This window comes from Streptomyces sp. NPDC002076, from assembly GCF_053593835.1.
Map to the genome: position 1 here is coordinate 1 of NZ_JBSFDI010000021.1, position 57,671 is coordinate 57,671.

Genomic DNA, 57,671 nt, shown 5'->3' on the forward strand with positions numbered 1-57,671 from the left:
CAGGGAGCACGCACGGTCAGCGGATGCACGCCCCGGGCAGACACCCGCGCGTTCCGGGACCATGCCCGGCTACACCACTTCATGGGACGCGATCCGCGGTCTGGCCCCATACCGCCGTGGTGACCGGGCGAATACCCAGGCAGGGCACGGCGAAGCTGGCCGCTGGAGGGCTGCCGGTCACCGTCGCACCTGGCCGGGGGACCGACACGGCGGCGGGCCAGGTGCAGGTGCAGGTTCTCGGGCAGCATCAGTCCGGGGCAGCGGGCATCAAGGGTGTGCTGTTGACGGCCTCGGCCACCGAGCCCGGTTCCGCCCAGGTGAGCGTCGACTATTCGGCGTTCGCCTCCGCCTTCGGCGGCGACTGGTCGGGTCGACTGCAGTTGGTCCGTCTCCCATCCTGTGTGCTGACCACGCCGGACAAGGCCGCCTGCCGGACACAGATCCCACTGGGCTCGCGCAACAACATCGGCGCTCAGACACTGTCGGCCATGGTCAGCCTTGGGCAGGCAAGCAGCGGTACCGGCACGGCGCGGGCCTCCCGCTCGGCGCCACGCACGTCCCTTGCGGCTGCCGTCACGAATTCGTCGGCCACGGTGTTGGCCGTGACGGCTGCCTCATCGGGGGAATCGGCCTCCGGCGCCGGCAACTACGCGGCGAGCCCGCTGTCGGCCTCCTCCAGTTGGGAGGCCGGCAGTTCCTCGGGCGCCTTCACCTGGGACTACCCTCTGACCACTCCGCCGGCCGCGGCGGGCCCGGCACCGCAGCTGTCGCTCTCGTACAACTCCGGCAGCGTGGACGGCAGGACGGCGTCGACCAACAACCAGGGAACGCTGGTCGGTGAAGGCTTCGACCTGACCTCGTCCTACATCGAGCGGTCCTACGCCTCGTGCGACGACGACGGCGAGGACGGCAAGCACGACCTGTGCTGGAAGTACGACAACGCCTCGCTGGTGCTCAACGGCAAGTCCACCGAACTGGTCAAGGACGACACCACCGGCGCCTGGCACCTCAAGGACGACGACGCATCCACCGTCACCCACTCCACCGGCGCCGACAACGGCGACAACGACGGCGAGTACTGGACCGTCACCGCCGGCGACGGCACCAAGTACATATTCGGCCTGAACAAGCTGCCTGGAGCGGATACCCAGCGCACCAACTCCGTCTGGACCGCGCCGGTCTTCGGCAACAACTCCGGCGAGCCCGGCTACGACCAGGGCTCCACCTACGCCGACCGGGCCGTCACCCAGGCATGGCGGTGGAACCTGGACTACGTCGTGGACCTGCACGGCAACGCGATGTCGTACTGGTACACCGCCGAGACCAACTACTACGGCAAGAACGGCGCCACCACCGGCACCGCCCAGTACACGCGAGGCGGCTACCCCACCAAGATCCTTTACGGGCAGAACAAGGACACCCTGTTCACCGGCACCGCAACGGACGAGGTCACCTTCAGCTACGACGAGCGGTGCACCGCCTCCGACTGCTCCTCGCTGACGTCCTCCACCGCCTCCAACTGGCCCGACGTTCCCTTCGACGCCATCTGCACCTCCGGCGCGGACTGCAAGGCCAATGGCCCGGCGTTCTTCACCCGTAAGCGTCTGACCAGCATCGACACCCACGCCTGGTCGGCCGCCACGAGCGCCTACACGGATGTGGACTCCTGGGCGCTGACCCAGCAGTTCCTGGACCCGGGCGACATCGGCAACAGCACCGACCAGAGCCTGGTCCTCAAGACCATTCAGCACACCGGCAAGAACGGCACCGCCATCACCCTGGACCCGGTGACGTTCACGTACCAGATGCGGGCCAACCGGGTCGACTCCTCCACAGACAACATCCTCCCGCTGAACCGGCCCCGGATCGCGAGCATCACCTCCGAGACCGGCGCTGTCACCAACGTGACGCTGTCCAACCCCGAGTGCGCGCGTGGCTCGAACATGCCGTCGTCCGAGGACAACGACACGATGAGCTGCTACCCGGTCTACTGGCACATCAACGGCGCCACCGAAGCCTCGCTGGACTGGTTCAACAAATACCGGGTCACCGACGTCATCACCTGCGACCCCACCGGGCTCGGCGAGACGATGGAGAACCACTACAGCTACTCCGGGCCAGCCTGGCACTACAACAACGACCCGATCACCCCGGCCAAGGAACGCACCTGGTCCCAGTGGCGCGGCTACCGCACCGTCACCACGCTGAAGGGCGCCTCCAGCGAAACCCAGTCCAAGACCGTGTCCCTGTATCTGCAGGGCATGGACGGCGACAAACAGAAGGACGGCACGACCCGCTCCATCTCCGTCCCGGGCATCAGCTTCACCGGCCTGAGCGTGGCAGATCAGACCGACAGTGACCGCTTCTCGGGCTTCAACCGCGAGCAGATCACCTACAACGGGTCCACCCCGGTCTCCGTGACCGTCAACTACCCGTGGTCCCACCTCACGGCCAGTCAGCAGAAGTCGTACGCCAACATCGAGGCGTACTTCATCCGCACGTACAAAACCGAGACCTCCACGTACCTGACGACCTCGTCCAGCTGGCGCACCCACAGTGTGAACACCAGCTTCGACAGCTACGGCATGCCCGTCAGCGTCAACGACTCCGGCCAGCTCGGCCTCAGCGGCGACGAGACCTGCACCCGCACCTGGTACGCCCGCAACGACAGCCTGGGCATCAACGCCCTGATCTCCCGCACCCGGGTGGTCGGCCGCGTCTGCTCCACCGCCGAGACCGACCTGAACCTGCCGGCCTCCTCCAGCACCCGCGGCGACCTTCTCTCCGACACAGCCACCGTCTACGACGACCCCAACGCCACCGCATGGACCGCTTCGCAGACACCGACGCTCGGGGATGTCAGCTGGACCGGACGGGCCTCCGCCTACCCGGCCACCGCCACCAACGGTGAGCGGTACCCGACCTCGTGGCAGACCGGCGCCAAGACCACCTATGACACCCTGGGCCGGCCTCTGACCGTGACCGATGCCGCCGGCTACACAACCACCACCGTCTACACCCCGCTCACCACAGGCCCGCTGACCAAGACCACAGTCACCAACGCCAAGAACCAGAAGTCCTACACCTACCTGGACTACGCCCGCGGCGCCCCGACCAAGGTCTACGACGTCAACAACAAACTCACCGAGTCCACCTACGACGCCTTGGGCCGGGTGACCGCCGTCTGGCTGCCCAACCACCTCCGCGCCGCCGGCTACGGAGCCAACTACACCTACGCCTACTCCGTCACCAACAACGCCCCGTCCTGGACCTCCACCTCAAGCATCCTCGGCGAAGGCGTCTACAACACCACATACGCGATCTACGACTCGCTGCTGCGGCCCCTGCAGACCCAGTCCCCGACCGCGAACGGCGGCCGGCTGCTGACCGATACCCGCTACGACAGCCGCGGCTTGGCCTACGAGACCTACGCCGACGTCTTCGACTCCTCCGCCACCCCCTCCGGCAACTACGCCAGGGCCGAATACGGCGGCGCGCCGAAGCAGACCGACACCGCCTTCGACGGGGCCGAACGCCCGACCAACAGCACCTTCTACGTCTACGGCGTCATGAAGCGGTTCACATCGACGACGTACACCGGAGATTCCACCGCCACCACCGCCCCAGCCGGCGGATCGGCGGTCCGCGCCATCACCGACATCTTCGGCCGCACCACCGAACAGCGCGAGTACGCCGGCACCGACCCGGCCGACACCGCCTACGGCGCGGGCGTCGGCGCCCCCTACACCTCCACGAAGTACACCTACACCCGCGACTCCAAACCGGCCACCGTCACCGGCCCGGACAGCACCAAGTGGTCCTACACCTACGACCTGTTCGGCCGCCAGATCTCATCGACCGACCCGGACAAGGGGACGACCACCACGTCGTACACCGACCTGGACCAGGTCGCCACCACCACCGACTCCCGCAACACCACCCTCCTGTATGGGTACGACGAACTCGGCCGCAAGACCGACGAGTGGCAGACGTCCAAGACCGACGCCAACAAGCTGGCCAACTGGGCTTACGACACCCTCGCCAAGGGACAGCTGGACTCGTCCACCAGCTACGTCGGCGGGGTGGCCGGCACCGCCTACACCCGCAAGGTCACCACGTACGACAGCCTGTACCGACCGACCACCACGCAGTTGGTCCTGCCCTCCACCGACGCCCTGGTCACTTCCGGTGCGGTCACGTCCACGCTGACCTTCTCGACGTACTACAACCTCGACGGCACCCAGCAGTACATCTCCGAACCCGCCGCCGCAGGCCTGGCCGCAGAAAAGGTCGTCACCCACTACAACAGCGTGGGTCTGCCCACCGACGTCACCGGTCTCAGCGGCTACCTGCTCGGCGCCGCCTACTCCGAAATCGGCGAGCCCCAGCAGTTCACCCTGGGTACGTCCTCGGCAGCGGGCACCAAGAAGGCCTACATCACCAACACATGGGAGGAAGGCACCGACCGGCTCAAGCAGTCGGCCGTCACCGACCAGACGCACGCATACGAACTGCAAGAACTGAACTACGGCTACGACGACGCGGGCAACGTCACCGCCATCACCGATCCCACCACCCTCGGCGGCACCGGCAAGGTCGACGACCAGTGCTTCAGCTACGACGGACACCAACGCCTGACCGAGGCCTGGACCCCGTCCACTGCGGACTGCTCTGCCTCCGGCCGCACCAGCTCGAACCTCGGCGGCGCCGCGCCCTACTGGACCTCGTACGCTTACACCGACAGCGGCCTGCGCACCACGGAAACCACCCACACCTCTGCCGGTGACACCACCAAGACGTACTGCTACGACGCCAGCCGACCCCACACACTGACCGCCACCACCACGGCCTCCTCGTGTATAGGCGTCGCCGCCGCCTACACCTACGACAACGCCGGCAACACCACGAGCCGGCCCAACGGCAGCGACACCCAGAGCCTCACCTGGAACCCCGAAGGCCAACTCGACACCCTCACCGAGAAGTCCAGCTCCGGTGCCACCAAGAGCACCACCAGGCACGTCTACGACGCCGACGGGAGTCTCCTGATCCGCCGCAACACCAGCGGTGAGACGGTCCTCTACCTCGACGACATGACCGAGGTCCACCTCGACACGTCCACGTCGACTGCCAAGTACTGGGCCCAGCGCTACTACACAGCCGCCGGTTCCACCATCGCCCTGCGCAGCAACCAGACCGGCACCGAGGCACTCTCTTGGCTCGCTGGCGACGGGCATGGCACCAGCAGCCTCGCGATCACGGGAGACACCACCCAGGCCGTCACCAAGCGCTACACCACACCCTTCGGCGCCGCGCGCACCGGCGCAACCGGCAACTGGCCCGACGACAAAACCTTCCTCGGCAAGTCTGCCGACCGCACTACAGGCCTGACTTACATCGGCGCCCGTGAATACGACCCGACCACCGGACGATTCATCAGCGTCGACCCCGTCCTGAACGCCTCCGACGCCCAGTCTCTCAACGGCTACACCTACGCCGACAACAACCCCGCCACCCAGAGCGATCCCACCGGCCTGTGCCCGGTCGACCTGTGCGGCGGCGGCGAAGGAAAAGGGGGCTCTACCACCGGAGAGGTGACCAAGGTAGACAAGTCGAGCCCCGTCTACCAGGACCTTCCGTACGACCATGTCGTCCCTGGCACAGGAAAGCGCCAGATCTTCCCGGGCGTATACATCAAGGCCCAGTTCCCGGGCTGGCAAAAGGTACGCGACCGCTTCTACGACCTTTGGCTCGGCACCGCAAACACCAACTTCTACACGCCCCAGTACCTCCAAGACCCTCAAGATCCCAATCAGCAGGCGCAGGTCCAGCACTGGCTGTGGATGGCATGCAAGGGCGGCACAGTGTGCCCCAAAGGCACCACGTCGAGCTTCATGCAGGATGTGGCTGGGCTCATCTCCTCCTATGGCCTGATTGGCGAGGGATCCAGAGGCGGCCTACGAGAAGAAAGCGGCAGGGGAGGAAGAGAGAGTTTCTGCAGCTTCTCCCCCGATACCAAGGTGTTGATGGGCAATGGCAAGACCAAGCCGATAGGCAAGATCAAGGTCGGCGACCGGGTTCAGGCAGCTAACCCTAAGACGGGCAGGCACCAGGGGGCCCGGGCGGTTCAGCACGTGTGGATCAACCACGACCACGACCTCATCGACCTCACCATCCGCACCAAGGATGGCCACACAGCCACCGTCCACACCACGGCCAACCACCCATTCTGGGACGACACCACCCACACCTGGGTTCCGGCCGGCAGACTCCGTCACGGCAACGCCCTCAACACGGCTATCAACGGCCATGCCTACGTCGTCTCCACCCACCCCACACCAGGCCTCGCCGACCGCTGGAACCTCACTATCCAGCAACTCCACACGTACTATGTGCTAGCGGGCGAGACGCCGGTCCTGGTTCACAACTCCGGTGGTTGTATTCCGTGGTCAAGTGGAAGCGTTTCTAGAGCGTCTAAATCCTTGGCTGATGGCGCGACGAGCGTCACGGTGAAGAGTCGTTCGGAAGCAGAAGAGCTTTTCCTTCGGACGTATCAAGGAGACGGCTACAGAAACGCGTCTGGAATGGACGGCGTTGGAACGAAGCAATACTACGGAACTAAGCGCGGAACGTATCACTGGGATGACCAGCTCGGGGAGGACGGTCGAGTCCTTGGACACGGTGCCGGAAACCGCGATGGAGATCTTCCGCACCTTCAAGTCCACACCTTTGACGGTCCGATCGTTCGAATCTTCTGGGAGCCCTAACATGCAGATTCAGGCGGTGAACAGGCTTCTCATGTCAAAATCAGAGGTCGCTGCCCGCAGGACATCTAGTTCCGCAGAGAGCGAGTCTTGGATCTGGGTTATCCCACTCCGATCCGGAGAATTCAGAGTTCGGGCATTTGAAGTTCTTCGCGATCTATTGGCCGACGACAACGACATCTACGATGGGAATATGTCCATCGTTCATGACGAGATCGTCTCGTCGATTGACGATGTTGACGAGTCGGTCATCCGGGCGGGTGTTGATCCCGAAGAGCTGGATGTGCCGTGGAAATGCGAATTTCCGCTTTAGCTGACTCGTGAGATTCTGCAGCCCCGTGGAGCGGACCTGATGAGAGGTTTTCATCAGGGCCGCTCCAGGGGCTTCTGTGGTGCTTGACGGCAACGCTGACGGCAACGTCAGCGGACAACGCCTGCGGTGGGCGGGTGGTCCGGGGTGTCGGTCGGGCCGAGGATGCTGCCGAGAGTGTCGATGGCCTGGCGCTGGAGGCGGAGTCGGACGTGGGCGTAGACGCCGGCGGTGACGCCGATGTGGGCGTGGCCGAGGAGTTCCTTGATGACGACGAGGTCGACGCCCTGTTCCAGGAGCAGGGTGGCAGTCGAGTGGCGGAGGTCGTGGAAGCGGATCGTCCGGAGCTCTGCCTTATGGAGGAGGCGCCGGAAGCGGCGGGTGAGGTTGGTGGGGTCGAGCGGCCTGCCGTTGGAGGTGGTGAAGACGAGCCCGTTGTCCGTCCAGCCTGTTCCGGCCGCCTGGCGCTCTTCCTGCCGCCGTTCCTGGTGGATCTTGAGGGAATTGATGCATTCGGTGGGGAGGGCGATGCGGCGCTCGGAGGCCAGGGTCTTGGTGTTCAGGACGGTCAGGCCCTGGCTGCGGGTGCGCTGGAGGGAGCGGTGGATGGTGGCGGTGCCGCCGTCGAGGTCGAGGTCTTCCCAGTGGAGGCCGAGGAGTTCGCCCTTGCGGAGGCCGGTGCGCAGGGCGAGTTCGTACAGGGCGTGCAGCCGGTCGCTGTTGGCCGCCTGAAGCAGTTGCCGTGCCTCGGCCGCCGTGAGGGGCCGGAAGCGTCTCGGCCGGGGCGTGGTGGTCTTGACGTTCCGGGCGACGTTGCGCGGCAGTTCGTCCTCGCGGACGGCGTGTTCGAGGGCGGACTTGAGGACCGCGTGGACGTACGTCACGGTCAGGGGCGACAGCCGCTTCTCGCAGCACTGGCCGATGGCGCAGCAGCGCCGCCGCTTCATGTCCCGTTCCTGGGCGCAGCACTGGCAGGTCACGCGGAGCCCGTCGAGGAAGGTCCGGACGTCGCGGGTGGTGAGCCGGGCGAGCTTCTTGGCGCCGAGGTCAGGGCTGAGGTGGAGGCGGATGGCGGCGGCGTAGCGGGTGTAGGTGTTTTCCTGAGGCTGATCCTTTGGAGTGGACACCCTGACAATGGATCTTGATGGTCCAGGGAGGGATGTCCAGGTGGGACGCAAGTCTCCGTATCCGGAGGAGTTCAGGAAGGACGCTGTCGCGCTCTACCGCGCCGCTGCCGGGAAGCGGACGTACGCGGCAATGGCCGCGGATCTCGGCATCACTGCGGAGTCGCTTCGGACGTGGGTGCGCAAGGACGAGGCCCAGGCCGTGCCCGAGGGCCGCGACGGCAGCGTGAGCGCGGCCGAGGAACTGGCCCGGTTGCGGGCGGAGAACGCTCGGCTGCTCAAGGCCGAGCAGGAGTGGCAGCTGGAGCGCGAAATCCTGCGCCGGGCTGCTGCCTATTTCGCCCGGGAGGTGAAGTGAGCCCCCGCCGCTGGGACTTCATCTCCGACAACCGCGCCGACTTCGGCGTCAAGCGGATCTGCCGGGTGCTTGGAGCGTCCCGCGCTGGCTACTACCGGCACCTGGCCACTGAGCAGGCCCGCATCGAGCGCCAGGCCGAGGAGAAGCGGACCGTGAGCGAGATCCGCGCCATCCACGCCGAACACCAGGGCGCCTACGGCGCCCCACGCGTGCATGCTGAACTGCGTGCGAGAGGACGCAGGATCAACCGCAAGCGCGTCACCCGGCTGATGCGCATCAACCACATAGTCGGCCGGCACCTACGCAAGAAGAAGCGGACGACGATCGCGGACAGGACCGCGCCGCCCGCCCCGGACCTGGTGATGCGCGACTTCACCGCGGACACGCTGAACACCAGGTGGTGCGGCGACATCACTTACATAGCCGTCGGCACGACATGGCTCTACCTCGCCACGGTGATCGACATCTGCTCGAGAAAGGTGGTGGGCTGGTCGATCGCCGACCACATGCGCACCTCCCTGGTCACCGACGCGATCGAAATGGCTGTAGCCACCCGCGGCGGCCGGGTCCACGGCGTCGTTTTTCACACCGACAGGGGCGCCCAATACAGCGCGGCCGCCTTCGCCGAGGTCTGCCGCCGGCACGGCATCCGCCGCAGCATGGGCCGGGTCGGCTCAAGCTATGACAATGCGCTCGCCGAGTCGTTCTTCCAGGGCCTCAAGCGCGAATTGCTCCATGGCCGCCGCTGGACCTCGAAGGCACAGACCCGGCTGGAGCTGTTCCGCTGGCTGTCGTACTACAACCGGCGCCGTCGGCACTCCGCGCACGGCTACCTCACACCAGCCGAGTTCGAACAGCAACTGATTACGTCACGTACGCTGTCACTCGTCGCATGAACCCCGGTGTCCACTCTCGGGGATCAACCTCAGCCCAGGTGTGTCCCTTCGGCGGCCTCAGCCCCTGGCCTGCCTCGTCCTCGAAGCAGATGTGGGCGCCCAGGTCCGCCGCGGTCCTTTTACCTGCGGCCATACCTCGGCCTTCCACACCTCGATCGCCTCGTCGTCGCGTTCGATCGCCCGCCGCAGGGGCACCTGCGCGGACCAGCCGTGCCGCCGCAACAGCTTCCACACGCCCTGGATCGTGTACCCGACGTGGAACATCCGCCCGATCAGCAGCTTGACCCGCTTCAGCGCCCACCCCTGGAACTCGTCGTCCCAGCCGTGCGCGAGCGGACCCCGCTTCAACTCCCGCTCCAGCCGCTCCCATTGTCTGGGGCTCAGCCGTTCCGCCGATGCCGGCCCCTTCGAGCGCAGGGCGTCCGCACCGCGCTCCTCCCACTCCCTTCGCCAACGTCGCACCGACCGCGACGTCACCCGAAGCTCCCTCGCGACAGCCTCGGTCTTCTCACCACGAGCGAACCGCTCGGCCGCCTCAAGGCGCACCTGCTCCCGCTTTTCCTGCTGCTTGGGCGTCAACCCGCCCCCATGCGCGTACCGCATGACGACGTCGTACCGCAACGATCAAGAACCGTCACGGGCCACCGGACTCCACGAGTTCAACCTGAGTAGCTGTATTGCTCTGGAGCGTCGCTGCCGGAGCAGCGAAATCCACGCCGGGCACCTGGCGCGGGCAAGGGTCCGCACGCGCTGCATACGGACCCTTGCCTGATGTCGATCTTCCGGGGGAACTCAGCTCAGGTTCTGACGGCACTCACTGAGCGCGAACTCTCCGAAATTGTCGGCGATTTTCTCCATGAGGCCGCCCTCCGGGACACCCGGGTTCCACGCGAAGACCGGGTACTCGCCGTCCTGGTCCGGTCGGGAGGTGTCAAGCACAACGACGCCCAGGACGTCGTCGTGCTTGACGACCAAGAACCGGTGCGGAAGGCCCAGCTGAGCACGGTCCTCCAGGGTGTACGCGGATGACCCCAACAGCTCTTCTCCCCTCGCGGGGGTCTGGTACACACCAGGAAACTCGGCAGGCGGAATCTCCCACGTACCGAATGCCTCGATCAGACGCCGATACGAGGGCGGGAAGTCGAGAGCCATCTCAGCCTCCGCCCGTGCGATTACCTCCGGCGAGCAGCCATCGCCATGATGAGCCAGGTCCTCGTTCTCACGCACGAGGCTGATCACCTGTTCGGCTGCCTGCAGGCCGCTCGTCATTCGAAGTCCTTCGCCCTGCTCTTCCAATATTCCTTCTTCCACTTCTCAAACTCAGGCCGGTCGATCCCGCTGGGGATCTTGGTCCCTGACTTCCAGTGCAGTTTGCCGTAATTGTCGAAGTGCATCGCATCTGTTACCTCGGCAATCGGGCCGTCCTGTGTCTGCAGCATGTGGTGGAGGTTCAGAGGCTTGTCCTTCCCTCCGCTCGCAGCCCTGCCCGTACCCATCGGGGCAAGCCCCTGCTGCATCCGCTTCAGGTTAGTCCGACCATAGGGATCCTCGGGCGAAACGTAGTCGGGGTTGATCAGGTCGTCCCGCTGGTAGACGCGCTGACCTTCGAAGTCGGTCAGCTTCCAGAACTTACACGGGGGTCCCGAGGCCGCTGCAATCCGTGCTCTTGTAGAAGCGGTACTCCCGGACCTGAGCCCGGACAGGACGACTTCCTCACAGGCGACCTGGATGTCCTTCTCGTACGCCTCCACCGTGCGCCCGATGTCGGCGAGCGTGGCCGGATTCACCTTGTCCAGCGTCTTGAGTGCCCGGAAGGCGTCCTCGATTTCGATCCCGGTGCGCAGCGAGGCGTCAACGGCCTTGATGGCGTCGGTGATGGCTTTGATCGCCTTGCCCTGAAAGAGGGAGGCGATGTCGAAGGTGGCCCAGGCACAGTCGCCCCAGCTGCCTCCGTTGCCGGTCAACTTCTCGCCGCACCCGATGAAGTCACCCAGCAGGACCTCGACGGGGTCGATGCCCGAGTTGAAGTCCACCGCAGAGATGGTGTGCGTGACTGTGTTGTACTGGTCCGGGATGACCTGCGTGTCGATGTACAGCGTCTCCCAGTCCGGGCATCCGGTGACAGGGATTTCCGCCAGTGTGCACAGGTAGATGTCCAGCTTCACATTGAAGTGGATCTTCGCCGTGATGACGCAGTCCCCGAAGTGAACGATCGGATTGCAGTTCTTTTTGTCAACGACCTCCGGTTTCCCGATTGGTTCGATTTTTTCACTCCAGAACACGCTGCCTATGCCGGATGCGGCGCCGTCCGAGATCCGCTGGGCGTTCTTCTTGCGTTCGGTGCTGTCGGCGGTGTCCTGGGCTTCCTTGGCGTATTTGTCGGCGTCCTTGGCGGCTTGTTCGGCTTCGGCGGCGGCGGTGTCGGCGCGGTCGGCGGCGGCGCGGGCGTCCTTGGCGTCCTGTTCGGCCTGGGCGGCTGCGGAGCGGGCGGCGTCGGCGTCGAGTTCCGCCGCATCCGCCGAGTTGCGCGCGTCCTTGGCGTAGCCGTCGGCGGTGTCGGCGGCCTTGTCGGCGGCTGCGGCGTCGTCGGCGGCCTGTTTGTCGTAGTCGATGGTGCGGGCCAGGGAGGCTGAGGCGGCTGCTGCGGCCTTGGCGTCGTCGGCGGCGTAGCCGAGGGCCTGCTTGGAGTAGGTGCGGGCGTCGGCCGCGTACTGGGCGGCGTTCGCGGCGTGCTGGTAGGCCTCCTTGGCGTCTCCCTTGGCCTGGTCGGCGAGGTCCTTGGCCGCCTGGGCCTCGGCGGCCGCGTTCTTGGCGTGGGCGTCGGCGACGGCCTGCTGCTGGTCGGCGATGGACTTGGAGGCCTGTCCGGTCAGCACGACGAGGCCGGCGGCGGAGTCGGTGTCGGCGTAGGCCGAGCCGAGCTGGACGGCGTCGTTGGCCGGGTCGGCGACCTGCTCGGCTGCCTTGCCCGCGTCGACGGCGGCCTGGGCGGTGACGTGGGCGTAGCCGGCGGCCTTGGCGGAGGCGGCGAGTGCCTTGCCGGCCTCCGTGTTCGCCTGGTCGGCCTGGGCCTTGGCGTCCTTGGCGTGTTGTTCAGCCTCGTTGGCGAGCTTGACAGCCGTCTTGGCCTGGTCGGCGGCGTCCTGGGAGGCCTTGATGGCGTCGGCGGCGGCGCTGGTGGCGGTCTTGACCGCCGCGTCTGCCTTCAGCTTGTCCGCCTGCGCGGCGTCCGCGTCGGAGCGGGCTCGTTTGGCGGCTGCTTCGGCGCGGGTGGCCGCGGCGTCGGCGTCGGCTGCCGCCTGGGTGGCAGCATCGGCATCTGCGCGGGCCTTCTTCGCCGCGCTCTCGGCGTCGTCGGCGGCCTTGTCCGCGTCGTTCGCGGCGGAGCGGGCGGCGGTCGCCGCGTCTCCGGAGTCCAGGGAGTCGGCGTAGGCGTCCTTGGCGTCGGCCTTGGCGCGGGCCGCGTCCGCCTTCTGCTCGGCGTCCCAGGCGTCGTCCCGCTTGGCCTTGGCGTTATCGCTGGCCGCGGTCGCCGCATCCCGCTTGTCCTCGGCGGTCTTCTCCGTGGCGTCGGCCTTGTCCTTGGCGTCCTTGGCCTTGCCTGCCTGGTCCTCGGCGTTCGCCTTGTCCTGCGCGGCCTCGGCCTGTTTCGCGGCGGCCGTCTCCTTCTGCGCCTTGGCCGTCTTCTCCTCGGCCTCCGCGGCGAGCCGCTTGGCGTGGGCGTCGGCGGCGGCCGCCTTCGCGTCGCCCTCGGCCGTCAGGGCGTCGGCGAGCTTGGCCTCCGCCGTCTCCTTGTCCTTCTCGGCGTTGTCCCGGTGGACCTTCGCCGCGTCGGCGGCGGCCTTGGCCTGCTCCTCGGCCGCCTTGGCGGCCTCCTTGCGGAACTCCGCCTTGGCCTGCGCGGCCTGGGCGAGCGCGCGCTGGGCGATGGTGGCACTGTCACCGGCCGAGGCGCGGGTGGCGGCCTCGGCCGTCTCGCCCGCCTTCTCCATCGCCGTCAGCGCGGCCACGGCACCCCGGGTGACCTGCGCCTTCTGCTGACCGACCAGCAGTCCACGGCCCCGCGGCGCACCCTGCGTGTCCGCGATGCCGTACGCGGCCTGCAGTGCGGTGTCCGAGCTGGTTCCGGCCGTCTGCGCGGCGGTCAGCTGGACCTTGAGAACGGCCAGTTGCTTCTTCGCGCCGGCCTGGGCCGCGGTGACGCCAGCCTTGGCCTGGTCGAACTGGGCCTTGTTCGGATAGTCCAGCTTGTCGCTGCCGTCGTGGCCCTGGGGGACGATGCGGATCTTCTGCGCGTCGGTGCCGTTGCACGTGTACAGCTGGGCGTCGTTGCCGTTGGTGAAGGTGTGCAGGTCCAGGCACTTGTCGGTGGCGGCATTGCGCAGCTCACCGGCGGCGCGGACATCGAAGTCCCACTGCTGGGCCGGGCTGCCGTTGCACGCCCACAGCTGGATCTTCGTGCCGTTGGCGTTGTCGCCGCTCTTCACGTCCAGGCACTTGCGCGCGTTGGTGTTGTAGAGGGCGTAGCCGCCGTCGTACAGGCCCCCGAGCTTCCACTCCTGGGCGGCGCTGTCGTTGCAGGTGTAGATCTGCACCGCCGTGCCGTTGGCCGTCCCGCCGCCCTGCACGTCCAGGCACTTGCCCTTGGCCGCCTCGACCCTCATGGTCAGCGACGAGTCACCGATCCAGCCGATACCGCCCGGGGACCAGTAGTCCTGCCAGCGCGTGAGGTGGTCGGCAACCCAGGACTGCCCCAGCATGTCGCTGAGCGCCTTGGCGCCCTTGGCGAGTGCGTCGACGGCGGTCTCGTTGGCGCCCAGGATCTGGTTGCGCTGCGTGGCCTGGGAGGAGACCTCCTGCTGCCACTCGCCGGCCGCCGTGGACGTGATGTCGCCCAGCACGTTGTCCGGGTCCAGCGGATCACGCCAACCACACGCCGCGAACCGGGACTTCACGTCCTCCACCGCTATGCGGTACTCCGGCGTCCCCGGCTGCGGAGCACTACGCGGGAAACCACCCGAGGACAGGAAGATCCGCGCGTCATCCGCGCCCGCGTTCGTGGCCGGGCCGCCGTGCATCCACTGGAACGCGTTGTGCTCGGCCAGCGCCCGGTTCCACTCCTGCTGAGTCGTCCCGGTCGGGTCCGGATCCTTGCCGTAGAGCGGATTGCCCACGGCGTCGACGGCCTTCAGGGACGCGTCGTCGGCCTTCGGAGTGTCGTCTTGGTAGAAGTCGTCGTCCTTCTGCCAGAACCGGTCGGCGACCCACTTGCCCAGACCTGTCTGGTTGTAGAAGCTCTGCTCGCCGTCGGGCGGCCAGTGGAACGCGGCGTCCGTGAATCCAGCCGGGGTCACCAGGCCGTCGAGAGGCTTCTTCCAGCCGTCGCGCTGAGCGGCCAGATCGTCCATCTGCTTGCTCGCCGCGTCCCGGTCCTTCTGGTACGCCACAGCCAGCGGCGTCTTCTCCCAGCTCTTCCGGTCCGCCAGGACATGGAGTTTGTCCGCGGGCTGGTTCAGGCCGTCCTGAGCGGTCGCGGACATCGACGGCCCGCCGAGCCGCAGTACGTCGGTCATCAGGCACTGGTCCTGCCGCAACTGCTCGGCGGCCGTGTCCTGGTACCAGGGATAGGAATCGTCCGCCGGTTCGGCGTGCAGCCGGGACGGACCCGGCTGCACCGCGACACCCGCCACAACAGCCAGCGCGGCCACGGAGGTTACGGCGGAGGTGAACTTCCCTGGTCTTCGTGATCCGCGCAGGCGGAACCAAGGCGTGGAGCGCAAAAGAGCGGTCCCTTTCTTCCTCAGGGGGGATGCGCCGGGTGGAAGCCGACGATCCGGGAGCAGGGAACGCTCTTACTGGCTGGCGCGTACGAACGGTCGGTACGACGGCATGGCGAAGCAACCTCTCCCCGTGAGCGACGGTGTTCCCCCGGTCGCTGAGTGACGTGCGCCCAGACGTGGATTGGTCATGATCCCGTCATGCGCGGCTTTACCTTACGCATACACCGACGGGCCCGTACAGACGTTCACTTCCGAAGGCGCGAGGATGCTGGCCTGAAGTCGCCGCACCGGCCAGGCCCCGAAGAAGGCGGGAAGAACGCGGCCCTAAAAGGAGATTCCACGATCTTCTTGTGTAGCTCCTGTGTGTATGGATGGAAGGAGCGGGCTCATCAACCGACAGGAGATGGCCGGATTCCGTCCCCCAGCGCGCACCTCGCTGAACAGCACTCCGTCCGGTCAGTAGAGCCGGGCCGGCCACAGGCCTGCCCGCCGAACCGTCGTTGCCTACAACACCGTATTCACGGGCGAACCGGTTGGCCTCCGCGACCGACCCGCACAGCGCCCGCAGGGTCATGTCCCGCAGGGTGCACTCGACGGGGCATGTCCCCTGGGCCGCACCGAAGGCGACCGTGGGCCGGCGAAGTACAAACCGGCGTCCCTCGAGGGGCGGGCTTCCCCCGCAGGAGCGGTGGAGGAGGGTTTGAAGAACCGTGGGAGGAACGGACTCGGACGGCCGGCCCTTGGGCGTCGAAGCGCCATGCGGTGGTTCCCGGCTCGTTCGACGGGTGAGAGCGGTTTCTGTCGGCTGCCGCCCTTGGCCGGGTGCTCGTCCGGTCGACTCACGACGGTGTCGACGATCCGATCGGCCTCACACTCTGCCCCGAGACGCAATCAGGTCCCGGACCGGGGCGCAGACGTCGCCGCGGCCGGCCCGGTGTCGGTTGAGCTGGTGACGTCGCCACGCCGACGCCTGCTGTCCTTCCCGTCCTTCTCGGCGGCGGCCTTCAGCGCCGCGGACTCGGTCGCATCGTCGAGCGGTACAGGGGCGGCCTATATTGGACCGCGTGAGCCGATGGAACGAGTTGACCGGGGGCAGGTCCGGACAGGACTACGCCGCACGGTTCGCGGCCCTGGCCCGTAGCGGGAAGGACATGCACGGTGAGGCGCGGTTCTGCGTGTCGCTCGTGCCCGCCGGAGCACGGGTGCTGGACGCCGGGTGCGGTACCGGCCGGGTCATGGTCCGGCTCGCGCGTCTCGGGTACGAGTGTGTCGGGGTGGACCTCGACGCGTCGATGCTGGCAGTGGCCCGGAAACAGGCGCCCGAGCTGCCCTGGTTCCAGGCCGATCTGGCCGAATTCGCGCCGGCCGAGCTCGGCGTGGCAGCCGACTTCGATCTCGTGGTCGCGGCGGGCAACATCTTCCCGCTGCTGGCCGCCGGCACCGAGGCCACGGTGGTCGAACGCCTGGCCGCGGCCCTGCGCCCGGGCGGTCTGCTGGTGGCCGGCTTCGGACTGGACGAAGCCCACCTGCCCGTGCCGCCCAGCATCACGCTGCCCGAGTACGACGACTGCTGCGCCACGGCCGGCCTCGCGCTCGTCGACCGCTTCGCCACCTGGGACGCCGACCCCTACGACGGCGACGGCTACGCGGTCAGCGTCCACCGCCGCTGAGCTGCACCACGAGGGGTCCTTGCGCCACCACGACCGTATCGTCAGCCGTCAACTCGCCCCTCGGACACTCCTTATAGCGATACGGAATCGAGGGCCTCGACCTAACGGTCGCGGTCCTCGTTGCGTTGTCGTACGCGATCGTGATGCCCAGGGCCTCGTAGAGGGTCTCTTTCTTCTCGGCGTCGGCGGCTTGGATACGTTGTGCGATGTCTCCGAGCCTGTCAGTGATCCCCCGGATCTCGTCGGCCGTGAGGGGTGGTTCCTTCTTCCGGGTGACGGTGGGCAGTGCGTCGAGCTTCCTCTGTGCCGCTTCCCTGTCACGTTGCGCGTCGTTGATCCACTGGGTGACGACGGCCGGGTCGGCTCCGGAGTCGGGGGCGGCCTGGTAGCGGGCGAGGCGCCGCTCGCATTCCTTGATCGCCTGGCGGGCATGGGCCTGCTCGGGGGTTTGTGGCTGTGCGGCGCTTGCCGCGATGCTGGCCTGGCTGAGTGCGGTGATGGTGGCGGTGAGCCGCTCGGGGGTGAAGGCGCGGGCGATCCATGCGTCCAGTGCCCGGCAGATGATGTCTTCGCGCAGGTTGATGGTGCGCGGATGATCGAGACCGGGGTAGAGGGCTGCTTCCTGTTCCTTGTACTCGCATCGGTAGTAGACACGGTCGCGGATCGCCGACGGCTGCATCTTCCGTCCGCACAGAGTGCATCTCACCCGTCCTCGCAGGACGTAGGCCCGTCGGCTGCTTCGCCGGTTGGGCCGGTCCTGCCGCTGGTAGACGCGGGCGCGCTGCCTGCGGGCGCACAGGGGGCCTCGAAGAGTTCCTTGGTGATGAGCGGCTCGTGTGCGGGTTCGTTGGACCAGATCCACTCGTCGCTCGGGTTGTGGGTCATGGTGGTGCGGTGGCCGAGGGTGACGTCGTCGATGTCGAGGAGGCGTTCTTCCTTGCGCTGTTTGTTCCAGACCTCGTGGCCGGTGTAGCGGGGGTTGAGGAGGATCGCCCTGACCGCACCGGCCTGCCATGCCTTCTTCGTCCGGTGGGGGTTGCGGGCGGCGTCGTGGGCGGAGGGGCAGGGGATGCCGTCGTGGTTGAGGCGGAGGGCGATGGTTTCGTCGCTTATGCCGTCGACGTACATGGTGAAGATGCGCAGGACGACGACTGCGGTGGCGGGCCCCGAGCAGGCCGCGAGTTCCCGTCTCGCACAGGGCAATGCCCTCGGTCCGCAGCGCCGTCTGGTCGTGCATGCGGCCGGGGCGGAACGCCCCGGCCCACAGCGTGCGTCCCTCGCCGTCGGCGACGACGGTCGCCTTCTTGGTGTTCATCTTCTTCTTGCCCGAGACGTACGCGCGACGGCCCGGCTTGTTCGCGCGCGGGCGGCGGACCTGGACCTCGGTGCCGTCAATGCGCAGCTCGACGCCCTCGGCGGCGGCATAGGCGAAGACGTCCGCCAGGGTACGAAGTCGCAGGTCGGGGTGGCCGGGGACGGCGAAGCCGCGGGCCGCCAGCAGCGGACGGATCTCGCGGATCGCGCGGGTGACCGTGGAGCGGTCTACCCGATAGAGCTCCGCCAGGGCCGCGTGCGGGAGTTGGAAGCGCAGCGCCACCAGGGTGACGACGACGCGGTCGACGAACACCAGCTCGTGATCCGGGCCCGCCCCGGGCGCGCGCATACGCTCGTGACCTCGACGTTCTCGCAGCCGGGACTCCTCAGCTGCCATCCAGGCGCCGACGAGCTCGACGACGAGTTTGCCGAGCCGCCGAGGCTGGAGGCCGGTGAAGATACGCGTGGACAAGGCCGTACGGCCCAGGTATTGCATCACAACAACACTCAAACCGCACGGCCTACTTCATGCCTCGGCAGTGCCTCGATCATTACCACGCACCACGTCGTAAGGTACGGCCTATGTCTGATAGATCGATGTCTACGGGCCGCCTATGGGCAGTCCTGCTCGGGGTCGACGCTGTGGTTGCTGCGTCGACGATCGTGGTGTGGAGGCAAAGCGGAACACCGTGGACCGAAACCTTGGTCAGTTCGGGTGTGGTTGCTCTTACGGTCCTGATAGCCGGCCCATGGGCGATAAGGCGGACCAGGGCAAGGGTCGAGGAAGCAATGCGGCAACAGCGTTGATCCAGTTCGGTCGCCTCTGAGAGTGCGGTACGTGACGTAATGCCTGCTTCGGTCTTGGGGTTGGGTAAGGGGCCCTGGTCGGCGGGGTGGGTTGATGGTCAGGTGCGGGGCTGAGTGAACAGGCCGGGTTCGGGTTCGGTGAGGATGCCCCGTGTGACCAGGCGTTTCAGCTTGCACCGGATGCCTTCGGTGTTCTTCGGGAGTGGCCGGCCTGGTCTCCGACCGCGCCGCCGAGAGGTGATCGGCCATCAGCCGAACCGCCAGGCCGGCACTGTGGGTGCCGATAAATCATCCGGCCTGGTCATGCGGCATGGTGGTACTCGTGGAGAGTTCCGCCGAGTCGGTTTCGTCGGCGGATCTCCAGGTGTCTGGTGTTCCCCGGTTCGCTGATCGGGTGGGGGAGTGGGCGGAGGGGAGCGGCTTGGCCCAGGGCTCGGTGCGGGCGGTGTCCGTTGTAGAAGGTCTCGAACTCGCGGAGCACGTGGAGGAGGTGCCTGGGGTTCCAGATCAGGGTGCGGTCCAGGAGTTCGCGCCGGCAGGTCTGTATCCAGCGCTCCATGATGGAGTTCATCCGCGGTATCTGGATGCCGGTGGTGATGACCTTCGGCCCGGCGTCGGCCATGAGGGCGTCGAAGGTGGCGGTGAACTTCGAGTCTCGGTCGCGGATCAAGTATCTGGCCCTGCTGCCGGCGTCCTCCAGGTCCATCAGGAGGTTGCGCCCGAGCTGCACGATCCAGTCCGCGGTCGGGTGCGCGGTGGCACCGAGGATCCGGATGCGCCTCGCGGAGTGCTCGATGGCCGCGAAAGCGTACAGGCGTGCCCCGGTCAGGGTGCGGACCTTGAACAGATCGCAGGCGAGCAGCGCATCGGCTTGGCTGCGTAGGAAGTCGGCCCAGGTCGTGCTCTGTCGTGCGGGGGCGGGTGGGCTGCCGTGCTCCTTGAGGATTTCCCACAGGGGGGAGGCGGCGACCTTGATGCCCAGCGCTGCGAGTTCACCGTGGATCCGGCGATACCCCACGCGCTGTTCTCGCGGGCGAGGCGCGGGACCAGGGCGCGGATCGACCGGACCGTGGGTGGGCGTCCGCGCCGCTTCGGCGCGCATGTGGCGGCATGTCGTCGCTCGAGCAGGTTGCGATGCCACCGCAGGATCGTGTCCGGGCGTACCGACAGAAGGAGCTGCCGCAGCATCTCCACGGGGAGGTGGTGGAGCAGGCCTCCTCGAACCTGGGCTTGCCGACCGGGCGCTGCAGGACCAGCAGTTGGTGCCTCAGCGCCAGTATCTCGATGTCCTTCTCCTGCTGCTTATCGGCAGCAGGCGCAGGAACCCAATGGTGTTGGTCGCAACAAGATAGGCCAGGCGCAGCAGCACGACAGATCATGATGCCCCGGGTGCCCTGCGCAGATGAAGACTGCAGCTGCCGAATATGCCATCCGGCCAGGTCAGGCGGCGTTTCGGTTCTCGTGGATCACTCCGGAGAGCCGGTCCCGGCGGCGTATGTCCAGACGGGAGATCCGTCCGATATCGGTGATTGGTTCGGGGACTGCGCGCAGTGGTGCGGCCTGGTTCATCGCTTGATGGGGCCGGTGGGTGTTGTGGTGTTGCTCGAACTGGCGGATGGCGTGGCGCAGGTGGCGCTCGTTCCAGATGAGGGTGCGGTCCAGGAGTTCGTGGCGGACAGGTCTGGACCCAGCGCTCCATGGTGGCGTTCATGCGCGGCATCCGGACGCCGGTGAGCACCGTCTGGACGCCGGCGTCTGCCAGGATCTGGTCGAAGAGCGCCGGGAACTTCGCGTCCCGGACCCGGATCAGATATTTGACGGTGGTCCCGGCGTCTTCCAGGGCCATCACCAGGTTTCGTGCGGCCTGGCTCACCCAGTGCGCGGTGCGGTGCGCCGTGGTGCCGAGGATCCGGACGCGGCGGGTGGTGTGCTCGATGACGGCGAGGATGTACTGGCGCCGGCCGGTCAGGGTGACGGTCTCGATGAAGTCGCATGCCAGGAGGGCGTCGGCCTGGGAGCGCAGGAAGTCGGCCCAGGGGGTGGCGGCTCGGTCGGGCGCGGGGTCGATGCCCTCGGTCTTGAGGTCTCCCAGACGGTGGAGGCGGCGACCTTGATGCCGAGGGTGGCGAGTTCGCCGTTCACTCTGCGGTAGCCCCACGACGGGTTCTCCCAGACCAGGCGGACCGATCAGGATGCGGATCGAGCGAACGGTGGGCGGACGGCCCGGCCTCTTCGGTCGGCAGGTGCGGGCGTGGCGCCGCTTGATGAGGTCGCGGTGCCACCGCAGCACGGTGTCGGGCTGGACCAGCAACCGGAGCCCGCGCAGAACCCGGCGCGGCAGCGGCACCAGCACAGCGGCGAGGAAGGCTCGGTCTTCCGAGGCGAACTTCACCCGGTCCGCACCGAGTTGCCGCTCAAGGATGGTGATCTGGTGGCGCAGGACGAGAATCTCCGCGTCCTTGGCGCGGTCGCTCATCGGTAGCAGCCGCAGTGCGGCGAACGCGTTGGTGATGGTCAGGTAGGCGAGACGAAGCAACGCGAGTGCTCATCCTGCCGCAGCACCGACAAGCCCTTGAGCTGTATGGATGACATTCTCGGCAGGCGCAGTGTTGTGAGCTTCACGGGCGTGTATTGACAGCCGTGGTCGGCGTGGTGAATGAGTTCACGGGGGGCGACTTCGCGGCTGGCCAGGGCAAACTTCAGCGAGGTGAGGACCAGGTCCGCGTCCGCGCGGGCGGACGTCTCCCAGGCCACCACCCGGCGGGAGAACGCGTCGCGGATCGCGGACTGAGGTTCCCCCGCTGGGTGGGAGCTGCTGATCAGCTGGTTAGGGCCGGTACTCGTAGGCGATCGTGAACCGGGGCGGCAGACACCGCTCCCCGTACTCGATGATGCCCTCCGCGTCCGACCACCTGTGGACACCGGCCAGTTTCGGAGAGCCATCGTCGTGGCCGACGGCTACGACTACCAACCCGTCTACAACGAGCTGCTGCTCACCAATCGCGGCGCCAAGACTCCGATCCAGACCGACGGCCGCTGGGTCGTCGAGCGCACGAACTCGTGGATGAACAACTTCTGCGAACTTCGCCGCAACACCGAACGACGCCGCGCCGGCACGGAGTTCTACCTTGCCCTGACCGCTACCACTATCACTGTGTGGCCTCATCCGCCGCGCCTGGTACCCACCGCCGGGACACCCGACCCGCCAGCCCCCGCATCCGATAACCCCAGCCACTACCCACTGGCAGACGCTCCAAGCTCGACCACAAGTGTTCACGTTTGAATCATGTAAGATTTGAACGATGTTCTTAATTTGAACACTTAACTTCCCGCCATGCTGCACTTGACGGCCTGGCGCCGGCATATGCCCTCATGGGTACGGAACATCTGGCGAGAGGTTGTGGCCTTCGGTCTCGTCGGCGCCGTTGCGTTCGTGGTGGAGACCGCGAGCTTCAACTTCCTGCTCTTCGGTTCGCCGGACCACGGCGGGCCGCTGGGCTCCACACCGGTCCTCGCCTCCGCGATCGCCACGCTCCTGGCCATGGTGGTCAGCTGGCTGGGCAATCGCTACTGGACCTATCGGGACCGCAAGGGAGCGGTCGACCGACGCGAGGTGGCCTGGTTCATCGCCGTCAACCTGGCCGGGCTGGCGGTCACCGCCTTCCCCGTCTACGTTGCGCACGAAGTGTTCGGACTGTCCTCCCCGTTGAGCGACAACGCGGCCCGCCTGGTGGGCTGGGCGGCGGCGACGCTGATGCGGTTCGCCGCGTACCGCACCCTCGTCTTCACCGCATACCGAGAGGACTCCCCGGACATGCCCGCGACGACCGACCGTTGGCGTGCGATCTCCCGTGCCACCCGGCCGCACGACCTGCTCTGGCCCGGCTTCCTGGCCTTGGTGGCCGCGATCTGCGGGTGGGCCGTCTCCGTCGCGTTCCACCCCGGCTTCCTCAGCCCGGACAGCCTTTCGCAGCTGGCGCAGGCACAGGGGAAGCAGCCGGTGACCGACTGGCACCCGCCAATCCTGGCTCTGTTCTGGCGCACGCTCATCGACATCACCGGCGCGCTGTCGGCGATGGCCGAGATCCAGGCCGCCCTGCTGTGGGGCACCCTCTGGGTGCTCGCGGTCGTGCTGTGGCGTCGGACCGGCAGCCGCCCCTTGTCGCTGCTGATGCTCGGCTTCGGCCTCGCCCCGCATGTCCTTACCTTCACCGGGGTGGTGTGGAAGGACGTGCACATGGCATACACCCTGCTGGCCGCGTGCGCGATCGCGCTCGTCGCGCGAGAGCTGCCGGAGGGACGGGAGCGGGCTCGTTGGGGATTGCTGATCCTCGGCATGCTCTTCCTCACCTACGCGATGCTGGTGCGCAAGAACGGGCTTCCGGCCGTCGTACCGATCTTCCTGCTGCTGATGTTCGCGCTCTGGCCGCGTCCCGGGCGGCGCCGCTGGCTGGTCGCCGCGGGGTCACTGCTGGCGCTCGCCGCCGTCGGCAGCCTGGGGGTGTCCTCGGCCGCCCATCCGCTCGCGGTGCGCCAGTACGCGCAGATACCCCTCGACGACGTGGTCCACGTACTCACCCCTCAGCAGGTGCGCTCCGCCGCGACGAAGGCCGGGGCGTCCCCGGAGTTCACCGACGACCTGGTGGCGACCGCGCGGACCTGCCAACGCAAGGACATCGTCTGGGACGCCTACTTCGCCTGCTACCCGCACAAGCCGGGTGATCAGGCCGGCTTCGAGGCCGACCAGGCCGACGTCCTGCTCAAGATGTGGACGCAGCAGATGCCGCACCACGCGACCGGCTACGTCGAGTACCGCTCCCGTACGTTCGCCCGGTTGCTGTTCCAGGGCAATCTCCAGTACCTCGGCGGTGACTCCGCCGTCATGCCGAAGGACGTCCAGGTCAACAAGACACTGGACGCGGCCATGAAGTCCTATGTGATGGGCTTCGACCGCGACTTCCCCTGGCTGTTCCAGGGCTGGTTCTGGCTGGTGGTCTCGCTGGTGCTGGCACTGCGCCGCCGCTGGCCCGGCCCGTGGTCGCGGGAGCTGCGGCTGCTCGGCGTGAGTGGTGTCATCTACATCGCCACCTACCTGCCCACCGCCCCTTCGGCCAACTACCGCTACGTGTACTGGCCGGCGATCGCCGGCACCTTCGGGATACTGCTGGCGGTGAGCGGAGCGATCGTGGCGCGGCGCACGGCCCACGCCACCCAGGACACCGGGTCCACCGCGGCGGTCGAGGCACTCGTGAACGGTCCGTTCACGGCAGACCTGACCGCGCCGCACCCCGTCGGCTCCGGTCCTCGCCTGGACGTCACCACCGGCTGATCCCGGCGCCGGTCGCGCCCGTGCCGGGTGGCTGCCGCAGCTCTCCGGCACGTCCCGCCAAGGGCCTGTCGGTACGCAACCGCCACATCAACGCGTTGAAGTGGCTGCGCAGGTCAGGGATCGGCCGAGCGCCCCCAGCGGCAGGTGCGGCTCGATCAACTCCCGCATTGCCCATCTGTCAGATCACCACGCGTCACGCGACCGGTCTACCGCACCCAGCTCCACCCTGTAGCGAGAAAGACCGATCTCGTGATCTCAACTCAGAACACTCCCTAGAGGATCACGGAATGAACCCTGCAATCGCGTGCGTCGTACCCTGCTACAACGAGGAGGCTGCCGTAGGCAAGGTCGTGCGCGATCTGCGTGCGTCGCTGCCCGAGGCGGTCATCTACGTCTACGACAACGCTTCGACGGACAACACCGTCGCCGAGGCTCTGGCGGCGGGCGCGATCGTGCGCCAAGAGCCGCGCAAGGGCAAGGGCAACGTGATTCGACGGGCGTTCGCCGACGTCGAGGCCGACGCACTGCTGATCATCGACGGCGACGACACCTATGACGCCTCCCGTGCCCGTGAGATGGTCGACCTGCTCTTCGAAGGCCCCTACGACCAGGTAGTCGGCGCTCGTCGAGAGGTCGAGGAGAGCGCCTACCGGCCCGGGCACGCGGTCGGCAACAAGATGCTCACGGGCGCCGTGCGGATGCTGTTCGGCAACGACGTGAGTGACATGCTCAGCGGTTACCGCGTGTTCTCGCGGCGTTACATAAAGTCCTTTCCGGCACTGTCACACGAGTTCGAGACAGAGACCGAGATGACGGTGCACGCCCTCAGTCTGCGGCTGCCCACCACCGAGATGGAGATCGACTTCAAGGATCGGCCCGCCGGAAGCGTGAGCAAGCTGCGCACGTACCGCGACGGTTGGCGCATCCTGAAGCTCATCCTGGGCCTGGCCCGGCGCCAGCGGCCCTCGCAGTTCCACGCAGTGATCGCCGCTCTGTTGACGATCATCTCGCTCGCCCTGGGCCTGCCGGTGGTCATCGACTTCATGCAGACCGGCGTCGTGTTGCGGCTTCCGACCGCCCTACTGGCCGCCGCCATCATGATCATCGCGGTGCTCGTTCTGCTGGTCGGCTACATACTCGAGTCCTTCATGCACATGCGCCAGGAGCAGGCACGCCTCGCCCACCTGCGTTATCTCGCACCGTCCCGCGGCGTCGACTTCGTGCCGGAGGAGCTGGGCAGCGCGCCGCAGGAGTCCGGGCCGGGGGCCGTCGCCTGAGAGATCCCCCGCATCATCCGGGAGTGGGTGGCGGACAAGGGGGAGTACCCGACGCTGACGCAGATCGGCGAGGCAGTATCAGGACACCGTTACTGAGATTCGCCGCGTGTTGTCGCTCGCGTGGCACTCGGAGCTGCAGCGATGTCTTATCCGCGAGCGAAACGACTCGGAATGTCCTCACGTCTGTACGAATACGGCCAGCCCATCGGCCAACCGCTGCCTGACTGGACGGTGCGTCCGGTGCCCGCCCGGGTCACCCTCGACGGCCGCTTCTGCAGGGTGGAACCTCTGGACGCGAACCGCCACACCGACGACCTGTACTCCGCTTACGCTTTCGAGGCGGATGGCAGGGACTGGACATACATGATGGCCGGTCCGTTCGGCAGCCGGGACGACTACCGCAGCTACGTGGTGACGGTGACGCGGGCAGACGACCCTCTGCACCACGCGGTCGTCGACCTGCGCAGCGGCAAGGCGGTGGGCACCCTCTCCCTGGTGCGCCAAGACCCGTCCAACGGCGTCGTCGAGGTGGGGAACGTGGCGTTCTCGCCCCTGCTCAAGCGGACTCCGATCTCGACGGAAGCACAGTTCCTGCTGATGTCCTACGCCTTCGACGAACTCGGCTACCGACGCCACGAGTGGAAGTGCGACAGCCTCAACGCGCCCTCGCGCAAGGCGGCAGTGCGGCTGGGCTTCACCTTCGAGGGGATCTTCCGCCAGGCCGTGGTGTACAAGGGCCGTAACCGGGACACCGCCTGGTACTCCGTCATCGACTCCGAGTGGCTCCAGGTCGGCAAGGCGCTTCGGGAGTGGCTCTCGCCCGACAACTTCGATGCGGACGGCCGTCAGAAGCAGTCCCTGTCTGCTGTACGCGCCGCCGATGCGAACCCCGACGCGGAGCGGGCGCTCTGAGGTCCGACACCGGATGCCGCAAGCGCTCGGCGCACCCACGCGAGACCGAGGACGTCCTCTACCAACACCCCGACCTACGGGAGGTGGCTTCCTCGGTATCCCGCACGTCACGATCGGCGACCAGGCGGCCGCCGGCGTCATGCTCCGGCCGGGCTCCGAGCAAGACCCCAGACCCACTCCCACTGTCGGTCAAGGACCGCGTGGCGCCGTAAAGGTACCTGCGGCGGATCATCTACGTCGACGCCCACGAAGGGGGGCACACGGCAGGATCCCCAAGCGGGAGATCCCGGCCCCTCGCTGACCGGCGCCATCGGGCACGAACCCACCAGCGACCACCGCAGGCCGGAACCGCAAGCTCAACCACCGAACCTAGGAATCCACATGACACCCGCCCGGCCCCGGCCGGTGGAGCGTGCGCAAGAAGCACAGCAGCAGACAGCACGCGGACCCGGAGGCGTCATCGCCCCACGGCGCTCGCCACCGCGATCGCGCAGATGGACTACAACGCGCCGATGCTCACGCTGCACGGCATGACAAGGGACTTCCACACCCCCGTTTCCGAGCAGGCCTGGCTGCTCGACGGGACCCCTCTGGGCCTGGCGGCTCTCCTGCTCGTCGCGGGCAGCCTCGCCGACGGCTACGGCCGGCGACTCGCCTTCCTCATCGGCACCGCGGCGATGAGCCTCACCACCGGTCTCGGCGCACTCGCCACCTCCACACTCACTTTCACCCTGGGCCGTGTCGCCCTGGGCGCGGCGTGCGCGTTGCATCACCAGCAGCCTCGGCCTGATCGCACACGCCTACCCGGCCGGCCACGTACGCATACGTGCACTGGGCATATGCGGCGCATCGTTCAGCGCAGGCACCGCCACTGGTCCACTGATCGCCGGCGGGTTCGCCGAAGTCGACTGGCGCCTGGGGTACGTGGTCTTCGCCGCCGCCAGCCTCCTCGTGGTCGCCGCTGCCGCCCGTGTCCTCGGCGAATCCAAAGGTTCGCGCGGCGGCCGGCCCGATTTGCCAGGCGCCCTCGCGTTGGGCGCGGCGCTCACCACCTTGCTCAGCGCGCAGACACTTGGGCGGAACGGCTGGTTGCGCGCACCAGTGGCCTCGAGGCGACTCCAACCGGACGGGCCAGACAGGGAAAACCGCGTTCCGGCAGGCTACTTCCGGGTGACGTCGGTGCAGTAGACGTCCTTGTCCGGCAGGTGGCCGGTGGTCAGGAAGTCGACGGTGGCCTTGTCGGCGCAGGCGGAGCCTTCGTTGTAGACGTAGTGCCCGCCGTTGTCGACGCCGACGAAGGCGGAGCCGCCACCGAGGGCCTTGTGCAGTCCGACGCCGCTTTCCCACGGGGTGGCGTTGTCCCGGCGGTTTTGCAGGATCAGGGTGTTGCTCGGGCCGCCGGGCACTACCTTGACCGTCGCCTCGGCCGGCTTGTCCCAGTAGGCGCATGCCCAGATGTTGGCGGGCATGCCGGCGGTGAGCGGCCACTTCTCGCGGTCGGCGGCGGTGCGGGCGGCGTAGCCGTCGACGTCGTGCGGCCATTCGGCGTCGCCGCAGGTGAGAGCCATGAACATGGTGGCCTGGTTGTCCGCGGGGATGCCCGGGGACGTCGGCGTGTCGGCGAACACCTCCTTGAGAACCGCGGTGTCGGCGGCCGTGGTGCTGCCGTGGGTCAGGTCGTCGGCGGCTTTCCAGAACTTGGTGAGCACGGGAAGGGTGTTGTTGTGCAGGAGCAGGGCGTAGGTCATGTTCCGCAGCAGCGCCCCGTCCAGCGACACTGATGCGCCGGGAATCGCTGCGGGCGTGCGGTCGAGCCGGTCGGCGAGGGTGAGGTAGGTGTGGGTCACCTGCGCGACGTTCGTGCCCAGCTTGAGGGTGCTGTTCTGCGCCGCGGCGACGCGGGCGGCGTCGGGGAACCGGTCGGCCATGCCCTTGCCCCAGGTGTCCGCGACTTGGTTGGCCCAGACCTTGGTGGGGTCGACGTTGCCTTCCAGGATCATCCGGTCGGTGTGGTCCTGGAAGAGGGAGCGGTAGACGGCACCGAGGTAGGTGCCGTAGGACTGGCCCCAGTAGGACATCTTCTGCTCACCGAGCGCCTGACGGATGCGATCCATGTCGCGGGCGGTGTTGGCGGTGTTGTAGTACTGCAGGTTCTTGGCCACCGTGTCGGCGCACTGCTTGGCGTCGGCCTTGGCGAGGGCCACGTTCTTGGTGATCGAGCCGTCCGCGGCGGGATAGGGGAAGAGCCCGGACACGCTGGGGTCCTTCAGACCGCAACTCTGCGGGGTGCTGTGTTCGACGCCGCGCGGGTCGAAACCGATCAGGTCGTAGCGCTCCAGCACGGACTTCGGCAGTGTGGATGCCATGGCTTCGGGCATGTCGAGACCGCCCAGGGCCGGCCCACCGGGATTCAGCAGCAGAACACCACGTCGCTTCCCGGGCTTTGCGGTGGACAGACGGGAGACCGCCACGTCGATCTTCGTGCCGCCCGGGTCCTGGTAGTCCAAGGGCACCTCCAACGTCCCGCAGGCCAGGTGGGGGTCACGGGTTTGTCCCTCGGCCAGTGCCGGGCACTTGCCCCAGATGATCCCGGCGTCGCCCGCAGTCCGGCCGGCGCTCTTGCCGGAGACCTTGGCCGGCTGTGCACCCTTGGCGTCGGCACCACACGCGGCCAGTGCGGCTCCTGCCAGCGTGGAAACCAACACAGCCGCGGCGATTCGGCGGCCTCTGGGGAAACCGTGCTTCGCGGAACTGCGTGTCGTCGTCATGGCGTTGTCCTTAGCTGCTCGCTGGTCGGCCGGCCTGGTGCGGCCGTTGTGTTCACGATTCGAGTCAACAAGAGACCACCGGTGGCGCGCGTCACCGCAGAGAGGACAAATCAGGTGGCTCGCTCGGGGGATCCTGCACCGACCCTGAGCACGGAGCGGCCGCCGTGTGGCGTATCGGATGAGCTGTCGGCGCGGAGCGAGCCGTTGCTGCCGGCTTGCCGCGCTGCGCGGATCACCCGAGGTGCAAGCGTCCGGACGACCGGAAGGGTGCTGTCGGGCATCCTGCTTCGTGCCGGCATTCCGCGGGTGGCCGGAACGACGTGGGTCGCCCGGTCCTGGTGGACCAGAAAGCCGCAGGGTGGGGAGCATGCCGATCGGGCGAGCCGGTCCATGGTCCGGATACCGCCGGCATCACAGGGCCGTCAGGCTCGGTCGCCGTCCCCCGCCAACCCTGCCCGGTACGCCAGGACCACCGCCTGGACGCGGTCGCGGAGGTCCAGTTTGGTGAGGATGCGGGACACGTAGGTCTTCACGGTCTCGTGGCTGATGACCAGCTCGGTGGCGATCTCGGCGTTCGACAGGCCCTTACTGATCAGGAGTAGGACCTCGTGCTCGCGGGCGGTGAGGACCTTCAGGCGCTCGCGCTCGGGGGACGCGGGGGCGGCGGAGGGGCGTACGCGTTCGGCGAAGCGGCCGATCAAGGTGCGGGTGACGGCGGGGGCCAGGAGGGACTCGCCGCGGGCGACGACGCGTACCGCGTTGATCAGTTCGGGCGGTGGGGCGTCCTTCAGCAGGAAGCCGCTGGCGCCGGCGCGCAGGGCCTCGTACACGTACTCGTCGACGTTGAAGGTCGTCACGACGAGGATCCTGGCAGGGCTGACGGAGTCGGGCCCCGCCAGGCGGCGTGTGGCCTCGATTCCGTCGAGCAGGGGCATACGGATGTCCATGACGACGACGTCCGGCTTCAGCTCCTGCGTGCTCCGGATCGCCTCCCGGCCGTCCACGGCCTCGCCCACGACCTCCATGTCGGGCTGGGCGGAGAGGATCGTGACGAAGCCGGCACGCACGAGGGCCTGGTCTTCGCAGACCAGCACCCTGATCGCAGGGGGCGGAACACTCACGTGGCACCTCCCGCGGGAATGCGTGCGTGCACGCGGAAACCGCCCTCCGGGCAGGGCCCAGCCGCGAACTCGCCCCCCAGCATTTCCACCCGTTCCCGCAGCCCGGTCAGGCCCCGGCCGCCCGAGACGTGCGGGCCGCCGCCCAGCGGGGCGGTGGACGCGGGAGCGCCGTCGGCCGTCCCGGCGGTAGTGATCTCGATGTCCGTCCAGTCGGGGGTGTGCACGAGCCGCACCAGCGTCCGTCGGCCCGCGGCGTACTTCACGGCGTTCGTCAGGGATTCCTGCACGACGCGATACGCCGTGAGCTGGGCACCTGTGGCCATGGCCGGCTGCTCTCCGTCCTCGACCAACTCGATCGGCTGGCCGCTCGCTCGTGTCTGCTCCACCAGATCAGGCACCCGGCCCGGCACCGGCGTCCGTTCCCGTGGCGCCGCATCACCGGTCGCCTCCAGCACGCCGAGCAGGAACCGCAGCTCGGCCAGCGCGCGGCGGCCGGTGCCGCTGATGGCTTCGAGGGCCTCGTGGAGGCGGTCTGGCGACTCGGTCAGGTACTGCGCGGCACCTGCCTGCACCACCATCGCGGTCACATGGTGGGTCACCACGTCGTGCAGCTCCCCAGCCAGGCGGCTGCGTTCCGCCGCGATGGCCATCTGCGCGGACAGGCGCCGTCGCTCGGCCTCCTGCGCCCGCCGCCCACGTACCTGGACACCCAGGCCCCACACCACCGCCAGGACCATGTAATAGAGCAGGTAGTCGGTCAGGCCCTCGGGCGAGCCCAGCACGTGCAGGACGACGCCGAAGACCACGTACCCGCCCGTCGCCGCCAGCGGTACGACCCGCCGGAAGCGGTCCTGGTGGACACCCGCGGAGTACAGCGCGACGTACAGCCCCAGGCTGCCGAAGGCCGGCGGGAAGCCCAGGCACTCGTACGCCGCGAACGAGGCCCCCACCACCGTGAGGCAGGCAGCCGGCCACCGGGTGCGCACCGCGAGCGGCAGGGTCTGCCCCAGGGACAGCAGCACACTCGGGACCGAGGCGCCATGGGTGGGAAGGTCGCCGAACTGCACCCCGAACCGCGACAGCGGCGCCGCGAACGACAGCACCGTGAAGACCAGCGCGACCCCACAGTCCCTGGTGGCAGCAGAGCGCGATCCCCACCACCGCGACAGCACGCGGAGCCGGGCGGCTGCGGCGGCCACCGGGTTCACGCTTGCGGATAGGCCACTGTCCTGCCCACGCGCCGTTGACGCAGGGGATACCGAGCCCGATGGTTCACGCGCTGCTGGGTCTTCCGTCATCATCATCCACGATCCCGTACGTCCCGCCCTGAGCGGCACCAGGACCGGGCCGTGGTCCGCGGCCCGCCCGCCCTTTCGGCACGACCGGTTCGGTATCCGCACCACACGGCACCGCGGGCCGGACGGTCTTGCACGGCAAGCCTAGCGTCCTGCCGCGGGGGCTGCGTCCCCCGGGAGAGGACAGGCAGGTAGCTCGCTCGGGGGACCCGCGGAGACGGCAAGTGCCTACCCGTCGGTGACGACGCGCAAGGGTCGCGGCTCGTAGCTTTCCAGCATCCAAAGCGCAGACCGCCCACCGGGAGCCCGTCATGAGGAGGAAGCCGTGTCAGGCGGCGGCGAGTGCCCCCGCGCGGGCCGAGCGGGTCGCCCCGGTCACGCGTCTCCCACCCGAGCTGGGTGCGCCCGCCCCGCCGGCCACCCGCTCCAGGTCTCGACAAGGGGCAGGAACGGAGACGTCGTGACGGAGGATGTCCTGGAGACCGACGGCATACCCGGCAAGCGGTCCATACGGCCGCTGGGCGGGGTGCTGGCGGCCATGGCCGTGTCGCTGACCGGTACTCGGATCTCGTCCGTCGCGCTGCCCTGGTTCGTTCTCGTGACGACCGGCAGCGCCACCCGGACCGGACTGGTGACCTTCTGCGAGATGGCTCCCTACGTGGTGGTCAAAGCGTTCAGCGGGCCGTTGGTGGACCGGATCGGCCCGCGAGCCGTGTCCTGGACCACGGATCTGGCCAGTGCAACCGCTGCCGCTGCGGTTCCTCTGTTCCACGCCCTGGGCCTGCTGTCCTTTCCGATCCTGCTGGCCCTGGTCGCGCTGATCGGCGCGGTGCGCGGCCCCGGCGACCTGGCCAAGGAAGTCATGGTCCCGGAGGCGGCCGAGTACAGCTCGATGCCGCTGGGGCGGGCCACCGGTCTGTCCGGCGTGACCGAGCGGCTCGCCTCCACCATTGGACCAGCGGCCGGCGGCTCCCTGGCGGCACTGCTCGGCCCCCTGACGGGACTTGTCGTCAACGCGGGCTGCTTTGCTCTCGGATCGGTGATCATCGCACTGGCGCTGCCCCGCTGGATGGGGCATACGGTCGAGGAAGCCCCCTCCAAGGCCGGAGGGACGGAACCGGGTTACTGGCGACGATTCGGCGAAGGCTTCACGTTCCTGCGCGGCGAGTTGTTGCTGCTGACCGTCATCGTCATGGTCGGGGTCACCAACCTGCTGGACGCAGGGTTCACCACGGTGCTCATGCCCGTCTGGGCCAAAGATTCCGGCAATGGGCCGACTGCGATCGGCCTGATGGGCAGCGTGTTGGGAGTCGCAGCGATCGCTGGGAGTCTGGTCGCTGCGGCGGCGGCGCACCGGCTACGACGCCGGATGGTGTTCTTGACCGGGTTTCTGTTGGCCGGGGCGCCGAGATTCCTGATCCTGGCTTCCGATGCACCGATGGGGGCGGTACTGGCCGTGTTCGCCGTCAGTGGATTCGGGGCGGGCTTCCTGAACCCGGTGCTGGGGGCTGTCCTCTTCGAGCGGGTGCCACGCCGAATGCTGGGCCGGGTCAACGCCCTTGGTGACTCGCTGGCCTGGGCCGGTATCCCTCTCGGTGGACTGATCGCCGGGGCGGCCGTGGCCTCCGTCGGACTTGCACCGGTGCTGGTCGCCTGCGGGGCCGCGTACTTCCTCACCACGAACCTGACCGGGCTGCGGCCGGAATGGCGCGAGATCGACCGCGTGGGTCGGCGAGACGCCCAGGAGCGGCAACCCAAGGGCAAGCACATCAACAACGAGCGTGTCGACGAGGCCACCTCTCAACCCTGACGTCTTCCCGACCGCCGACCCGTTCTGCCTGGTCACTTTGATCGACTCGGTCAACGGCAGGAAGAACCCGTTCGTGCGCGGCTAGAGATCTTCAACGGCTGAGGTGACGGCGGCTGGAAGTCGAGCCCGGTCTTGGCGATGAGACCGTCGATGAGGCGGGGCCGATACTGCATGCGTTTCAGCCTCGTCTTCACGAACGCGGTGAGCTGGTCCAGGCCGTGTTTGGTGAGGTTGGCCAGCGACCTCTTCACGTGCGACCACACACCCTCGACAGGGTTGAGCTTGGGAGCGTACGGCGGCAGCTGGTAGACGGTCAGCCATAATCGGGCGGCGATCAGCTCACGCATGGCACGGCTGACGTGCGTGTTCAGGTTGTCCCAGACAAGAACGACGGGGCCGCCGAGCTGCTGGTGGGCGGCATCGAGCAGGCGGGCGTAGTCGCTCTCGGCGAAGCCCTTGCGGCGGCCTTTGGAGGGGCTGCGGTCAAGGTGGATGCAATAGATCAGCCGCGGCCGGTGGCCGGCTTTGGTGCAGATCAGCGCCGCCATCGAGACACGTTTGGTGCCCGCGGCGGTGACCCGCACCACCGGGGCGTGACCCCGTCGGCCCCAGGTGCGGCCCTTGGGCGGCCTCAGGCCCTGGCCGGCTTCGTCGCTGAGTAGGCCCGGGGCGCGGTGCCGGGATTGCTCCCGGTCCGTTTCCCCGGACCTCTCGCCGAACCCGCCGTGCCTATTACTAGGCAACGGGCTCTCCACGGTCTCTGCCGTCAGGTGGGTGCAGGGGCCCAGGGGGTGGGGATCTTGTTGCCGCGGTAGCGATACCGGGTGACCGGGATCGCGCTGATCTTCCGCAACTCGATCCCGTCCGCACTGATCGGCAGCCACCGCCCGGTGGCGGTGGTGAGCCGTTTGCGGACGTCCGACCAGTTCCAGTGATGCCGTGTCCTCAGTAGCCGGACGAGCCTCCACCAGACGAGGTCGTCCAGCTTGCTGAAGATGTGCTTGGCGACGGCATGCCTGAAGTAGTTGGCCCAGCCGTGGGTGACCCGGTTGAGATTGATCAGCACCACGGCGAGGTCCTGCTGCGACGTTCTGTGGGTGAGGTGACGGATCTTTGCCTTCACCGACTGGAGAGGCCGGTCGGTGATGAAGGTGTAGACGTACCACTTGTTCGTTCCGCGCTTGCGGCGCCACTGGATGTGGAACCCCAGGAAGTCGAACCCCTCGCTCAGGTGCACCACTTGGGTCTTTGCCGGTGACAGCCGCAGTCCCATCGGAGCAAGCACCTGGGCGATCTCCTCGCGCAGTGTCTCGGTGTCCTGCCTGGTCCCGTCGACCAGGACGACAAAGTCGTCCGCATAGCGGACCAGCCGCCACGACGGCAGGCCACCAGCCCGGCGTCGGCCTCGCCGATAGTCGGTGGACAGCTCTCCGCCTGGTTCCCATCCCCGGTGCAGGTACTCATCGAGCACAGACAGGGCGATGTTGGCCAGCAGTGGAGAGAGGATGCCCCCTTGCGGCGTGCCGGTGAGGGTGTCTTGATGCTCGCCGAGTTCCGTCAGGAGCCCGGCCTTCAAGAACGCCTTCACCAGCGCCAGGACCTTCTTGTCCTTGATCCTCATCCGGACCCGGTCCATCAGCGCGGCGTGATCGATCTCGTCGAAGCACGCCGCGATGTCCGCGTCCAGCACCCAGCGGTAGCCGTGGGTGCCATAGAAATGGATCTCGGCAATCGCGTCCTGGGCTCGCCGCTTGGGCCGGAACCCGTAAGAGACCGGCTTGAAGTCGGCCTCGAAAATCGGCTCCAGCACCAGCTTCAGCGCGGCCTGAACGACCCGGTCGGCGATCACTGGGATGCCCAGTCGCCTCACCTTTCCCGACCCACCCGGCTTGGGGATCTTGCGCTCCCGAACCGGCAGCGGCCGGAACGTGCCTTGTTTGAGCTGGACACGAAGGTCATCCAGGAATCCGGGGATACCGATCCTTTCCTCGACGTCGGCAGATGTGAGGCCATCGACGCCGAGAGTGTTGGCTCCCCGGTTGCCGGCGACCCGGTCGAACGCCACAAGCAGCGTCGCCGGGTCGTGCACGAAATTGAACAGATCGTCGAACCGGCGGCCGGGATCGGCCACCGCCCAACGGTGAAGCTTGGCCTGCATCTCCGATACCCGCTGACGCGGACCAACGGGGTCCGCATCCGGCGCGGCACCGCCATTCGGCGATGCATCTTTCGGCATTGCAGCGTCCTTCCCTTCCCGATACCGCTGCCGCCCTTCCCCATGCTCCGGGCTCTCCCCGGCTCGGAGTACTACGGCGGCTCCGCCCCACCCGGCCCGTTCGGCGGTCGATGCGCCTATCCCCGGAGGCGAACTGGCAGCCCGCCGCTAAGGAGTTGAGACCGGGTGGTTCCCGTGTTCACTGTGCTTCGCTCGTCGAAGTAGGAGCCCGACTGTGTCCCTGCGGCATCGCCACGAGTACGCCGTAGTCCTTCCTCGTGGCCTTCTGGACGGCTTCGAAAGACCGGCCAAGAAGTTTCCCACCACCAACGGCGGCGGTTGCGCACCGCTTCCGGCCCAGATCCACCAGGTTCGAGCCGATGGCATCGTTAAGAGACGTAAAGACGCCGGTTCCTCGCGTACTCCTCTCCGACCCGCTCGCCGAACCCGCACCATCTGGCAGTACTGGCACGTCCCGGCTTTGTCAGGGCCGCTTCCGCCCTCCCCGGCATCACCCGGATCAGGCTGCCCTCAGCTCCACCTCCCTGCTACGACAGGTCAGCGGTGAAGGTCTCTCACCTCCACACGAAACACAGCGCCTCACGGCGCAACTCGAAGCAGAGCCAGGCGCCCAAGTCCGCCGCCCTCTTTTTATGACGGGCCACTGCTCGTCCTTCCAGGCGGCGATCTTCGCCTCGTCCCGCTCGGCGGCCTTGCGGGAGGGGACCTGAACACTCCAGCCGATGCGGTGCAGCAGCAGGTCCAGCCCAGCCAGGGTGTACTCGACACCGAACCGGCGGCGCACGACCTCGGCGATCCGCGCCAGCGTCCAGCACTGGTCAGGCCAGCCGGAGGCGGCCGGACCGGCATTCAACACCGTCTCCAGTACGCGCAGTTGACCTGAGTCGAGCCTCCAGCGGGCCCCGCCGGGGCCCTTGGAGGCCAGGGCCTGCCGACCTCCCGAGGCCAACGCCCCCCGCCAGCGGTTCGCCGACATCCGGGTCACCCTGAACCGCCGGGCCACCTCCCGGTCACTGGCCCCGGCCTCGATCAGATCGGCGGCCGCGAGCCGGACTTGCTCACGCCGAGCCCTTTCCTCAGCCGTCAAGCCGCCGCCATCGGGATACCTCATCCTCCCGGCATAGCGCAGCCCACGACAGCCGTCACGACTCTACGTAATCCGCACCGTTGAAGATCTCTAGCCGCAGCAGGGTGAGGGGGGTTGGTGGAGCAGGGCAGGCCAGGCGTGGATCCGGGATCTGGATCCCGCCCGCCGCGACGACCAAGGTGCCTATTCTGCCGACGCCCACGTGAGACAACCCGGACATTCATCGTGCTTGAGGCCAACCGAGGTCCGGCGAATGTACGAGTCGTTCGCGTCATGTCCAGTTCCGTAGGCCGAGCCGCCCTTGTGCTACCACAACCGTATCGTCAGCCGTAAACTCGCCCCTCGGACACAACGCTTGACGATACGGTGACGAGGGCCTCGACCTTACGGTCGCGGTCCTCGTTGCGTGTTCGTAGCTGATGGTGATGCCCAGGGCGTCGTAGAGCGGGCCTTTCTTCTCCACGGCGGCAGTCTGGATGCGCTGTGCAATATCTCCGAGACTCTCAGTGATCCGCCGGATCTGTTGCGCGTCGAGCGGGGGTTGCTTCTTCCGGGTGACGGCGGGGTGCGCGTCGAGCTTCTTCTGCGCCGCGTCGTTGTCCCGCTGGGCCTCGTTGATCCACTGGGTGACGACGGCGGGGTCGGCTCCGGCGTCGAGGGCTGCCTGGTAGCGGGCGAGGCGCCGCTCGCAGTCCTTGATCGCCTGGCGTGCTTGGGTCTGCTCGGGGGTCTGGGGCTCTGCGGTGCTCGCTGCGGCGCTGGCGTGGGTGAGGGCTTCGATGGTGGCGGAGAGACGGTCCGGAGCGAAAGCCCGGGCGATCGACCGGTCCAGGGCCTGGCACACGATGTCTTCGCGCAGGTAGACGGTGCGCGGGTGGGTGAGGTCGGGGTAGAGGGCGGCTTCTTCCTGGGCGGCTTCTTCCTCTATGAACTCGCAGCGGTAGTAGACGCGGCTGCGGATGGTGGCGGGCTGCATCTTGCGCCCGCACAGGCTGCACCGGACCCGGCCGCGCAGGGCGTAGGGGCGCGCGCCCTGCTTGCCGGCGCGCTCCTGCCGCCCCTGGTTGCGGGCGCGCTGTGTGCGCACGGTGCGGGCGGCATCGAAGAGACCGGGGCTGATGATCGCCCAGCCGGCGCCAGCACGTCTGTCCGGAGCCGAACCCGAGCTCCCGCGGCAGCAGTTGCCAGCTGATGTCGTTGTAGAGCACGTACAGGATGCCCTGCAGGCACAGCCGGTCATCCACGGGCTTCGGACCGGGTGCCTTCTTGGTCCAGGAAGGCAGCAAAGGCTCGATCAGCGTCCACAAGTCGTCGTCCACGATCCACGGTCGGTTCCCCACACCTCACGAACGGCGGAATCCTCTTACAGGACACGCCCCACCAGCGCACGTCCACAAGATTGTGTTACGAGCTTAGGACTCCGTTGGGTCTGTCTGCCTGCAGTGTTCAGGGGCATGAGGACTGTGTGGACGCACATGAAGTCAATCGTGTTCGGGCGGAGTTGGCGCTATTCGTGGCCGACGTGTTCGCCTCGATACCGCGCAAGGACCAGCGGGCCAAGAGCGACTGCTATCTGCGGGGACTGATGACGGACGGCCGCCGCAAGTCCATCCAGGCCATGGCCTCGCGGCTTCCGGATGGCAACGAGCAGAACCTGCAGCAGTTCGTGAACCAGTCCACGTGGGATCCGGTTCCGGTGCGTCGGCGGATCGCCGAGCGGATGGTGCCGCAGGTCGGCGCGGACGCCTGGGCGGTGGATGACGTGTCGTTCCCCAAGGACGGCAGGATGTCGGTCGGTGTCGCCCACCAGTACTGCGGTGCGCTGGGCAAGCAGGCCAACTGCCAGGGCGCGGTCAGTGTCCACGCGGTCTCCGACACGGCGTCGTGCCCGCTGAACTGGCGGCTGTTCCTGCCACCGCAGTGGGCGGATGACGGCGTCCGACGAAGGCGGACCGGCGTCCCCAAGGACGTCGGACACCGGGAGAAGTGGCGTCTGGCACTGGACGCCCTGGGCGAACTGGCCACCTGGCAGCTGGTGCCGCCGCTCGTGGTGGCGGACGCCGGCTACGGCCAGAACGCGGACTTCCGCGCCGCGCTGGCCGAGCGGGAGATCCGTTACGTGGTCGGCATCCGCGGCGATCTGACCGTCCAGCCGCATGACGCGGTGCCCGCCGCCCCGGCCTGGTCCGGCAACGGCCGGCGGCCGGTGCCCCGCTACCACCGGCCGCCGGCCGCCGGTGGCGGAACTGGCCGCGGCCGCAGGACGGGAGGCCTTCGCGGAGGTGACCTGGCGGGAAGGCTCCCGCTCCCCGATGACCTCCCGCTCCCTTGCGGTGCAGGTCCGGCCGGCTGGTGTGCGTCCGCGTCGGCTGGCTCAGGCAGCCGCGGTGGCCGAGCACGGCCGGTGGGACGGCGTCGTGCCCGAGGTGTGGTTGCTGGCCGAATGGCCCGACGGCGAGGACAAGCCGACCCGCTTATGGCTGTCCGACCTGCCCGACGGCACCCCGATCCCGGAGCTGGTCCGCCTGGCGAAGATCCGCTGGCGCATCGAGCACGATTACCGCGAACTCAAGCACGGCCTGGGCCTGGACCACTTCGAAGGCCGCTCCTGGAACGGCTGGCACCACCACGCCACCCTGGTCACCGCCGCCCACGCCTTCCTCACCGAGCAGCGGCTGGCCCCAAAAGCCGACACAGCGGACTCACCCTCTACCAGATCCTCGACACCCTCCAGGACCTGCTGAACTGCTGGACCGGCGTCTGCACCACCTGCCACCGACCTCTGCCCAGCAGGACCACACCAAGATCAAGACAGACCTAACGGAGTCCTACTAGGGCATCAAGGGCAATCTGCCTACTTCAAGCGCCCTCTCAGGCTGCGCCGTAAGGGCACCCCTGCGGCACCTCTGCGGTCCGGTGCACGAAGGCCGGCCGTAGCTCGGGATCCTCGGGGTCGTAGTAGCGGTGGAACACCGCGGTCGCCCCTCCGGACAGGGGCGGGACGATCCAGCTCCAGTCGGTCGGCACCGGGCGCCCGTGCCGCCTCTCGCGGTCCACGTGCGCGAGGAACCGCCGCGACTCCGTGTGGTGGTCGGCCATGCTCACCCCCGCCTGCTCGTAAGAATGCAGGACCGCCAGGTTGAGCTCGACCAGGGCGCGGTCGCGCCACAGGGTGCGCTCGTTGCGGGTGTCGAGGCCGAACAGCTTGGCGACGGTGGGCAGCAGGTTGTAGCGGTCGGTGTCGGCGAGGTTGCGCGAGCCGATCTCGGTGCCCATGTACCAGCCGTTGAAGGGCGCGGCCGGGTACGTGACCCCGCCGATCTCCAGCGACATGTCGCTGACGGCCGGCACCGCGTACCAGCGCAGACCGAGGGCGGCGAACCCGGGATGGCGCGGATGCGTCAACGGCACCTCCAGCACGGCGTCCTCGGGCACCTCGTAAAACTCCGGAGTCAGGCCGGAGCCGGGCTGCACCAGCAACGGCAGTATCTCGAAGGGTGTTTCACCGCCTTTCCAGCCCAAGTCCCGGGCCAGCGCCACCCGGTGGGTGCTGCGCGGGTCGTCCGAGTAGCGCACCAACTGCTCGCCCAGCAGCGTGGCGGCGGGACGGCCGGGGCGATCGGGGGCGAAGACGCTGATGACCGGCCGGATACGGCCTCCGTTGGTCGCGATCCGCAGATGCTCGAAGCACTCACTGGCGATGTCGTCGGGATGCGTGACGTGCCGCAGGTCCCGCACGATCAGATTGTTCCAGTAGAGCCGGCCTATGCAGCGCGCCGCGTTGCGCCAGGCCACCCGCGCGCCGTACGCCACCTCCGCCGCAGTGTGTTCGTACGTGCCGAAGCGCTCCACCTCCGCGGTGACCTCCGCGAGCCGCCGACGCGGGTCGCCGTCGCCCGGGTTCTCGGCGGCGTACTGCCGGATGAACACCTCGGCGGCCGCCAGGACGGCCTCGTGCGCCGATGGGCGGCGCGGAGCCGGGCCGGACGAAGGGGGGAGTTGCATCGGATTCTCTCCTGCTCGGGGTCTGGTGCTCACACGAGCCCGGCGCGCCGGCGGTGGTACGGCGGCCGCACGGCCGGGAGCGGACGGGGCGATGCCGAGTCCGGCAGGCGGGCGCGACAGGCGAGTGGCCGCACAGCCGGGGCCGGGTCGGCCGGACGCTCAGTCCTCGGGCGGTTCCCGCAATTTCCGGGGCAGTAACGCGGCGTCGAGTGCGGGCACGTCGAAGGGGTCGAAATGGATCCGCTCCTGCGGGATGCCCTGCCGGGCCAGGGTGGCGCTGGCCTGCGTGACCATGTCCACCGGGCCGGAGAGGAACGCCTCGTGCCGGTACCACGGCCCGAACTCGTTCAGCACCCGCGGCAGGCTACCCTCCAGCCCCGCAATGCGCTCGTGCGACACCGCGGCCCGCACAGAGAGCCAGTGGTGCCGCTGGGACATCCTGAGCATGTCGTCCAGGCCGTAGAGCTCCTCGGCGGTCCGAGCGCCGACGAAGACGTCGACGTAGCGCTCTGCCCCGGTGCGGGCCGCGTCCTCGACCAGGGCCTTGATGGGGGCCATGCCGGTCCCGCCGGCCACGCACACCAGATCCCGGTCGCTGCGCGGGTCGAGCGTCATGTCGCCCTGAGTGGGTCCGAGCCGCACCACGTCCCCGGGCTTGGCGCTGTAGACCAGGCCTTGGCTGACCTGGCCCTGGGCGACCGCACGCACGTGGAAGGTCACGGTGTTGTCCGGTCGCGGCGCGTGCGCGGGCGAGTAGTAGCGCCACGTCTTGGGGTGCCAGGGCGTCTCGACGCTCGCGTACTGGCCTGCCGTGTACGGGTAGGGCGCGTCGGGCCGCACGGTGATTTCCGCGATGCCATGGCCGCGGTGCAGGTGGTGGATGATCTCCGCCTCCCACACCGCGGGCGCCGTGCGGGCGTCCTCTTCCGCGGCGTGCATCATCACCTGCGCGACGACGCCGTATCCGTGCGTCCATGCGGCGGCCAGCTCCGGGCTCCACGCCGGGCCGGCGTAGCGGGCCAGGGATGCAAGCAGGCACTCGCCCACCGCGGGGTAGTGGCCGTTCAGCGCCCCGAACTTGCGGTGGTCGCGACCGAGCCGGCCGCAGAACCGGATCAGGTTCTCCGGGTCGTCGACGAGGTCGACGATCTGCAGCAGCCCGCGCAGCAACCGGTCGCGCTGGACGTCCAGGTTGTCCGGGAAGAGCCCGCGCACCTCGGGGTAGCGTGCGAACAGAATGGCGTAGAAATACACCGTCATGTCCGCTGCGTACGCGCCGACCACGGCCACACTCCCACGCATCAGGGAGATTTCCTCCGCAGTCAGCGGCACGAGGTCCGGCAGCGGACTCGGCGTCGGGGGCGAGGGAGTGGCAGGAGGCGCTTCTGATTCCGGTGACTGCGCCGTGGCATCCGGTGCGTCACGGCGTCCTCGCGACGCACGGGAGAATATCACCGGGCGCCTCCCGCTTCAGATTGAATCGTCATCACCATGAGGGAAATTCAGTGTCAGAGCAGTGGGGAGCGGGGACCGCCGCGACCGCTGCACATCCGGTCGTGGTTGCCGGGGACAGGCCGATGACCGGCACGGGGTTCCGCTGTGCCGGATGCCCATCCAGCACCCAGAAAGGGTCCGCCATTCGGCTGTGGCGCCGTCTCGATACGACGCCAGGGATCAACTTGACTGGCACACAGGCAACTTGGGAACGAACGGGGCGGAACTCCCTGGGATGTCCTGCCGTTCGGTGGCGATCGACAGGACCGCATTCACCCTAATACACAATCTTCACCCGTCAACCAAAGGATAGGCACGACCTCGCCCCGACTCGCGCGCGTACGTGCCACAGGCCCGGCCTGGCACGCGTGTGTTCGGCGCCGAGGAGGGGGAGTGGACGCGGAACCGACCGGAGGAAGTGTGTGGATCCGGCCGGAATCAGACCGCGGCGCGGCAGCGCGGCAACTCCGCGAAATCCGCGTCCGCTTCTGCCGGTGAGATGCCGAAGCCCGCTCGAATTGCCACCCGAAACCAGTCGGTGTCGGTAGCTGCGGTGGATTCAGAAGTCATGGCTCACGACAGCGTAATACCGAGTGAATTCATCGAGATGAACATGATCTCTGTCGGTAAATCGGGATAACCGGGGCACTCGGGTTCCCGGGCAGCGGTATGGGTGACCCGCGTGAAAACCCTGGTCCGGGCTGATGATCCGGCCGTTTGTGTTCCTGCCGTCAGGCTGCTTGCTGGTGCTCGTTGATGGGGCCGCCGAGTAGTTGAGTGCGGCGGACGCGGCCACCGAAGGGGATGACAGGTGCCGTCTGGCTGGTCTCCGAGGCTTGGGGAGACCGTTGGTGTGGGGATCGGTGGGGGCGGTGCCGGTTGTAGTGGTCGGTGTAGGTGTTCGGGTCGGTGCGCAGGTGCCGTTCGTTCATGATGAGTAGGCGGTCGGTTCACTCGCGGCGGACGGTGCCGACCCTGCGGCTGCCGAATATTTCGTCCGACCAGGTCAGGCGGCGTGTCGGTACTCGTGGATCACTCCGGAGAGCCGGTCTCGGCGGCGTATGTCGAGACGGGAGATGCGCCCCGGATCGGTGATTGGTTCGGGGGCAGCGCGCAGTGGTGCGGCCTGGTGCATCGCTTGATGGGGTCGGTGGGTGTTGTGGTGCTGCTCGAACTGGCGGAGGGGATGGCGCTGGTGGCGCTCGTTCCAGATGAGGGTGCGGTCCAGGAGTTCGTGGCGGCAGGTCTGGACCCAGCGCTCCATGATGGCGTTCATGCGCGGCATCCGCACTGCCGGTGAGCACGGTCTGGACGCCGGCGGCTGCCATTGGTCGGCGGGCTGCGCATCACCCTCCGGCGCGGCCACTGATCGGGTGTCGGCGCGGCCATCCGCGACGGGCAAGGCTCCCGCGCCGTCGAGGGAGATGCCGACATCTCAACTCGTATGCGCAGGAGCCTTGTTGCGGGGGACCGGTCGACGACCCAGCCGGATCAGAGACCGCCGGGAGTGCCGAGCCGACCGGACGGAGCGAGCGAGGGCCATACGCCGAACCACTGCTCGGCACCGTATTCCTCGAACCGCTCCACCTCGACGAACCCCAGCTTCGCCGCGAGGCGCATGGCGCGGTCGTTGGCGGTCTGCGTGCAGAGCACCACCGGCTCGCCGGGAAGCACGCCAGCGAACCAGTCGAGTGCCGCCGCGCACGCCTCGGCGGCGTACCCGCGACCCCACGCCTGCGGCAGGAACATGTAACCCAGCTCGGCCTCTTCGGCATCCGGGCGGACGTGGCCCGGACGCTCCGCGTCGCGCCGATCGAGCGTGATCATGCCGATCATCGCTCCGTCGAGTTCGATCACGAAGAGACCGGGGCGCCGCCCCGGCACCTCGGGCACCGTGCGTTCGAGCTCATCACGCGGTCGAGGGCCACCGATGTAGGCGCCCACCTCCGGCGACGCGAACAGCTCGATGAACGCCGCACGGTCCCGGGCCCCGGACTCGCGGAGCACGAGCCGTTCGGTCCGTATCGGGGCAGGTGGCCAGGCGGCAGGTCCGAGTTCAGTCATGCTCGGTAAGCTATCGCACGACCGTGGAGTGATCCGGTCCTTCGGTGGCGGTGAGGAAGCCCTGGTGGCGCATGCCCCTGTGCAGGTCGAACAGGGACAACTGAGCACCATCGCGTCGGGAGCCGTCGTGTTCGAGGGCTGGGCGCCGGACTCGGCCGGGCCGGTGCCGGACGGCCTGCCTTTGTCCGATGGCGCACCACGTGGAGTGCGTGGCGGTCGTCGAAACCATCACGAAGGAGTACTGACCTCCAAGGTTGAGGTCGGGGTTCCTGTTATCGGGTGACGGAAGACAGGCAGGATCGGCGCTCGCCAAGAACTCTGACACGATGACGGGCAAGACTCACGTCTGGATCCCAAGGCTGAGCCGCCCATGCGCCACCAGGACCGTATCGTCAGCGGTCAACTCGCCCCTCGGACACAACGATTGGCGATACGGTGACGAGGGCCTCGACCTTACGGTCGCGGTCCTCGTTGCGTGTTCGTAGCTGATGGAGATGCCCAGGGCGTCGTAGAGCGGGCCTCTTTTCTCGGCGGCGGCGGTCCGGATGCGCCGTGCAATGTCTCCGAGACTCTCCGTGATCTTCCGGATCTGTCGCGCGTCGAGCGGGGATTGCTTCTTCCGGGGGACGGCGGGGCGCGCGTCGAGCTTCTTCTGCGCCGCGTCCTTGTCCCGCTGGGCCTCGTTGTCGTGCGCGCTCGCAGCGAGGACCACCACGCCGATGATCAGGCCCAGCACATCGACGGCCAGTCCCCGCTTCCTGCCAGGCGTCTTCTTGTTCGTAGCCAGTCCCGTCGTCTCCTTCGGCACCCCCGCCGGCACGCGGACGGACTGGGTGTCGATGACACCAGGGACGGGCCCTCCAATCGCCGGGCCCGCTCCCGCACCCGAAGGCTCGCAGGGTGTCGTCGCCATCGGGCCACAAGACCCCGAGCCGCTGCCGGGTCAAGAGCCAGCCGTTCCCGTTCCGGCGGAACTCCCAGTCGTAGGGGCCGCCCATGGAGTAGGGGGCGGAAGTTCTCCCAGGAGCGGTGACGGCGACGAACCACATGTATCCGATGCCGGTTGCCCGGTCGCCCGCGTCTACGTGCATGTTGAGGATGTGGTGCTGGATGCTCGTGTAAGTCGACTCGGCCTCCTGCACCTTCGCGCGGATGGCCTCCCTTCCCTGGATTCGCTGCCAGGGCCCGAACTCCAGCACGGCGTCTTCGGCCCAGCACGCGGACCAGGTCCGCCAGTCCTTGCGGTCCAGTGCCCGCCAACCGCGGATCATGAGGGCGCGCAGGGCGTCCCGGTCCTCCAGGTCCCGCACTCTGCGCGCCAGGTCGTCAAGAGGGTGGGTGTGCAGCATTCCGGTTCCTTCCGTCACTGGGCGCTCGCTGCAGGTCGTACGACGATCTCGTTGACGTCGACGTGCGGCGGCTGGGAGATCGCATAGGCGACCGCGTCCGCGATTGCGGAGGCCGGCAGGGCCACGGCGCGGTAGGCCCGCATGGCCGCCCGGGCGGCCGGGTCCGCGATGCCGTCGGCGAGTTCGGACTCCGTGACGCCCGGTGAGACCAGCGTGACCCGAATGTCACCGGCGGACTCCTGACGCAGGCCCTCCGAGATCGCACGGACCGCGAACTTGGTGGCGCAGTAGACGGCCGCGGTGGGAGAGACCTCGTGCGCCCCGACGGAGGCGATGTTCACGATGTGCCCGCCGCCATGCGGGCGCATCACGGGCAAGGCGGCGGAGATGCCGTGCAGGACACCCCGCATGTTCACGTCGATCATGCGGTTCCACTCCTCCGTCCTGAGCGCCTCCAGCGGCGACAGCGGCATCACCCCGGCGTTGTTGACCATCACGTCCACGCGGCCGTAGCGCTCTTCGGCCGCTGCCACGAAGTCCTGGACATCGGCGGCCTCGGTGACGTCCAGGCGCTGGGTCGCCGCCGTGCCGCCCGTGGCGGTGATCTCCGTGACGAGCTGGTCCAGGCGATCGGTGCGCCGTGCTCCCAGGAACAGGCGGTGGCCGTCGGCGGCGAGCCGGCGGGCGGTCGCCTCGCCGATCCCGCTGCTGGCACCGGTGATCGCTACGACCTTGACTGTCTGGTCCGGCATGACTGCCCCTTCTCTTGGTAGGGCACCGAGTCTGGGCGAGGTGTTCCAGACGGCCCAGGCCGTGTGCTGCCTGGGTGCGGTACACCCAGGCAGCACACCAGGCCCGCGGCCTAGCCTGGGCACATGACCGACAACCAGCTGGGTGAGTTCCTGCGGGCGCGCCGTGCGGCCGTGCGGCCAGACGAGGTCGGGATGCCGAGCCACGGCGTGCGAAGGGTGGCCGGGCTGCGCCGCGAAGAGGTCGCCGTACTGGCAGGGGTGAACGCGGACTACTACACCCGGCTGGAACAGGGCCGCGAACGCCACCCGTCCGCGCAGGTGGTGGATGCGCTCAGCCGCGCGCTGCTGCTGGACACAGACGCCCAGGCGCACCTTCACCAACGGTCCGGAACCGCGCCGTCCCAGCGGCCCGTCGCCGCCACCGACCAGGTCGCCCCTGCCCTGCGCGTCCTGCTGGACGGCTACCCCAGCACTCCGGCGTTCGTCATCAACCCGATCCTGGACATCCTGGCCGCCAACGCCCTGGCCGAGGCGCTGTACTCCCCCTTTGAACCGACGGACAACCTGGCTCGCATGGTCTTCCTCGACCCGGCAGGCCGGCCGTTCCATCCCCGGTGGGACCGGACAGCCGAGACGGTGGTGGGGCACCTGCGCCAGGCGTCCGGCGCCGATCCGGGCAGTCCACGCCTACGAGCTCTCGTAGGCGAACTCAGCACGCGCAGCACGGACTTCGCCCGGCTGTGGAACACCCACACCGTGCGCGGCAAGACCCGGGAAAACAAGCACTTCCACCACCCGGACGTCGGCGGCCTGACCCTCACCCACCACGCATTCGACGTGCGGGACGCCCCCGGCCAGCAGTTGATCATCTACCATGCCGAACACGGCAGCCCCAGCGCCGAGGCACTCAGCCTGCTCGGCTCCGTGCACGCCACAGCCAACCGCACCCATCAGTCCGCCGGGTGACAGCCTGCGCGTGGCACGGTGAGCACAACAGATCTACGGACCTCACGCATCTTGATGGCCGCAGCACTCAAGCGGCCCTTCCGGGCGGAAGAGCGGCGTCCACGACCGTATGTCCGAGGCCGAGGTCGACGCCGCCGTCAACCGGATGCAGGCCGACACCGGGGTACGCATGGTCACGGTCGTCATCGAGGCGATGAAACTGTGGACGGCCAGCTGCGCCGGCCCCGCCGACCTGCGCACGGTCGACGACATGGCACGGATCCTGATCAGCGCCATCATGATGTTCACCCCGGACCCGAACAACGGCGAACCGCTGCCATCGCTGCTCACGGGTCTTCGGGCTGCCGCGCTGGGCTCGACTACGTGACGGGTGTTTTCGACAGGTTGAGCGGTCTTCGCCGTCGAGCCTGTCGAGGTGGTCCCGCAGGTGCGATGCGGCCTGCGGCAGGGCGAAAGCCACCCGCTCAAGGGCCACGATCGTGTCCTAGATGTCGGCCGGCTGCATCCCGTTCGTCATGATCAAGGAGCCGTTGAGTGTTCGGACCGCCTCGGCTGCCTGGTCCGCGAGATGTGCGGGCAAGCGTGGGGAGGCCATGGAGGGCGTTCCTTTCCCGCGGGACGGCGCGCGGTCATCTCAGGGGCGGGGCTTGCGTTTCGTGCCATCCGTCGCGCGGGTCGGTGTCGGCCTTGGTGGGCAGGTGGAAGACGGCGGTGGTGCCGCCCCCGGGGGGTCTCCTCCAGACGCAGGGCGCCGCCGTGGGCGGTGGCGATGCGCGGGCAGGTGGCCAGTCCCAAGCCGGAGCCCTCGACGTCGCGGTGCAGGCGGGTGAACATCTCCATCACCCGCTGCCGGTCCTGCGGCGGGATGCCCCGGCCGTTGTCGAGGACACGGATGTCCCACCCACGGCATCCGACCCGACCGCAAGGGCTACGCCCAGGCCCGCGCCGCCGTCGACCAACTGCTCGCGTCCTGGGAGAACCACGCCCGGACGGCAGCGGCGTCAAAAGATCCCACGCCCAAGCGGACAGTCATCGCCCATGTGCCGGAGATCAGGACAGGCCACACTGGCACGACCAGGGCTTCCCGACCGACCTCGACGACTGGACGATCGGCGTCCTGATCACCTACCTCACCGACGCCGATCATCGCCAACGAGCAGCGCCTGCGCGCCCTGGACGTCCAGACCGCGGCCGTCCGCGCCGCCGGCCACGCCGGCGAGATCGCCCTGGCCCCCGTAGAGGACGGCGGCATGATGCAGACGGCCGCCGACCAAGACGAGCTCGTCACCAGCGCCAAGGTACGCCGCGTGCTCGGCTGGCGCCCCAGCCACGCCTCCATCACCGACGCAATCGATCTCCACTACCGCGGTTGGAAGGCCGCGCAGCCGAACGGCCGACCATCGCGCCGAGATCCGTCGTCGCATTGTTCGGTGTTCTCACCCCCTGGGACTCCCGGACGAGGGCCGGTGTCTTCACCGGCTGCTGTCCGGGTGACCGGACGTGCCGAGGGCGGCCGGCCTCGGCGGGTAACGCTGACGTTGCTGCGGCGTTCTCTCCGGGGAGCGACGACTGAGCCGGAGGACCACCCGATGCGTCAGCCCCGGGGATCGATGGCGACCGGGGGCTCCGGGCCGACCGGCCGCAGTTCAGGCGAGGAGCCTTCCCCCCCGTCATCAGGTTGTGCGCGCGGTGGATGCCTTGGCTGCCGCTCGTGCGGGCCGGCCGGGGCGGGGGTCGTCGGCGAGAGTGCGCAGCAGGACGAGGGCGTCGGCGCTGGGGGTGCCGGGTTCAGCCGAGTAGACCAGCAGTCGCTGGCCGGGGGCGCTGGCGACGGTGAACGCCTCGTAGTGCAGGTACATCTCGCCGACCTGCGGGTGCCACAGCGGTTTGTCGTCGCTGGTGCACGGCCGGACGTCGTACCGGGCCCACAGCTCGGCGAAGGCCGGACTGCGCAACGAGAGTTCACCGATGACCTGGGCGACGCGCGGGTCATCAGGAAAGGGGGCAGCCTGCGCGCGTAGGCTGCTGACCAGGCTGCGGGCGGCACGGTCCCAGTCCCGGTAGAACCGGCGGCCGGCCGGGTCGAGGAACAGCATTCGCAGCTGGTTGTCCATCCGGGCGAAGCCGCTGAAGAGCTGCCCGGCGGAGTGGTTGGCGGCCAGGATGTCCAGTGCCGGGCCGACGATGCAGGCCGGCAGGTCCAGGAAGTGGTCCATCAGCCGCCGCAGCTCGGGGCTGACGGTGGTCACCGGGCCGGCGGCGGTTCGCGGCGCGGGCTGGGCCAGCCGGAACAGGTGCGCGGCGGCGTCGTCGTCGAGGTGCAGGGCGCGGGCGACGGCACCGAGCACCTGCTCCGAGGGATGCCGTTCGCGGCCCTGCTCGAGGCGGGTGTAGTAGTCGGTGCTGACCCCGGCGAGCAGCGCGACCTCCTCCCGTCGCAGGCCCTTGACCCGGCGGGAGGTGTGCGACGGCAGGCCCGCCCGCTCCGGCGAGACCAGGTCGCGACGGGCGCGCAGGAAGTTGCCGAGCTCGTTAGCCCTCGTCATACCCGCAACGGTACCGCCGACTTCAGGGGGAGAGCCTGGGTGTGTCGCACCCTGGCTGGGAGGGGGTGCAACACACCCTTCTTCGTCGGCCGCCGCCTTCCTAGCGTTGCTTCCGGAACAACGTCCGGAAGGTGAACAGATATGCGTCAGTTGGTGGGTGTGCCCGAGAAGGCCGCACCGCGGCGGATGAATCCCGCACTGACCCTGGTACTGGCGGTGGCCTGCGGGCTGACCGTCGCCAACCTCTACTACGCGCAGCCGCTGCTCGACCTCGTCGCCCGCTCCTTCGACGTCAGCCAGGGCGCGGCCACGACCGTGGTGACACTGACCCAGACCGGGTACGCCCTCGGCCTGCTGTTCGTGCTGCCGCTCGGCGACCTGGTCGAGAACCGCAGGCTCGCGACGCGGACGCTGCTCGTGACGGCGACCGCGCTGCTGCTCGCCGCAGCGAGCCCGGTGTTCGGGATGTTCCTCGCCGTCTCGGTGCTGGTGGGGACCACGTCCGTGGTCGCGCAGGTCCTCGTGCCGTTGGCGGCTCACCTGGCCCCAGCCGACCAGCGTGGCAAGGTCGTCGGCCGGGTCATGAGCGGTCTGCTGACCGGCATCCTGCTCGCGCGGACGGTGTCGAGCCTGGTCGCTGACCTGCTCGGTTGGCGTGCGATCTACGTGATCTCCGCGGTCGTGATGCTCGCCCTCGCCGTCGTACTGCGCCGGCTGCTGCCGCAGCGCGCGCCGGACCACGCGGCCGGCTACGTCGCGCTGTTGGCCAGCCTGGGCGGGCTGGTGCGCAGCGAGCCCGTGCTACGTCGCCGGGCCCTGTGCCAGGCGACGATGTTCGGCGCGTTCACCACGTTCTGGACGACCATCGCCTACGAGCTCATCGACGAGCACCACTTCGGCCAGGTCCAGATCGCCCTGTTCGCGCTGGTCGGTGCCGGCGGTGCTGCCGCCGCGCCGGTCGCCGGGCGGATCGCCGATCGTGGGCACGGCCGAACCGCCAGCGGCGTCGCACTGCTGCTCGCCTCGTGCGCGTTCGTGCTCGCCGCGCTCGGGCACGGCAGCGTGCCGCTGCTCGCCGTTGCCGCGGTGCTGCTGGACTTCGCCGTGCAGTGCCACCAGGTGCTGAGCCAGGCCGAGATCTACGCCCTGCGCGCCGATGCCCGAGCCCGGATCAACACCGTCTTCATGACTACCGTCTTCGCCGGCGGCGCCACCTCCTCCGCCGTCGCCGGCGCACTGCACACCGCCTACGGATGGTCCGGCGTCTGTACCTTCGGGACGGTGCTGCCGCTGGCCGGCCTGCTGATGTGGGCCCACGGCCAGTGGACGGCGCGCACCCAGGCGTCGGCGGACGTCGTACGGGCGGCCGAGGCCGCGCACATGGCGGATGTCGCCTGACACGCCGAAGCCGGCCGGCCCCGCCCACCGCCGCCATTCATCCGCGCCGCCAGACACCGGCGCAGGCCTGCCCGAGCCGGCACACCACCTGTAACTGGAGCACGCATGAGCAAGATCTGGTTCATCACCGGCGCCGCAAGGGGCGTCGGGCGCGAGTGGGCGACCGCCGCCCTCGAACGCGGCGACCGGGTGGCCGCGACGGCCCGGGACACCGCCGCACTCGCCCACCTCGCCGCGGCGTACGGCGACCTGGTCCTCCCGCAGCGGCTCGACGTCATCGACCGCGCCGCCGCTTCCGCGGCCGTGCGGGCGGCGCACGAGCACTTCGGCCGGCTCGACGTCGTCGTCAACAACGCCGGCTACGGGCAGTTCGGCATGATCGAGGAAATCAGCGAGTCCGAAGCCCGCGACCAGCTGGACACCAACCTGTTCGGCGCCCTCTGGGTCACGCAGGCCGCGCTGCCCCTCCTGCGCGCGCAGGGCTCGGGACACATCCTGCAGGTCAGCTCGATCAGCGGCGTCTGCGCCTTCCCCAACACCGGCATGTACGCCGCCTCGAAATGGGCCCTGGAAGGCCTCAGCCAGTCGCTGGCTCAGGAAGTCGCACTGTTCGGCATCAAGGTCACGCTGATCGAACCCGCCGCGTACGCCACCGACTTCGGCGGCCCGTCCGTGCGCACCGCGACGCCCCACCCGGCGTACACCGAGCTCCTGACGCACGTTCAGCAGGCCAGGCGGCGGCGCCACGGGACGCTCGGCCACCCGGCTGCCACCCGGGCCGCCGTGCTCCGGCTCGTCGACGAGGCCGAGCCGCCGCTGCGGGTCTTCCTCGGTGACGGACCACTCGCCACCGCGACCGCCGAGTACCGGACGCGGCTGGAGACCTGGCGCAGCTGGGAGCCGCTCTCGGTCGAAGCCCACGGCAAGCGCTGAGAACTTACCGGCCCCACTGGGTGGGATGCCGTCCGAACCAGGGCCCGGCGGGTGTCGGTACTGCCGTGCCGACACTCGCCGATCACCTCACCACTGTCGCCGCCGCGCCGGTGATGGTGACGAGTTCATCCAGCGAGCCCGCTCCGGCGACGTCGAGTGCCAGGTCTACCCACGCGACGCCGAGCGCACGCAGCCGCGCGACCAGGCCCGGACCGTAGCTGACAGGTGCCGCGCCGAGACCGGAGACGAACGCCTGGCTCTCGGGGCGGGCCGTTCCGATGACGGCGGGCCCCGCGCGCCACCGCCAGTTGTACGGCGATGCTCCCGACGCCGCCTGCCGCTCCGTCGATCAGCAGGGTCGTTCCCTCCACCGCGCCGAGCAGGTGTGCACGCCGGTCGGGCTCCCGGTGGCGGTCGGCGGCATCGACTACACGGTCACGCCCGGCGCCGGCACGCTCTGGCAACTCGGTGTCCACCCGGCCCTGCAGTCCTGCCGGATCGGCACGCTGCTGATCCGCTCCGCCGAGCAGTGGATCGGCGCCCGGGGCCTGACCCGCGCCGAACTCGGCGTCGAGGAGAGCAACCCGCGCGCCCGCGCCCTCTACGAACGCCTGGGCTGCCAGGCCTTCGGCCGCGAGCTCGACTCCTGGGACGTGGAGGCCGAGGACGGCTCGCTCCAGCGGTGCGAGACGATGTGCACGCTGATGCGCAAGGACCTGGCGTGACGCTGGATTTCGCGGCGTTCGTCGCCTGGGGCGAGGACCTGCTACTGATGCGGCCCCACCCGGACTCCCCAGCCCACCAGTCCTCCTGACCCGGACCAATAGCCGAATCGGGCAAAGCAGCTCAGAACGTCCTCTGAGTGGTGGGATCACCGCAACCTGTGCCCCGTCACCGGCCCCGGACGCCCCGGCGGACAGCAGTCCCTCGCTCTCGCCGTGGCTCGACGGCATGAGAGCGGCTCGGGTATCCGCGTACGGCTCCCCGGTGAGTGGAGCGACCCCGCGGCCGCGGACGTCGACGCGCTGCTCGACCGGCTGCCCGCGGGCCACCGCGCCGACCTGTTCCTCGACCTCGGCACCGTCCTGACCGACCGGCCTGACGCCGCCAAGGAGCCATTGCGTGCCCTTGACGCACTGGTTCCACTCGCCTCTGGCGCGCCGTGACCGTACTGGCGGGCGACTTCCCCGAACCGCCGGACGACTTCCGGGAGGGCGTCCCGTACGAGGCCCCGCGTACGGACTGGGAGACCTGGCACGAGATCCGGCACAGCGGGCGCGTATACCTTCCTCGACTGCGCTACGGGGACAAGGTGCCGTACGGGAGGCAGTACGACGACGCCAATCGGGAGGCCGCCCGATGCCTCGCCCGACTCGCGGACTTTCGCGGTCCTGAGGCGGGTGCGGGTGAGCGGTGGCTGCGCGACCGGGCTCACGGATCCGTCCCCACGGGCAACCACTCCAGGTGGAATCAGGTGGGCAACATCCAGCACATGACGTTCGTGGTGCGGAGCCTTGGTGAGAGGAGTTCTCTCTGTTGACCGATACCATCCCCGCCCGGGGTCTGCAAATGGGGTGGCCGAATATGTCATATGGTCGACGCCCCAGTCGTAGTCTCTCGCCGAGGCAGGCTGCCCGGCCGCCCAGGGGGATCGGGGGATCATCTATGCCGCACGAGGGGCATCCGAGCCCGGTGGGCGAGTTGCTGAGAGCAGCGCGTATCGAGATCGATGCGGAACTGCGCAGCGACGGCGGAAACGCGCCGAAGGCCTCTCTGAACGGTGGTCGAAGACTGTCGACGGCGCGAGGTCAGCACGAATACGAGTTCCGATTCACACGCTGGCCTCAAGTCCTCGATGGCAGGCCATTGTTGGTGCGCCCCTCGAGATCGCGGGGAGTCTGGACCCAGGCAGAAGTTACCCGACTGCCCGAGAACAAGGTCCGGGTCCTCACCAGTGCCGACTTTGGGCAGAGCCCGGGGCCGGTGCAACTGCGCGCGGACGACTCCTTGACGTGGAGAGTCCTTGTGGAACGTCTGTCGACCATCGGCGAGGCGAACCACCCTGTACGTCTGGAGAGCGCGGGGTGGATGGTCGGACTCGGCAGTCCCCGGGTGGGGCGGGAGCCCGATCCGGCGCAGTGGATCGCCAACTGGCCCTCCAAACAGTTGAATTCACGTCAACGTCTCGCGGTGTCGCAGGCCCTCGCCAGCGAGGTGACGTTTCTGTGGGGCCCGCCCGGTACGGGCAAGACCGATGTGGTCGCGCACATCGTCGAAGGGTGCCGCCGTCAAGGCCTCAAGGTTCCGCCCAGCCCGTTCTCGACGGTTGTTCCGCTCGCACCGCGACGCATCAGGTGCGGTGCGTGATGGTGCCGGCGTATGTCGAGACGAGTCGTCCCGCCAAGATCGGCGATCGGTGTGGGCAACGGGTGCAGCGAGCGACCGTTCGCGATGCCCTGATGGGGTCGATAGGAGTCGTAGAAATGGGGCCGATAAACGCGTCATTCCGGCCGACTGGTGAGTGAGTCAGGCCCTGGCCTCAGGGAGAGGGGAGTGGGGCCCTTCGGGAGATCCTGTGGCCAGAGCCCCCCTTGCGCCACCAGGACCGTATCGTCAGCGGTCAACTCGCCCCTCGGACACAATCACAGACGATGCGCAGATGAGGGCCGCGACCTTTAAGATCGCGGCCCTCATCTGCGTATCGGTACTGATGGTGATGCCGAGGTTCGACCTTCAGTCCGTGGCGGTGATCACCTGCGCGATCGGGCGTGCGTTCAGCTCGGGATCCGGATGCGTCGCGCGACATGCTCGATGATCCCGAAGTCGAAAAAGAGTGCGCCGGTCAGGGCGCGAGGCCGACCGGCGCTGCGCTTGGTCCGGAGCTGAGGCTCGGCTCGGTCGAGTGGGCCCGCCCGTGCGAAGTGGTGCCAGCTGTCTGTACGCGCACATCGATCCGGTCCACCACACCGCCCAGTTGGCCACGGCCGGTCACTGCCCGCCCCTGCTGCGTCACCCCGACCGGCACACCGATGTCCTGGCAGCACCCCCAGGCCCACTGCTCGGGGTCGACCCCGTGGCGGAGTACCCCACCGCCGACATCCCGCTGCCGCCGGGCACCCTGTTGGTCCTCTATACCGACGGACTCATCGAGAGCCCCGGCACCGACCACGACACCGCCCTCACCAACTTGGCGGCAGTCCTCTCCGAAGCCACCGGCCCGCTGGACCTGGTCGCCGACACACTTGTCGCCCACGCCCAGCCGTCAGGCGATCGTGCAGATGACACCGCCCTCCTCCTGGTGATGGCCTGTTGAGGCGTACGCCGGAGCCGACGCAACGGACGTCGCCGGAGGGCGACGGCCAGCCGCTCGCCGGCGCAGGGGATCAGGCGCGGTTGATCCCGTACTGGGGGCCGAGAGCGGCGACCGTCTTCTTCAGCTCTTCGCCGACATCGTCCAGACGATCCGCGTCTGCGGGGTCGACGGCTGCACTGATAGCCGCTATCGGACTGCCGTCGGATGCCAACAGGGGCGTGGCCACGGCAAAGGCGTCCTTGAACGTGACTCCGCGGTTGAAGGCGAGTCCGCGGGAGCGGATCTCGGGGAGCTCGGCGAGGAACTGCCGGACCTCTCCTGCCTGCTCCGCACTGGCCAGCTCCAGGAGCCGGTACATCTCCTCGTCGGGGACATGGGCGAGCAGCGTCTTACCGGCAGCGGTCGTGTAGAGGGGGCGGCGGGCGTGGGTGCGCGCGACGAAGGTCAGGCCCGGTGACTCCTGACCGGCGTGGTCGGTGTAGACGAGGGCGTCCCCGACGCGCACCCCGGCGAGGACGGTGCAGCCGAGGGCCTTGCTCAACTCGGCCAGGAAGTTGTGATCGAGTGAAAGGGCGGCCAGCTTGTTCGCGCGTGCGGCGAGGATGAAGGGCCCTGGTCCGAGGTGGAACCGGCGGTCGTCCTCGATGAGATAGCCGCGAGCGAGAAGGCCGTTGGTCAGCTCCTGAACGGAGCTCTTCGCCGCGTCCAAGGTGGCTGCCAGCTCAGCCAGCGTCACGCCCCGCGGGCTCAGGGCGACGGCTTCGAGGATCCCGATCACTCGGTCGACCGTGCGATGCGGGCGGACGGGCATGGGCTGATGTTAGCACCGCCCTCCCGAGAAAAGTCCGTGCACACGTCTTGTCAGAGAGACGTGGATCACCTTAGCGTCCCTGCCATCCGGAAATACGGCTTGGCGTACGTAAATACGTACGATCGCATGTCCCGGAAGATCAGCACTCGCACCGAAAGGCCCGAAACATGACCGCATCCGTCTCTCCCGGCGTGGCCGCCACCGGCAGCGGTGCCCCGCTGCCGCTGGTCGCCCTGCCGCAAGGTGAGCTCCTGACCGTCAACATCGACCAGATCCCGCTTCTCAAGGACGCCATCGCCCCTGGCGTTTCCATCCAGCCGCTGCGCCTGGACCCCGAGCGCGGTGAGTGGGTCGTCCTGGGCATCCTGTCGCCCGGGGCCAAGCTGCCCCTGCACTACCACACCGGCCCGGTTCAGGTGTGGACGATCCAGGGCCGCTGGCTGTACAGCGAGTACCCCGACCAGCCGCAGACCGCGGGCTCCTACCTGTACGAGCCCGGCGGCTCGGTGCACACCTTCTACTGCCCCGAGGACAACACCGAGGACACCATCGCCCTGGCCTGGATCGAGGGCGCGGCAGTCAACTTCAACGAGGACGGCACCTTCCACTCGATCATGGACGCCGTTTCCGCTCAGCACCGGACCGAGACCGTGTCGACGGCGCAGGGCACCGGACCGGTCCCCTATATCCGCGGCGGCGCCGTCGGCGTCAACAACTCCTGATCGCGAGGGGGATGGCCGGCATTGGACGGCGTCCGGGTCCTGGAACGGGCGAACGTCTGCCTGGAGTGACCCGACCGTCCCGCCTGGACCGCCCCCGAGTTCGCCGATCCCGAGCTAGGAGTCACCCATGGCGTCACTCATGTTCACAATGCTTCTGCCGCTCATTCTCGGGTTGGTGATGTTCGGCCTGGGTCTCACATTGACGGTCGCCGACTTCGCCCGGGTACTGAAGTACCCGAAGGCTGCGGCCGTGGCGTTGACCTGCCAGATCGTCGTGCTCCCCGCGGTCTGTTCCGGTCTGGTTCTCGCGTTTCATCTGCAGGGCGCGCTGGCGGTGGGCGTGATGCTCCTGGTGGCCGCCCCGGGCGGCATCACGGCAAACCTGTTCAGCCATCTCGCCGGTGGTGATGTCGCGCTGAACGTCACGCTGACCGCGATCAACTCCCTGCTGGCCGCGTTCACG

At 68.3% G+C, this 57,671-nt stretch carries 41 protein-coding genes and 13 pseudogenes (1 of these 54 running past the window's edge); 23 read left to right on the top strand and 31 right to left on the bottom strand.

The window, feature by feature from the left end; all coding sequences use genetic code 11:
• Positions 1–119 precede the first annotated feature (119 nt).
• Positions 120–6,764 carry an RHS repeat-associated core domain-containing protein gene (locus ACWCQS_RS34455; protein WP_451008102.1) on the top strand — a complete coding sequence of 2,215 codons (6,645 nt, stop codon included), beginning with the start codon at positions 120–122 and terminating at the stop codon, positions 6,762–6,764.
• Between the two features lies 1 nt (position 6,765).
• Entirely contained in the window at positions 6,766–7,074 is a 309-nt protein-coding gene (locus ACWCQS_RS34460; protein ID WP_189189916.1) for a hypothetical protein, read from the top strand.
• A 107-nt stretch (positions 7,075–7,181) separates the two neighbouring features.
• On the opposite strand, the pseudogene ACWCQS_RS34465 reads toward ACWCQS_RS34460, so the two are convergent.
• Positions 7,182–8,174 (bottom strand): annotated as a pseudogene (locus ACWCQS_RS34465) (tyrosine-type recombinase/integrase); the annotation flags it as partial.
• Between the two features lie 64 nt (positions 8,175–8,238).
• Between ACWCQS_RS34465 and ACWCQS_RS34470 the strand changes: the two are divergent.
• Positions 8,239–9,449, top strand: a protein-coding gene (locus ACWCQS_RS34470) for an IS3 family transposase (protein ID WP_451008103.1) whose coding sequence is annotated in 2 segments (ribosomal slippage) — positions 8,239–8,485 and positions 8,485–9,449 — 1,212 coding nt in all. Because the reading frame shifts where the segments join, the coding sequence is not laid out codon by codon here.
• A gap of 31 nt (positions 9,450–9,480) precedes the next feature.
• Here ACWCQS_RS34470 and ACWCQS_RS34475 read toward each other — a convergent pair.
• The 3 genes and pseudogenes from ACWCQS_RS34475 to ACWCQS_RS34485 form a co-directional block, all read right to left on the bottom strand.
• Positions 9,481–10,052: pseudogene (locus ACWCQS_RS34475) on the bottom strand (winged helix-turn-helix domain-containing protein); the annotation flags it as partial.
• A 189-nt stretch (positions 10,053–10,241) separates the two neighbouring features.
• Positions 10,242–10,718: an SMI1/KNR4 family protein gene (locus tag ACWCQS_RS34480; protein WP_450987060.1), complete on the bottom strand. Its 477-nt coding sequence runs from the start codon at positions 10,716–10,718 to the stop codon at positions 10,242–10,244.
• Positions 10,715–15,157 carry a ricin-type beta-trefoil lectin domain protein gene (locus ACWCQS_RS34485; protein WP_451008104.1) on the bottom strand — a complete coding sequence of 1,481 codons (4,443 nt, stop codon included), beginning with the start codon at positions 15,155–15,157 and terminating at the stop codon, positions 10,715–10,717. Before ACWCQS_RS34485 ends, ACWCQS_RS34480 begins: the two co-directional genes overlap by 4 nt.
• Before the next feature lie 1,136 nt (positions 15,158–16,293).
• Here ACWCQS_RS34485 and ACWCQS_RS34490 point away from each other — a divergent pair.
• A complete protein-coding gene (locus ACWCQS_RS34490) occupies positions 16,294–16,899 on the top strand; it encodes a class I SAM-dependent methyltransferase (RefSeq protein WP_451008105.1) in 606 nt (201 codons plus the stop codon).
• Here the strand turns inward: ACWCQS_RS34490 and ACWCQS_RS34495 are convergent.
• The 6 genes and pseudogenes from ACWCQS_RS34495 to ACWCQS_RS34520 all read right to left on the bottom strand — a co-directional run bounded on the left by ACWCQS_RS34495 (position 16,880) and on the right by ACWCQS_RS34520 (position 21,774).
• Complete coding sequence (locus ACWCQS_RS34495) at positions 16,880–17,578, bottom strand: hypothetical protein (protein WP_451008232.1); 699 nt, start codon at positions 17,576–17,578, stop codon at positions 16,880–16,882. The two genes, ACWCQS_RS34490 and ACWCQS_RS34495, sit on opposite strands and share 20 nt — an antisense overlap.
• Positions 17,579–17,601: 23 nt before the next feature.
• The gene (locus ACWCQS_RS34500; RefSeq protein ID WP_451008233.1) at positions 17,602–18,027 is read right to left on the bottom strand and encodes a recombinase family protein; all 426 of its coding nucleotides are present in this window, start codon (positions 18,025–18,027) and stop codon (positions 17,602–17,604) included.
• A 133-nt stretch (positions 18,028–18,160) separates the two neighbouring features.
• Positions 18,161–18,709: pseudogene (locus tag ACWCQS_RS34505) on the bottom strand (transposase family protein); the annotation flags it as partial.
• 612 nt (positions 18,710–19,321) lie between these two features.
• Positions 19,322–20,389: pseudogene (locus tag ACWCQS_RS34510) on the bottom strand (integrase core domain-containing protein).
• Positions 20,390–20,460: 71 nt separating this feature from the next.
• A pseudogene (locus ACWCQS_RS34515) lies at positions 20,461–21,496 on the bottom strand (integrase core domain-containing protein).
• 38 nt (positions 21,497–21,534) lie between these two features.
• On the bottom strand, positions 21,535–21,774 hold the full coding sequence (locus ACWCQS_RS34520; protein ID WP_451008106.1) for a hypothetical protein: 240 nt from the start codon (positions 21,772–21,774) through the stop codon (positions 21,535–21,537).
• Positions 21,775–21,976: 202 nt separating this feature from the next.
• On the opposite strand from ACWCQS_RS34520, the pseudogene ACWCQS_RS34525 reads away from it, so the two are divergent.
• From ACWCQS_RS34525 to ACWCQS_RS34550, 6 genes and pseudogenes are all read left to right on the top strand, one after another.
• A pseudogene (locus ACWCQS_RS34525) lies at positions 21,977–22,245 on the top strand (IS5/IS1182 family transposase); the annotation flags it as partial.
• 109 nt (positions 22,246–22,354) lie between these two features.
• Positions 22,355–24,349, top strand: coding sequence for a GtrA family protein (locus tag ACWCQS_RS34530; protein ID WP_451008107.1), 1,995 nt, complete (start codon positions 22,355–22,357; stop codon positions 24,347–24,349).
• Between the two features lie 287 nt (positions 24,350–24,636).
• The gene (locus ACWCQS_RS34535; RefSeq protein WP_451008108.1) at positions 24,637–25,626 is read left to right on the top strand and encodes a glycosyltransferase family 2 protein; all 990 of its coding nucleotides are present in this window, start codon (positions 24,637–24,639) and stop codon (positions 25,624–25,626) included.
• 171 nt (positions 25,627–25,797) lie between these two features.
• Positions 25,798–26,538, top strand: coding sequence for a GNAT family N-acetyltransferase (locus ACWCQS_RS34540; protein WP_451008109.1), 741 nt, complete (start codon positions 25,798–25,800; stop codon positions 26,536–26,538).
• A 530-nt stretch (positions 26,539–27,068) separates the two neighbouring features.
• Positions 27,069–27,245, top strand: a pseudogene (locus tag ACWCQS_RS34545) (MFS transporter); the annotation flags it as partial.
• Between the two features lie 31 nt (positions 27,246–27,276).
• On the top strand, positions 27,277–27,726 hold the full coding sequence (locus tag ACWCQS_RS34550; protein WP_451008110.1) for an MFS transporter: 450 nt from the start codon (positions 27,277–27,279) through the stop codon (positions 27,724–27,726).
• Here the strand turns inward: ACWCQS_RS34550 and ACWCQS_RS34555 are convergent.
• The 3 genes from ACWCQS_RS34555 to ACWCQS_RS34565 all read right to left on the bottom strand — a co-directional run bounded on the left by ACWCQS_RS34555 (position 27,699) and on the right by ACWCQS_RS34565 (position 31,626).
• Positions 27,699–29,306 carry an alpha/beta hydrolase gene (locus ACWCQS_RS34555; RefSeq protein ID WP_451008111.1) on the bottom strand — a complete coding sequence of 536 codons (1,608 nt, stop codon included), beginning with the start codon at positions 29,304–29,306 and terminating at the stop codon, positions 27,699–27,701. The genes ACWCQS_RS34550 and ACWCQS_RS34555 overlap by 28 nt on opposite strands.
• A gap of 422 nt (positions 29,307–29,728) precedes the next feature.
• Positions 29,729–30,427, bottom strand: a complete 699-nt coding sequence (locus ACWCQS_RS34560) for a response regulator (protein ID WP_451008112.1) — start codon at positions 30,425–30,427, stop codon at positions 29,729–29,731.
• Entirely contained in the window at positions 30,424–31,626 is a 1,203-nt protein-coding gene (locus ACWCQS_RS34565) for a sensor histidine kinase (RefSeq protein WP_451008113.1), read from the bottom strand. Before ACWCQS_RS34565 ends, ACWCQS_RS34560 begins: the two co-directional genes overlap by 4 nt.
• Before the next feature lie 556 nt (positions 31,627–32,182).
• Here ACWCQS_RS34565 and ACWCQS_RS34570 point away from each other — a divergent pair.
• Complete coding sequence (locus ACWCQS_RS34570) at positions 32,183–33,532, top strand: MFS transporter (protein WP_451008114.1); 1,350 nt, start codon at positions 32,183–32,185, stop codon at positions 33,530–33,532.
• A 50-nt stretch (positions 33,533–33,582) separates the two neighbouring features.
• Here the strand turns inward: ACWCQS_RS34570 and ACWCQS_RS34575 are convergent.
• The 5 genes and pseudogenes from ACWCQS_RS34575 to ACWCQS_RS34595 all read right to left on the bottom strand — a co-directional run.
• Positions 33,583–34,185 (bottom strand): annotated as a pseudogene (locus ACWCQS_RS34575) (transposase); the annotation flags it as partial.
• 113 nt (positions 34,186–34,298) lie between these two features.
• Positions 34,299–35,768, bottom strand: coding sequence for a group II intron reverse transcriptase/maturase (gene ltrA, locus ACWCQS_RS34580; protein WP_451008115.1), 1,470 nt, complete (start codon positions 35,766–35,768; stop codon positions 34,299–34,301).
• A 590-nt stretch (positions 35,769–36,358) separates the two neighbouring features.
• Positions 36,359–36,879 (bottom strand): annotated as a pseudogene (locus tag ACWCQS_RS34585) (winged helix-turn-helix domain-containing protein); the annotation flags it as partial.
• A 247-nt stretch (positions 36,880–37,126) separates the two neighbouring features.
• Positions 37,127–37,942 carry a zinc ribbon domain-containing protein gene (locus tag ACWCQS_RS34590; protein WP_451008116.1) on the bottom strand — a complete coding sequence of 272 codons (816 nt, stop codon included), beginning with the start codon at positions 37,940–37,942 and terminating at the stop codon, positions 37,127–37,129.
• A 46-nt stretch (positions 37,943–37,988) separates the two neighbouring features.
• Positions 37,989–38,195: pseudogene (locus ACWCQS_RS34595) on the bottom strand (transposase); the annotation flags it as partial.
• Between the two features lie 125 nt (positions 38,196–38,320).
• Between ACWCQS_RS34595 and ACWCQS_RS34600 the strand changes: the two are divergent.
• Positions 38,321–39,599 (top strand): annotated as a pseudogene (locus ACWCQS_RS34600) (IS701 family transposase).
• A 127-nt stretch (positions 39,600–39,726) separates the two neighbouring features.
• Here ACWCQS_RS34600 and ACWCQS_RS34605 read toward each other — a convergent pair.
• The 9 genes and pseudogenes from ACWCQS_RS34605 to ACWCQS_RS34645 all read right to left on the bottom strand — a co-directional run bounded on the left by ACWCQS_RS34605 (position 39,727) and on the right by ACWCQS_RS34645 (position 46,519).
• Positions 39,727–40,860 carry a nitric oxide synthase oxygenase gene (locus tag ACWCQS_RS34605; RefSeq protein WP_451008117.1) on the bottom strand — a complete coding sequence of 378 codons (1,134 nt, stop codon included), beginning with the start codon at positions 40,858–40,860 and terminating at the stop codon, positions 39,727–39,729.
• A 159-nt stretch (positions 40,861–41,019) separates the two neighbouring features.
• The gene (locus ACWCQS_RS34610) at positions 41,020–42,162 is read right to left on the bottom strand and encodes a globin domain-containing protein (RefSeq protein ID WP_451008118.1); all 1,143 of its coding nucleotides are present in this window, start codon (positions 42,160–42,162) and stop codon (positions 41,020–41,022) included.
• A gap of 630 nt (positions 42,163–42,792) precedes the next feature.
• Positions 42,793–42,924, bottom strand: a complete 132-nt coding sequence (locus ACWCQS_RS34615) for a hypothetical protein (RefSeq protein ID WP_451008119.1) — start codon at positions 42,922–42,924, stop codon at positions 42,793–42,795.
• 161 nt (positions 42,925–43,085) lie between these two features.
• Positions 43,086–43,286: a hypothetical protein gene (locus ACWCQS_RS34620; protein ID WP_385310459.1), complete on the bottom strand. Its 201-nt coding sequence runs from the start codon at positions 43,284–43,286 to the stop codon at positions 43,086–43,088.
• A gap of 74 nt (positions 43,287–43,360) precedes the next feature.
• Entirely contained in the window at positions 43,361–43,630 is a 270-nt protein-coding gene (locus tag ACWCQS_RS34625; protein ID WP_451008120.1) for an integrase core domain-containing protein, read from the bottom strand.
• 215 nt (positions 43,631–43,845) lie between these two features.
• A complete protein-coding gene (locus ACWCQS_RS34630) occupies positions 43,846–44,418 on the bottom strand; it encodes a GNAT family N-acetyltransferase (RefSeq protein WP_451008121.1) in 573 nt (190 codons plus the stop codon).
• 676 nt (positions 44,419–45,094) lie between these two features.
• Positions 45,095–45,306 (bottom strand): annotated as a pseudogene (locus ACWCQS_RS34635) (transposase); the annotation flags it as partial.
• 62 nt (positions 45,307–45,368) lie between these two features.
• Positions 45,369–45,767 (bottom strand): annotated as a pseudogene (locus tag ACWCQS_RS34640) (nuclear transport factor 2 family protein); the annotation flags it as partial.
• Positions 45,768–45,781: 14 nt separating this feature from the next.
• Positions 45,782–46,519 carry an SDR family oxidoreductase gene (locus ACWCQS_RS34645; RefSeq protein ID WP_451008122.1) on the bottom strand — a complete coding sequence of 246 codons (738 nt, stop codon included), beginning with the start codon at positions 46,517–46,519 and terminating at the stop codon, positions 45,782–45,784.
• Between the two features lie 123 nt (positions 46,520–46,642).
• Here ACWCQS_RS34645 and ACWCQS_RS34650 point away from each other — a divergent pair, with 123 nt between their 5' ends.
• Both ACWCQS_RS34650 and ACWCQS_RS34655 read left to right on the top strand, forming a co-directional pair.
• Positions 46,643–47,485 (top strand): helix-turn-helix transcriptional regulator, encoded by an 843-nt coding sequence (locus ACWCQS_RS34650; RefSeq protein WP_451008123.1) that lies wholly within the window; start codon positions 46,643–46,645, stop codon positions 47,483–47,485.
• Between the two features lie 109 nt (positions 47,486–47,594).
• Complete coding sequence (locus ACWCQS_RS34655) at positions 47,595–47,852, top strand: hypothetical protein (protein ID WP_451008124.1); 258 nt, start codon at positions 47,595–47,597, stop codon at positions 47,850–47,852.
• A gap of 152 nt (positions 47,853–48,004) precedes the next feature.
• On the opposite strand, the gene ACWCQS_RS34660 is transcribed toward ACWCQS_RS34655, so the two are convergent.
• From ACWCQS_RS34660 to ACWCQS_RS34670, 3 genes are all read right to left on the bottom strand, one after another.
• A complete protein-coding gene (locus ACWCQS_RS34660; RefSeq protein ID WP_451008125.1) occupies positions 48,005–48,490 on the bottom strand; it encodes an ATP-binding protein in 486 nt (161 codons plus the stop codon).
• A gap of 125 nt (positions 48,491–48,615) precedes the next feature.
• Complete coding sequence (locus ACWCQS_RS34665) at positions 48,616–48,816, bottom strand: hypothetical protein (RefSeq protein ID WP_451008126.1); 201 nt, start codon at positions 48,814–48,816, stop codon at positions 48,616–48,618.
• Positions 48,817–49,158: 342 nt separating this feature from the next.
• Positions 49,159–50,031 carry a helix-turn-helix domain-containing protein gene (locus ACWCQS_RS34670; protein ID WP_451008127.1) on the bottom strand — a complete coding sequence of 291 codons (873 nt, stop codon included), beginning with the start codon at positions 50,029–50,031 and terminating at the stop codon, positions 49,159–49,161.
• Between the two features lie 141 nt (positions 50,032–50,172).
• On the opposite strand from ACWCQS_RS34670, the gene ACWCQS_RS34675 reads away from it, so the two are divergent.
• The 7 genes from ACWCQS_RS34675 to ACWCQS_RS34705 all read left to right on the top strand — a co-directional run bounded on the left by ACWCQS_RS34675 (position 50,173) and on the right by ACWCQS_RS34705 (position 55,675).
• Complete coding sequence (locus tag ACWCQS_RS34675; RefSeq protein WP_451008128.1) at positions 50,173–51,429, top strand: MFS transporter; 1,257 nt, start codon at positions 50,173–50,175, stop codon at positions 51,427–51,429.
• A gap of 105 nt (positions 51,430–51,534) precedes the next feature.
• A complete protein-coding gene (locus ACWCQS_RS34680) occupies positions 51,535–52,362 on the top strand; it encodes an SDR family NAD(P)-dependent oxidoreductase (protein WP_451008129.1) in 828 nt (275 codons plus the stop codon).
• Positions 52,363–52,640: 278 nt separating this feature from the next.
• Positions 52,641–53,087: a GNAT family N-acetyltransferase gene (locus ACWCQS_RS34685; RefSeq protein WP_451008130.1), complete on the top strand. Its 447-nt coding sequence runs from the start codon at positions 52,641–52,643 to the stop codon at positions 53,085–53,087.
• 213 nt (positions 53,088–53,300) lie between these two features.
• A complete protein-coding gene (locus tag ACWCQS_RS34690) occupies positions 53,301–53,528 on the top strand; it encodes a hypothetical protein (RefSeq protein WP_451008131.1) in 228 nt (75 codons plus the stop codon).
• The gene (locus ACWCQS_RS34695) at positions 53,525–53,902 is read left to right on the top strand and encodes a beta family protein (RefSeq protein ID WP_451008132.1); all 378 of its coding nucleotides are present in this window, start codon (positions 53,525–53,527) and stop codon (positions 53,900–53,902) included. The genes ACWCQS_RS34690 and ACWCQS_RS34695 overlap by 4 nt, the downstream gene beginning before the upstream one ends.
• Positions 53,903–54,387: 485 nt before the next feature.
• A complete protein-coding gene (locus tag ACWCQS_RS34700; protein WP_451008133.1) occupies positions 54,388–54,729 on the top strand; it encodes an AAA family ATPase in 342 nt (113 codons plus the stop codon).
• A 547-nt stretch (positions 54,730–55,276) separates the two neighbouring features.
• The gene (locus ACWCQS_RS34705; RefSeq protein ID WP_451008134.1) at positions 55,277–55,675 is read left to right on the top strand and encodes a PP2C family protein-serine/threonine phosphatase; all 399 of its coding nucleotides are present in this window, start codon (positions 55,277–55,279) and stop codon (positions 55,673–55,675) included.
• A 70-nt stretch (positions 55,676–55,745) separates the two neighbouring features.
• Here ACWCQS_RS34705 and ACWCQS_RS34710 read toward each other — a convergent pair whose 3' ends face one another.
• Positions 55,746–56,486: an IclR family transcriptional regulator gene (locus tag ACWCQS_RS34710; protein ID WP_451008135.1), complete on the bottom strand. Its 741-nt coding sequence runs from the start codon at positions 56,484–56,486 to the stop codon at positions 55,746–55,748.
• A 167-nt stretch (positions 56,487–56,653) separates the two neighbouring features.
• Between ACWCQS_RS34710 and ACWCQS_RS34715 the strand changes: the two genes are divergently transcribed.
• Together ACWCQS_RS34715 and ACWCQS_RS34720 are read left to right on the top strand one after the other, a co-directional pair.
• Positions 56,654–57,208, top strand: a complete 555-nt coding sequence (locus ACWCQS_RS34715; protein WP_451008136.1) for a 2,4'-dihydroxyacetophenone dioxygenase family protein — start codon at positions 56,654–56,656, stop codon at positions 57,206–57,208.
• Positions 57,209–57,356: 148 nt separating this feature from the next.
• Positions 57,357–57,671 carry the 5' end (the start) of a bile acid:sodium symporter family protein gene (locus tag ACWCQS_RS34720; protein ID WP_451008137.1) on the top strand. Its footprint extends 573 nt past the window's final position, so 315 of the gene's 888 nt are visible here — the first part of the coding sequence; the start codon lies at positions 57,357–57,359; the stop codon falls past the right edge of the window.

Excerpts from the sequence above, each read along its gene's own strand:
- ACWCQS_RS34460 (WP_189189916.1), top strand. The coding sequence starts at position 6,766 with ATGCAGATTCAGGCGGTGAACAGGCTTCTCATGTCAAAATCAGAGGTC.
- ACWCQS_RS34480 (WP_450987060.1), bottom strand. The coding sequence starts at position 10,718 with ATGACGAGCGGCCTGCAGGCAGCCGAACAGGTGATCAGCCTCGTGCGT.
- ACWCQS_RS34495 (WP_451008232.1), bottom strand. The coding sequence starts at position 17,578 with ATGCAGCCGTCGGCGATCCGCGACCGTGTCTACTACCGATGCGAGTAC.
- ACWCQS_RS34500 (WP_451008233.1), bottom strand. The coding sequence starts at position 18,027 with ATGTACGTCGACGGCATAAGCGACGAAACCATCGCCCTCCGCCTCAAC.
- ACWCQS_RS34530 (WP_451008107.1), top strand. The coding sequence starts at position 22,355 with ATGCTGCACTTGACGGCCTGGCGCCGGCATATGCCCTCATGGGTACGG.
- ACWCQS_RS34535 (WP_451008108.1), top strand. The coding sequence starts at position 24,637 with ATGAACCCTGCAATCGCGTGCGTCGTACCCTGCTACAACGAGGAGGCT.
- ACWCQS_RS34540 (WP_451008109.1), top strand. The coding sequence starts at position 25,798 with ATGTCCTCACGTCTGTACGAATACGGCCAGCCCATCGGCCAACCGCTG.
- ACWCQS_RS34555 (WP_451008111.1), bottom strand. The coding sequence starts at position 29,306 with ATGACGACGACACGCAGTTCCGCGAAGCACGGTTTCCCCAGAGGCCGC.
- ltrA (WP_451008115.1), bottom strand. The coding sequence starts at position 35,768 with ATGCCGAAAGATGCATCGCCGAATGGCGGTGCCGCGCCGGATGCGGAC.
- ACWCQS_RS34605 (WP_451008117.1), bottom strand. The coding sequence starts at position 40,860 with ATGCAACTCCCCCCTTCGTCCGGCCCGGCTCCGCGCCGCCCATCGGCG.
- ACWCQS_RS34610 (WP_451008118.1), bottom strand. The coding sequence starts at position 42,162 with ATGCGTGGGAGTGTGGCCGTGGTCGGCGCGTACGCAGCGGACATGACG.
- ACWCQS_RS34615 (WP_451008119.1), bottom strand. The coding sequence starts at position 42,924 with ATGACTTCTGAATCCACCGCAGCTACCGACACCGACTGGTTTCGGGTG.
- ACWCQS_RS34620 (WP_385310459.1), bottom strand. The coding sequence starts at position 43,286 with ATGAACGAACGGCACCTGCGCACCGACCCGAACACCTACACCGACCAC.
- ACWCQS_RS34625 (WP_451008120.1), bottom strand. The coding sequence starts at position 43,630 with ATGAACGCCATCATGGAGCGCTGGGTCCAGACCTGCCGCCACGAACTC.
- ACWCQS_RS34630 (WP_451008121.1), bottom strand. The coding sequence starts at position 44,418 with ATGACTGAACTCGGACCTGCCGCCTGGCCACCTGCCCCGATACGGACC.
- ACWCQS_RS34645 (WP_451008122.1), bottom strand. The coding sequence starts at position 46,519 with ATGCCGGACCAGACAGTCAAGGTCGTAGCGATCACCGGTGCCAGCAGC.
- ACWCQS_RS34650 (WP_451008123.1), top strand. The coding sequence starts at position 46,643 with ATGACCGACAACCAGCTGGGTGAGTTCCTGCGGGCGCGCCGTGCGGCC.
- ACWCQS_RS34655 (WP_451008124.1), top strand. The coding sequence starts at position 47,595 with ATGTCCGAGGCCGAGGTCGACGCCGCCGTCAACCGGATGCAGGCCGAC.
- ACWCQS_RS34670 (WP_451008127.1), bottom strand. The coding sequence starts at position 50,031 with ATGACGAGGGCTAACGAGCTCGGCAACTTCCTGCGCGCCCGTCGCGAC.
- ACWCQS_RS34675 (WP_451008128.1), top strand. The coding sequence starts at position 50,173 with ATGCGTCAGTTGGTGGGTGTGCCCGAGAAGGCCGCACCGCGGCGGATG.
- ACWCQS_RS34680 (WP_451008129.1), top strand. The coding sequence starts at position 51,535 with ATGAGCAAGATCTGGTTCATCACCGGCGCCGCAAGGGGCGTCGGGCGC.
- ACWCQS_RS34685 (WP_451008130.1), top strand. The coding sequence starts at position 52,641 with ATGACGGCGGGCCCCGCGCGCCACCGCCAGTTGTACGGCGATGCTCCC.
- ACWCQS_RS34710 (WP_451008135.1), bottom strand. The coding sequence starts at position 56,486 with ATGCCCGTCCGCCCGCATCGCACGGTCGACCGAGTGATCGGGATCCTC.
- ACWCQS_RS34715 (WP_451008136.1), top strand. The coding sequence starts at position 56,654 with ATGACCGCATCCGTCTCTCCCGGCGTGGCCGCCACCGGCAGCGGTGCC.